The 54,816-nt window shown below is 66.0% G+C and carries 60 protein-coding genes and 1 tRNA gene (1 of these 61 only partly in view); 32 read left to right on the plus strand and 29 right to left on the minus strand.

Annotated elements, in window-relative coordinates; all coding sequences use genetic code 11:
* The 3 genes in view from IEW02_RS18395 to IEW02_RS18405 are tightly spaced (at most 38 nt apart) and all read right to left on the minus strand, a layout consistent with a single transcriptional unit that may run on beyond the window.
* Positions 1-168: the start of a hydantoinase/oxoprolinase family protein gene (locus IEW02_RS18395; protein ID WP_188546340.1), read on the minus strand. 1,911 nt of this gene lie to the left of the window's left edge; only the first 168 of its 2,079 coding nucleotides appear in the window; its start codon is at positions 166-168; its stop codon lies beyond the left edge, outside the window.
* A gap of 38 nt (positions 169-206) precedes the next feature.
* Positions 207-1,412: a CaiB/BaiF CoA transferase family protein gene (locus IEW02_RS18400; protein WP_188546341.1), complete on the minus strand. Its 1,206-nt coding sequence runs from the start codon at positions 1,410-1,412 to the stop codon at positions 207-209.
* Positions 1,409-2,074: a GntR family transcriptional regulator gene (locus IEW02_RS18405; protein ID WP_188546342.1), complete on the minus strand. Its 666-nt coding sequence runs from the start codon at positions 2,072-2,074 to the stop codon at positions 1,409-1,411. The genes IEW02_RS18400 and IEW02_RS18405 overlap by 4 nt, the downstream gene beginning before the upstream one ends.
* Before the next feature lie 127 nt (positions 2,075-2,201).
* Between IEW02_RS18405 and IEW02_RS18410 the strand changes: the two genes are divergently transcribed.
* Positions 2,202-3,098 (plus strand): hydroxymethylglutaryl-CoA lyase, encoded by an 897-nt coding sequence (locus IEW02_RS18410; RefSeq protein ID WP_188546343.1) that lies wholly within the window; start codon positions 2,202-2,204, stop codon positions 3,096-3,098.
* Between the two features lie 61 nt (positions 3,099-3,159).
* Complete coding sequence (locus tag IEW02_RS18415) at positions 3,160-3,711, plus strand: mycothiol transferase (protein ID WP_188546344.1); 552 nt, start codon at positions 3,160-3,162, stop codon at positions 3,709-3,711.
* A gap of 10 nt (positions 3,712-3,721) precedes the next feature.
* On the opposite strand, the gene IEW02_RS18420 is transcribed toward IEW02_RS18415, so the two are convergent.
* Together IEW02_RS18420 and IEW02_RS18425 are read right to left on the minus strand one after the other, a co-directional pair.
* Positions 3,722-4,258, minus strand: coding sequence for a hypothetical protein (locus IEW02_RS18420; RefSeq protein ID WP_188546345.1), 537 nt, complete (start codon positions 4,256-4,258; stop codon positions 3,722-3,724).
* Between the two features lie 108 nt (positions 4,259-4,366).
* The gene (locus tag IEW02_RS18425) at positions 4,367-5,266 is read right to left on the minus strand and encodes a type IV toxin-antitoxin system AbiEi family antitoxin domain-containing protein (protein ID WP_188546346.1); all 900 of its coding nucleotides are present in this window, start codon (positions 5,264-5,266) and stop codon (positions 4,367-4,369) included.
* A 168-nt stretch (positions 5,267-5,434) separates the two neighbouring features.
* Here IEW02_RS18425 and IEW02_RS18430 point away from each other — a divergent pair, with 168 nt between their 5' ends.
* The 3 genes from IEW02_RS18430 (at position 5,435) to IEW02_RS18440 (ending at position 7,711) form a co-directional block, all read left to right on the plus strand.
* Positions 5,435-6,379 carry a DUF808 domain-containing protein gene (locus tag IEW02_RS18430; protein WP_188546347.1) on the plus strand — a complete coding sequence of 315 codons (945 nt, stop codon included), beginning with the start codon at positions 5,435-5,437 and terminating at the stop codon, positions 6,377-6,379.
* A gap of 10 nt (positions 6,380-6,389) precedes the next feature.
* Positions 6,390-7,574, plus strand: a complete 1,185-nt coding sequence (locus tag IEW02_RS18435; RefSeq protein ID WP_188546348.1) for a DNA polymerase III subunit delta' — start codon at positions 6,390-6,392, stop codon at positions 7,572-7,574.
* Between the two features lie 61 nt (positions 7,575-7,635).
* Positions 7,636-7,711 (plus strand) — tRNA-Thr (locus IEW02_RS18440).
* A 63-nt stretch (positions 7,712-7,774) separates the two neighbouring features.
* Here the strand turns inward: IEW02_RS18440 and IEW02_RS18445 are convergent.
* A complete protein-coding gene (locus IEW02_RS18445; protein WP_188546349.1) occupies positions 7,775-8,572 on the minus strand; it encodes an SDR family NAD(P)-dependent oxidoreductase in 798 nt (265 codons plus the stop codon).
* A 76-nt stretch (positions 8,573-8,648) separates the two neighbouring features.
* Here IEW02_RS18445 and IEW02_RS18450 point away from each other — a divergent pair, with 76 nt between their 5' ends.
* Both IEW02_RS18450 and IEW02_RS18455 read left to right on the plus strand, forming a co-directional pair.
* Complete coding sequence (locus IEW02_RS18450; RefSeq protein WP_188546350.1) at positions 8,649-9,188, plus strand: TetR/AcrR family transcriptional regulator; 540 nt, start codon at positions 8,649-8,651, stop codon at positions 9,186-9,188.
* Positions 9,189-9,211: 23 nt separating this feature from the next.
* Positions 9,212-10,021: a lipase family alpha/beta hydrolase gene (locus tag IEW02_RS18455; RefSeq protein WP_188546351.1), complete on the plus strand. Its 810-nt coding sequence runs from the start codon at positions 9,212-9,214 to the stop codon at positions 10,019-10,021.
* Here the strand turns inward: IEW02_RS18455 and IEW02_RS18460 are convergent.
* From IEW02_RS18460 to IEW02_RS18470, 3 genes are read right to left on the minus strand one after another with little or no spacing between them, the layout of a single operon-like run.
* Positions 10,011-10,823, minus strand: a complete 813-nt coding sequence (locus IEW02_RS18460) for an ABC transporter permease (protein WP_188546352.1) — start codon at positions 10,821-10,823, stop codon at positions 10,011-10,013. The genes IEW02_RS18455 and IEW02_RS18460 overlap by 11 nt on opposite strands.
* A complete protein-coding gene (locus IEW02_RS18465; RefSeq protein ID WP_188546353.1) occupies positions 10,820-11,755 on the minus strand; it encodes an ABC transporter ATP-binding protein in 936 nt (311 codons plus the stop codon). Before IEW02_RS18465 ends, IEW02_RS18460 begins: the two co-directional genes overlap by 4 nt.
* Entirely contained in the window at positions 11,752-12,843 is a 1,092-nt protein-coding gene (locus IEW02_RS18470; RefSeq protein WP_188546354.1) for a LolA family protein, read from the minus strand. Before IEW02_RS18470 ends, IEW02_RS18465 begins: the two co-directional genes overlap by 4 nt.
* 220 nt (positions 12,844-13,063) lie before the next feature.
* On the opposite strand from IEW02_RS18470, the gene IEW02_RS18475 reads away from it, so the two are divergent.
* Positions 13,064-13,375 carry an alpha/beta fold hydrolase gene (locus IEW02_RS18475; protein WP_188546355.1) on the plus strand — a complete coding sequence of 104 codons (312 nt, stop codon included), beginning with the start codon at positions 13,064-13,066 and terminating at the stop codon, positions 13,373-13,375.
* A gap of 48 nt (positions 13,376-13,423) precedes the next feature.
* Positions 13,424-14,404 carry a hypothetical protein gene (locus IEW02_RS18480; RefSeq protein ID WP_188546356.1) on the plus strand — a complete coding sequence of 327 codons (981 nt, stop codon included), beginning with the start codon at positions 13,424-13,426 and terminating at the stop codon, positions 14,402-14,404.
* 19 nt (positions 14,405-14,423) lie between these two features.
* On the opposite strand, the gene IEW02_RS18485 is transcribed toward IEW02_RS18480, so the two are convergent.
* Together IEW02_RS18485 and IEW02_RS18490 are read right to left on the minus strand one after the other, a co-directional pair.
* Entirely contained in the window at positions 14,424-14,798 is a 375-nt protein-coding gene (locus IEW02_RS18485; RefSeq protein ID WP_188546357.1) for a GAF domain-containing protein, read from the minus strand.
* A 26-nt stretch (positions 14,799-14,824) separates the two neighbouring features.
* Positions 14,825-15,412 carry a dihydrofolate reductase family protein gene (locus tag IEW02_RS18490; protein ID WP_188546358.1) on the minus strand — a complete coding sequence of 196 codons (588 nt, stop codon included), beginning with the start codon at positions 15,410-15,412 and terminating at the stop codon, positions 14,825-14,827.
* Positions 15,413-16,033: 621 nt separating this feature from the next.
* Between IEW02_RS18490 and IEW02_RS18495 the strand changes: the two genes are divergently transcribed.
* Positions 16,034-17,221, plus strand: coding sequence for a lipase family protein (locus tag IEW02_RS18495; RefSeq protein ID WP_188546359.1), 1,188 nt, complete (start codon positions 16,034-16,036; stop codon positions 17,219-17,221).
* Positions 17,222-17,227: 6 nt separating this feature from the next.
* On the opposite strand, the gene IEW02_RS18500 is transcribed toward IEW02_RS18495, so the two are convergent.
* The gene (locus IEW02_RS18500; RefSeq protein WP_229746147.1) at positions 17,228-17,887 is read right to left on the minus strand and encodes a TetR/AcrR family transcriptional regulator; all 660 of its coding nucleotides are present in this window, start codon (positions 17,885-17,887) and stop codon (positions 17,228-17,230) included.
* Positions 17,888-17,991: 104 nt separating this feature from the next.
* Here IEW02_RS18500 and IEW02_RS18505 point away from each other — a divergent pair, with 104 nt between their 5' ends.
* Genes IEW02_RS18505 through IEW02_RS18525 form a run of 5 tightly spaced genes read left to right on the plus strand, consistent with a single transcriptional unit; the run spans position 17,992 to position 22,560 of the window.
* Entirely contained in the window at positions 17,992-19,188 is a 1,197-nt protein-coding gene (locus tag IEW02_RS18505; RefSeq protein ID WP_188546361.1) for a cytochrome P450, read from the plus strand.
* Positions 19,185-19,382: a ferredoxin gene (locus IEW02_RS18510; RefSeq protein WP_188546362.1), complete on the plus strand. Its 198-nt coding sequence runs from the start codon at positions 19,185-19,187 to the stop codon at positions 19,380-19,382. Before IEW02_RS18505 ends, IEW02_RS18510 begins: the two co-directional genes overlap by 4 nt.
* The gene (locus IEW02_RS18515; RefSeq protein ID WP_188546363.1) at positions 19,379-20,512 is read left to right on the plus strand and encodes an NAD(P)/FAD-dependent oxidoreductase; all 1,134 of its coding nucleotides are present in this window, start codon (positions 19,379-19,381) and stop codon (positions 20,510-20,512) included. Before IEW02_RS18510 ends, IEW02_RS18515 begins: the two co-directional genes overlap by 4 nt.
* Positions 20,509-21,267 carry a 1-acyl-sn-glycerol-3-phosphate acyltransferase gene (locus IEW02_RS18520; RefSeq protein WP_229746148.1) on the plus strand — a complete coding sequence of 253 codons (759 nt, stop codon included), beginning with the start codon at positions 20,509-20,511 and terminating at the stop codon, positions 21,265-21,267. The genes IEW02_RS18515 and IEW02_RS18520 overlap by 4 nt, the downstream gene beginning before the upstream one ends.
* An 18-nt stretch (positions 21,268-21,285) precedes the next feature.
* On the plus strand, positions 21,286-22,560 hold the full coding sequence (locus tag IEW02_RS18525) for a carboxylesterase family protein (protein WP_188546364.1): 1,275 nt from the start codon (positions 21,286-21,288) through the stop codon (positions 22,558-22,560).
* Between the two features lie 18 nt (positions 22,561-22,578).
* On the opposite strand, the gene IEW02_RS18530 is transcribed toward IEW02_RS18525, so the two are convergent.
* The 3 genes from IEW02_RS18530 to IEW02_RS18540 form a co-directional block, all read right to left on the minus strand.
* Complete coding sequence (locus tag IEW02_RS18530) at positions 22,579-23,595, minus strand: hemolysin family protein (RefSeq protein WP_188546365.1); 1,017 nt, start codon at positions 23,593-23,595, stop codon at positions 22,579-22,581.
* Positions 23,592-24,995, minus strand: coding sequence for a hemolysin family protein (locus IEW02_RS18535; protein ID WP_188546622.1), 1,404 nt, complete (start codon positions 24,993-24,995; stop codon positions 23,592-23,594). Before IEW02_RS18535 ends, IEW02_RS18530 begins: the two co-directional genes overlap by 4 nt.
* Positions 24,996-25,133: 138 nt before the next feature.
* Positions 25,134-26,663, minus strand: coding sequence for an acyl-CoA synthetase (locus IEW02_RS18540; protein ID WP_188546366.1), 1,530 nt, complete (start codon positions 26,661-26,663; stop codon positions 25,134-25,136).
* Between the two features lie 103 nt (positions 26,664-26,766).
* Between IEW02_RS18540 and IEW02_RS18545 the strand changes: the two genes are divergently transcribed.
* From IEW02_RS18545 to IEW02_RS18555, 3 genes are read left to right on the plus strand one after another with little or no spacing between them, the layout of a single operon-like run.
* On the plus strand, positions 26,767-27,909 hold the full coding sequence (locus tag IEW02_RS18545; RefSeq protein WP_442978704.1) for an alpha/beta hydrolase family protein: 1,143 nt from the start codon (positions 26,767-26,769) through the stop codon (positions 27,907-27,909).
* A 53-nt stretch (positions 27,910-27,962) separates the two neighbouring features.
* Positions 27,963-29,054, plus strand: a complete 1,092-nt coding sequence (locus IEW02_RS18550; protein WP_188546368.1) for a spore photoproduct lyase family protein — start codon at positions 27,963-27,965, stop codon at positions 29,052-29,054.
* Between the two features lie 18 nt (positions 29,055-29,072).
* A complete protein-coding gene (locus IEW02_RS18555; RefSeq protein WP_188546369.1) occupies positions 29,073-30,320 on the plus strand; it encodes an AGE family epimerase/isomerase in 1,248 nt (415 codons plus the stop codon).
* Here the strand turns inward: IEW02_RS18555 and IEW02_RS18560 are convergent.
* A complete protein-coding gene (locus IEW02_RS18560; protein ID WP_188546370.1) occupies positions 30,289-30,984 on the minus strand; it encodes an SDR family NAD(P)-dependent oxidoreductase in 696 nt (231 codons plus the stop codon). The genes IEW02_RS18555 and IEW02_RS18560 overlap by 32 nt on opposite strands.
* Before the next feature lie 101 nt (positions 30,985-31,085).
* Here IEW02_RS18560 and IEW02_RS18565 point away from each other — a divergent pair, with 101 nt between their 5' ends.
* The gene (locus tag IEW02_RS18565; RefSeq protein WP_229746150.1) at positions 31,086-31,976 is read left to right on the plus strand and encodes a helix-turn-helix transcriptional regulator; all 891 of its coding nucleotides are present in this window, start codon (positions 31,086-31,088) and stop codon (positions 31,974-31,976) included.
* On the opposite strand, the gene IEW02_RS18570 is transcribed toward IEW02_RS18565, so the two are convergent.
* Together IEW02_RS18570 and IEW02_RS18575 are read right to left on the minus strand one after the other, a co-directional pair.
* Positions 31,964-33,241 carry a PP2C family protein-serine/threonine phosphatase gene (locus tag IEW02_RS18570; protein WP_371829974.1) on the minus strand — a complete coding sequence of 426 codons (1,278 nt, stop codon included), beginning with the start codon at positions 33,239-33,241 and terminating at the stop codon, positions 31,964-31,966. The genes IEW02_RS18565 and IEW02_RS18570 overlap by 13 nt on opposite strands.
* Before the next feature lie 88 nt (positions 33,242-33,329).
* Positions 33,330-33,761: an ATP-binding protein gene (locus tag IEW02_RS18575; protein WP_188546371.1), complete on the minus strand. Its 432-nt coding sequence runs from the start codon at positions 33,759-33,761 to the stop codon at positions 33,330-33,332.
* 100 nt (positions 33,762-33,861) lie between these two features.
* Between IEW02_RS18575 and IEW02_RS18580 the strand changes: the two genes are divergently transcribed.
* Complete coding sequence (locus IEW02_RS18580) at positions 33,862-34,239, plus strand: STAS domain-containing protein (RefSeq protein WP_188546372.1); 378 nt, start codon at positions 33,862-33,864, stop codon at positions 34,237-34,239.
* A 4-nt stretch (positions 34,240-34,243) separates the two neighbouring features.
* Here the strand turns inward: IEW02_RS18580 and IEW02_RS18585 are convergent, their stop codons facing one another.
* The 3 genes from IEW02_RS18585 to IEW02_RS18595 all read right to left on the minus strand — a co-directional run bounded on the left by IEW02_RS18585 (position 34,244) and on the right by IEW02_RS18595 (position 35,704).
* Complete coding sequence (locus tag IEW02_RS18585) at positions 34,244-34,603, minus strand: STAS domain-containing protein (protein WP_188546373.1); 360 nt, start codon at positions 34,601-34,603, stop codon at positions 34,244-34,246.
* Between the two features lie 108 nt (positions 34,604-34,711).
* Positions 34,712-35,206, minus strand: coding sequence for a PaaI family thioesterase (locus IEW02_RS18590; protein WP_188546374.1), 495 nt, complete (start codon positions 35,204-35,206; stop codon positions 34,712-34,714).
* Between the two features lie 6 nt (positions 35,207-35,212).
* A complete protein-coding gene (locus IEW02_RS18595) occupies positions 35,213-35,704 on the minus strand; it encodes a winged helix-turn-helix transcriptional regulator (protein ID WP_188546375.1) in 492 nt (163 codons plus the stop codon).
* Between the two features lie 88 nt (positions 35,705-35,792).
* On the opposite strand from IEW02_RS18595, the gene IEW02_RS18600 reads away from it, so the two are divergent.
* Entirely contained in the window at positions 35,793-37,304 is a 1,512-nt protein-coding gene (locus IEW02_RS18600) for an MFS transporter (RefSeq protein WP_188546376.1), read from the plus strand.
* Here IEW02_RS18600 and IEW02_RS18605 read toward each other — a convergent pair.
* The gene (locus tag IEW02_RS18605) at positions 37,297-38,193 is read right to left on the minus strand and encodes an SDR family oxidoreductase (protein ID WP_188546377.1); all 897 of its coding nucleotides are present in this window, start codon (positions 38,191-38,193) and stop codon (positions 37,297-37,299) included. The two genes, IEW02_RS18600 and IEW02_RS18605, sit on opposite strands and share 8 nt — an antisense overlap.
* A 120-nt stretch (positions 38,194-38,313) precedes the next feature.
* On the opposite strand from IEW02_RS18605, the gene IEW02_RS18610 reads away from it, so the two are divergent.
* Positions 38,314-38,772 carry a nuclear transport factor 2 family protein gene (locus IEW02_RS18610; protein ID WP_188546378.1) on the plus strand — a complete coding sequence of 153 codons (459 nt, stop codon included), beginning with the start codon at positions 38,314-38,316 and terminating at the stop codon, positions 38,770-38,772.
* A 127-nt stretch (positions 38,773-38,899) separates the two neighbouring features.
* Positions 38,900-40,480, plus strand: coding sequence for an HNH endonuclease signature motif containing protein (locus IEW02_RS18615; protein WP_188546379.1), 1,581 nt, complete (start codon positions 38,900-38,902; stop codon positions 40,478-40,480).
* A gap of 36 nt (positions 40,481-40,516) precedes the next feature.
* Here IEW02_RS18615 and IEW02_RS18620 read toward each other — a convergent pair whose 3' ends face one another.
* Positions 40,517-40,819, minus strand: a complete 303-nt coding sequence (locus IEW02_RS18620) for a putative quinol monooxygenase (RefSeq protein ID WP_188546380.1) — start codon at positions 40,817-40,819, stop codon at positions 40,517-40,519.
* A 68-nt stretch (positions 40,820-40,887) separates the two neighbouring features.
* Here IEW02_RS18620 and IEW02_RS18625 point away from each other — a divergent pair, with 68 nt between their 5' ends.
* Together IEW02_RS18625 and IEW02_RS18630 are read left to right on the plus strand one after the other, a co-directional pair.
* Positions 40,888-42,084 (plus strand): MFS transporter, encoded by a 1,197-nt coding sequence (locus tag IEW02_RS18625; protein ID WP_229746151.1) that lies wholly within the window; start codon positions 40,888-40,890, stop codon positions 42,082-42,084.
* Positions 42,084-42,842, plus strand: a complete 759-nt coding sequence (locus IEW02_RS18630) for a 3-keto-5-aminohexanoate cleavage protein (protein ID WP_229746152.1) — start codon at positions 42,084-42,086, stop codon at positions 42,840-42,842. The genes IEW02_RS18625 and IEW02_RS18630 overlap by 1 nt, the downstream gene beginning before the upstream one ends.
* Here IEW02_RS18630 and IEW02_RS18635 read toward each other — a convergent pair.
* Positions 42,801-43,508, minus strand: coding sequence for a TetR/AcrR family transcriptional regulator (locus tag IEW02_RS18635; RefSeq protein ID WP_188546383.1), 708 nt, complete (start codon positions 43,506-43,508; stop codon positions 42,801-42,803). The two genes, IEW02_RS18630 and IEW02_RS18635, sit on opposite strands and share 42 nt — an antisense overlap.
* An 85-nt stretch (positions 43,509-43,593) precedes the next feature.
* On the opposite strand from IEW02_RS18635, the gene IEW02_RS18640 reads away from it, so the two are divergent.
* The gene (locus IEW02_RS18640) at positions 43,594-44,451 is read left to right on the plus strand and encodes an NAD(P)H-binding protein (protein WP_188546384.1); all 858 of its coding nucleotides are present in this window, start codon (positions 43,594-43,596) and stop codon (positions 44,449-44,451) included.
* On the opposite strand, the gene IEW02_RS18645 is transcribed toward IEW02_RS18640, so the two are convergent.
* A complete protein-coding gene (locus IEW02_RS18645; protein ID WP_188546385.1) occupies positions 44,433-45,137 on the minus strand; it encodes an SDR family NAD(P)-dependent oxidoreductase in 705 nt (234 codons plus the stop codon). The genes IEW02_RS18640 and IEW02_RS18645 overlap by 19 nt on opposite strands.
* 126 nt (positions 45,138-45,263) lie before the next feature.
* Between IEW02_RS18645 and IEW02_RS18650 the strand changes: the two genes are divergently transcribed.
* Positions 45,264-46,475: a kynureninase gene (locus IEW02_RS18650; protein ID WP_188546625.1), complete on the plus strand. Its 1,212-nt coding sequence runs from the start codon at positions 45,264-45,266 to the stop codon at positions 46,473-46,475.
* Between the two features lie 4 nt (positions 46,476-46,479).
* Here the strand turns inward: IEW02_RS18650 and IEW02_RS18655 are convergent, their stop codons facing one another.
* Entirely contained in the window at positions 46,480-47,031 is a 552-nt protein-coding gene (locus tag IEW02_RS18655; RefSeq protein ID WP_188546386.1) for a TetR/AcrR family transcriptional regulator, read from the minus strand.
* A gap of 82 nt (positions 47,032-47,113) precedes the next feature.
* Here IEW02_RS18655 and IEW02_RS18660 point away from each other — a divergent pair, with 82 nt between their 5' ends.
* Both IEW02_RS18660 and IEW02_RS18665 read left to right on the plus strand, forming a co-directional pair.
* A complete protein-coding gene (locus IEW02_RS18660; RefSeq protein ID WP_188546387.1) occupies positions 47,114-48,256 on the plus strand; it encodes an acyl-CoA dehydrogenase family protein in 1,143 nt (380 codons plus the stop codon).
* 28 nt (positions 48,257-48,284) lie between these two features.
* Complete coding sequence (locus tag IEW02_RS18665; RefSeq protein WP_229746153.1) at positions 48,285-50,018, plus strand: hypothetical protein; 1,734 nt, start codon at positions 48,285-48,287, stop codon at positions 50,016-50,018.
* An 8-nt stretch (positions 50,019-50,026) separates the two neighbouring features.
* Here the strand turns inward: IEW02_RS18665 and IEW02_RS18670 are convergent, their stop codons facing one another.
* On the minus strand, positions 50,027-50,389 hold the full coding sequence (locus IEW02_RS18670) for an ANTAR domain-containing protein (protein ID WP_188546388.1): 363 nt from the start codon (positions 50,387-50,389) through the stop codon (positions 50,027-50,029).
* 233 nt (positions 50,390-50,622) lie between these two features.
* Here IEW02_RS18670 and IEW02_RS18675 point away from each other — a divergent pair, with 233 nt between their 5' ends.
* Both IEW02_RS18675 and IEW02_RS18680 read left to right on the plus strand, forming a co-directional pair.
* Complete coding sequence (locus tag IEW02_RS18675; protein ID WP_188546389.1) at positions 50,623-51,393, plus strand: GAF and ANTAR domain-containing protein; 771 nt, start codon at positions 50,623-50,625, stop codon at positions 51,391-51,393.
* A gap of 83 nt (positions 51,394-51,476) precedes the next feature.
* Positions 51,477-52,205: a GAF and ANTAR domain-containing protein gene (locus IEW02_RS18680; protein WP_188546390.1), complete on the plus strand. Its 729-nt coding sequence runs from the start codon at positions 51,477-51,479 to the stop codon at positions 52,203-52,205.
* Between the two features lie 10 nt (positions 52,206-52,215).
* Here the strand turns inward: IEW02_RS18680 and IEW02_RS18685 are convergent, their stop codons facing one another.
* Positions 52,216-52,677, minus strand: a complete 462-nt coding sequence (locus IEW02_RS18685; RefSeq protein WP_188546391.1) for a hypothetical protein — start codon at positions 52,675-52,677, stop codon at positions 52,216-52,218.
* A 145-nt stretch (positions 52,678-52,822) separates the two neighbouring features.
* Between IEW02_RS18685 and IEW02_RS18690 the strand changes: the two genes are divergently transcribed.
* Complete coding sequence (locus tag IEW02_RS18690; protein WP_188546627.1) at positions 52,823-54,070, plus strand: lipase family protein; 1,248 nt, start codon at positions 52,823-52,825, stop codon at positions 54,068-54,070.
* 70 nt (positions 54,071-54,140) lie between these two features.
* On the opposite strand, the gene IEW02_RS18695 is transcribed toward IEW02_RS18690, so the two are convergent.
* Positions 54,141-54,587, minus strand: a complete 447-nt coding sequence (locus IEW02_RS18695; protein ID WP_188546392.1) for a hypothetical protein — start codon at positions 54,585-54,587, stop codon at positions 54,141-54,143.
* Between the last annotated feature and the right edge of the window lie 229 nt (positions 54,588-54,816).

A 54,816-nucleotide genomic window follows, 5' to 3' on the forward strand; every position in this document is an offset into this window, starting at 1 on the left:
TTCGATGCCGGCTTGATCGCAGACCTTCGCGATCCCGTTCAGAACACCGACCGACTGATCCGCCGGGGTGGACGCAGTCTTGGCTCGGAACGTGCTTCCGGTCGTTTCCTCGAGGAGCAGCACGTCGGTGAAGGTTCCGCCGACGTCGACTCCGAGTCGATAACGCATGGTGTTCTCCCGTGATGTGTGGGGTGGGCGAGCGAAGGTCAGATGATGCCGCGTGCTGCGAGCACGTCCCGATCGGATTCCGAGACCCCGAGAAGTCCGCCGTAGATGTCGGAGTTGTGTTCTCCCAGTTCGGGTCCGGGATGACGCACCGATCCCGGACTCTCGCTGAGCTTCGGCGCGACGTTGGCCATGGGAATTTCGCCGAAGTCGGGGTGCGCCAGTCGTACGATCGCCTCCCGCGCCTTGAAGTGTGGATCGTCGAACATGTCGCGCGCGGTGTAGATGCGGCCGGCGGGAACTCCGGCTTCGTGCAGGACGTCGAGCACCGCGTCGGTCTCCCGTGTGGCGGTCCAGGCGCTGACGATGTCGTCGAGTTCGGTCATGTTCACCCCGCGCGCGGCATGGTCTCGGTAGCGCGGGTCCTCGATGAGATCGGTTCGGTCCATCGCGGTGACGAGACGGCCGAAGACGGAATCCTGATTGGCCGCAACGAGAATCATTTCCCCACCGAGCGTGGGATACACGTTGCTCGGGGCGATGTTCGGCAGCACGGACCCGGTACGTTCGCGCTGGTATCCGCCGAGTTCCCATTCCGGCAGGAGAGATTCCATCATGGCCAGCACGGCCTCGTAGATGGCCGAGTCCACCAATTGCCCACGCCCGGTGCGCTCGCGGTGGTGCAGCGCGGTGAGCACTCCGATGGTGGCGAAGACGGCCGCAAGCGAATCGCCGAGCGAGATACCGGTGCGCGACGGTGGCATCTCGGGATTACCTGTGACGTAACGTATCCCGCCCATGGCCTCGCCGATGGAACCGAAGCCCGCGCGGGGGGAGTAGGGCCCGCTCTGGCCGTACCCCGTAACTCTGGCCATGATCAGTTTCGGGTTGAGCTCGCGGAGTTCGTCGAAACCGAGTCCCCACCGCTCCATGGTTCCGGGCCGGAAGTTCTCGACCACGATGTCTGCGTCCGCGATGATCTTGCGGGCCAACGCTTGTCCTTCGTCGCTGCGCAGGTTGCAGGTGACGGACTTCTTGTTTCGCGCGACGACCGGCCACCACAGGGACTTGCCGTGTGGCTTCTCCCGGCCCCACTGCCGCATCGGGTCGCCGGTGCCCGGTGGTTCGAGTTTGATCACCTCGGCGCCGAAGTCGGCGAGCAACTGTCCGCAGAACGGTCCGGCGAGTAGCTGACCCATCTCTACGACTCGTAGGTCGGACAGTGGTCCGGTGGGGGTCTCGCTCATGAAGACTCCTGTGTCTCGTCGGCGGTGAGTGATTGCAGTAGAACGTGTTTGGCGGCACGGACGTGTGCCCGCATGACCGAGTCGGCCCAGGTCGCGTCGGCGGCCCTCAGGGCGGCGACCAGGTCCCGGTGGTGAGCGTGACTGCGTGCGAGATCGACGGGCGCGTAGCGATGAAAGGTGCGCATGACCAGCGGGAGTTGAATGACCGCGCCGAGCATCGACATCAAGCGAGGGCTGGCCGCCGCCGTCCGGACGATGGCGTGGAACTCGTCGTTCAGTTGCGCCATGAGATCGAGGCGCTGCTCGGCGCCGTCCGAGGCGGCTTCCTCCATCAGGTCGCAGAGCTCGGCCATCCTGTCGATGTCCTTCTCGTCGATGCGTGCCGCGGCCCGCGTCGCAGCCATGGCCTCCAACGACATTCGCAAGTCGTAGATCTCGTCGAGGTCGTCGGCCGTCCACCGGTAGACGTGCGCTCCCTTGTGCGGGAGGACCTCCACGAGCCCTTCCATCTCGAGTTGACGGAGTGCTTCGCGAACTGGAGTGCGGCTGGTCGCGGTCAGGTCCGCTATCTCGGCCTCACCCAGGTGAGCCCCCGGCGCGTACGTGCCCGCGACGATGCTGTCCCGGATGTGTGAGTACACGCGGTCGACGGCTCTCGGCATCGGTGAGTTTTCCTTGCCTGCTCGGTGGATTGTTCACAATGTAGGGCCGCACGGGCAGTTTGTCTCGGCTTCTTCGTTTAATTCGTGCCCTATTGCATGCAACGCGAGTGAAGTGGAGGATGAGGGCATGGCTGCGGTGCAACTTGTCGAAGTAGGTCCACGGGACGGATTGCAGAACGAGGATGCCGTTCTGTCCATCGACGACAAGATCGAACTGATCGAACGCAGCGTGGCGTCGGGCGCGAAGCGAATCGAAGCCGTCAGCTTCGTGAATCCCAAGCGAGTCCCACAGATGGCCGGCGCCGAGGAGGTCATGGCCGGCGTTCCCCGGTCCGACTCCGTCTCCTACATCGGCTTGGTGCTGAACCGTCGGGGGTTGGAGCGGGCGCTGGAGGCGCGCGTCGACGAGGTGAACGTCGTCGTCGTGGCGACGGAGGAATTCAGCAGGCGAAACCAAGGCTGCTCCGTCGACGAGGCAGTGGCCGCCGCCCACGACATCGTCAGGGACGCGCGGGCCGCCGGCGTCGCCGGAACTGTCACGATCGCAGCGGCGTTCGGATGCCCGTTCAGTGGTGAGGTGGACCCCGCGACGGTCGGCGAACTCGTCGCACGGATCGCGGAGTGCGAGCCCGCCGAGATCGCCCTGGCCGACACGATCGGCGTCGGCGTTCCGGCTCAGGTACGTCGGTTGTCGGAAGTCGCGTCACGCAATGCCCCGAACATCCCGCAGCGCTGGCACTTTCACAACACTCGCAACACGGGGTATGCGAATGCGCTGACGGCCTTGGAAGTGGGTGCGCATGCCCTCGACGCCAGCATCGGTGGATTCGGCGGGTGCCCGTTCGCGCCGGCCGCCACCGGGAACATTGCGTCGGAAGACCTGATCTACGCGTTCGACCGGTCCGGGGTCGATACCGGCGTGAACATGAATGTTCTGGTCGAGGCTGCCACGTGGCTCGGGGGCGCGTTGGCAAAAAGTATTCCGGCGCAATTGGGACGAGCGGGAGGCTTCCCCGTCGGTTGAGGACTGTGGATGTCCTAGTTCGCTTCTAGTGTTGTCCTCACACCCGATGAGAGGACACATCATGGCCGGCACCTACACACCCGTCTCGCTGAACGTCGAGGTCACGGGCGAGAAGCTCGACCTCGTGACGATCCTCGCGGACCAGCGCCAGATGCTCGCGATCACCGCGCGTGGCATCACCGACGACCAGGCGCGTGAGCGGACGACGGCGAGCGACTTCACCCTCGGCGCTCTCATCAAGCACGTCGCAACTGTCATCCGCGACAACGTGTCCATGTTGCAAGCGCGGGACGAGAACTCGGCACTGGACATGTCGGAGCTCGAGGAGGCGTTCACGTTCGGGCCCGACCAGTCGATCGAGTACTGGCTGGGCGAACTCGGCGCCGCAGGTGATGCGCTGGAGGAGTACATCGCGTCCGTCGACCTGGACGACATGATCCCGCAGCCCACCGCACCCTGGGAGCCGGAGCGAGTGTGGATGACGGCTCGTCAAGTGCTGCTGCACCTTTTGCGCGAGATCGCCCACCACAGCGGCCACGCCGACATCATCCGCGAGACGTTGGACGGGCAGACGACGATGGCGGCGATCTGGACTCCGCCGGCGGGGGAGTAGAGGGCAGTCGTCAGGCGGGCGGAGGGAGGAAGGGGTCGATTGCGACGAGCGCGTTGTCGGTGAGCGCGCAGACGTCGTCTCCGACGCCCGCCCAGAAAAGGCTTACCCAGCCACCCGAGGTCTCCGTCGCTCTGATGCAGTTGTTGATTCGACCTATTGGCGGCGTGTCGATCCCCAGGACTGTCCTTGGTCCGAGCCCGTATTCGACGTAGTTCTGCGCGTCCGGGGCAGTCGCGAGATCGCGCCCGTTACCCCCGAACGACGCAATGATTCCCAGAGTCCCATTGACGCCTTGGAAAGAGCACGACGCTGCCGGCGGATTGCTGGACCTACCTTCGTCTGTCGGTTTCGAAAACATCCCGACGCCATTGAGCGCGGTGACGGGAATCGAACATGGCTCGAAAAGTGCTTCCGTCGAACCACTTTCGGTCGGCACTGCGGATGTAGCAATCGGTTCAGCGGTCTCCGGTGCGCCGCTGATCTCACGCGAGCAGGACGTCGCGGTGAGCACGAGCAGAATCAGGAAAGCGCAGCGAATTGTCGTCATACCCCCTGGACGCTGCAAGATTCGTTTCGGTTCCACCGCGACTGGTCAGGTTTCAGCAATGCTCACACCTTGCAGAGTGTCAGTACTGCTGGAACGTGCGCAGTCGTCTCACACACGCCTGATCGTCCGCGGTGGCGGCAGCGTTCTTGCCACCTCGATGGCCTGGCGCAACCGCTCGGCCGGCGCACCCGTCGTCAGTTCGTTCCATGTCCACCGCACCACTTGCCAACCGAGCGAACGCAATCGGTCTTCACGTAGCTTCTCCGAAATGAGGACGTGGGACCCGTCCGGGCCTCGGTACTTCATCAATCCGTCGAACTCACCGATGACGCCGTCCACTTCGAAGTCCACGCGGGCGACGAAGTGACCGTCATCGTCGAACAGGGCGCTCTGCAACCGGGGCGCAGAAAAACCCCAACGCTGCAACCGAACTCGGCTACGCGATTCGCCCACTGTTTCCGATCGGCCGTCCATGAATGCGACCGCGCGCCGAGCCTTCGCGATGCCACGTCGGCCGTACCCTCTCTCGAGGGCGTTGCCGAGGTCGAGGTGGGGCATCGCACGCAACGCCGAATCCCCGGTGCACACTGCCGACTCGAAGGACCACGCGCAAGCCAGATCGACAGCAGTTCGTGCCGGTGAGGTCACGAGCAAGCCGTCGACCTCGACGACGTCGTCCGGGTCGAGGGCCGACGCATGCACCACACGATGCTTCTTCGTTCGCCCGCCGGTGGTGCGATTCGCGGTGAGGTGAACCCGTCGGTCGAGATCGGGCCACACCGCGAAACCGTGGATGGCCGCAGCGGACCGGTGGCTGATCACCAGCCCGGACGTGGAAGCGAGCGACGTGGCCCGAACGGTGCACAGGTAGCGGTCCATGTCATCGCCGGACCCGTCGACGTAGAAGCCGCGTCGGATGGGCTCGATCGAACCGGCCTTGGCGGCCGCCCTTATTTCGCCGTCGGTCACACCACGACTGTTGAGTTCGCGTCGAGAGATGAGTTCCATGAACCGGAGCCTTCTCGACGCATCCGTCGCCCCGCTGATGCTTATCCACAGCCCCACCACTGGTCAGGGTCCAGCAGTTCTCACACGTCGCAACCGGTGTGGATTGCGGGAACGTGTCCAGTCGTCACCGCGCGGTATCGTTCCCTTTACCAACACGAGGGAGAACACATGGCCGGCGGACTCGTCGCTCTGCTCGACGACGTCGCGGCGCTCTCGCGTCTCGCGGCAGCATCACTGGACGACATCGGCGCCGCCACGGGCAAGGCCACGGCCAAGGCTGCGGGCGTGGTGATCGACGACGCCGCCGTCACGCCGCAGTACGTCCGCGGCCTCGCTGCCGAGCGGGAGCTGCCGATCGTCAAGAAGATCGCGATCGGCTCGCTGCGCAACAAGATCCTGATCATCCTTCCGATTGCGTTGCTGCTGAGCCAGTTCCTGCCTGGTCTGCTGACGCCGATCCTGATGCTCGGCGGCGCGTACCTGTCTTACGAAGCGGCGCACAAGATTTGGGCTGTGCTGACCGGTCACGGCGCGCATGCGGCCGACGAGGACGGGCCTCGCGATGAGAAGACGGTGGTCGCCGGAGCCGTTCGCACCGACCTCATTCTCTCCGCGGAGATCATGGTCATTGCCCTCGATACCATTGCGAGCGAGGGCTTTTGGAACCGGCTGATCATTCTGGTGATCGTCGCAATCGTGATCACGTTCGTCGTCTACGGGGCCGTCGGCTTGATCGTGAAGATGGACGACATCGGTTTGAAGCTTGCGGAGAACTCGTCTGGATTCACCGAGAAGTTCGGCCGAGGCCTCGTCTCGGCGATGCCGAAGGTGATGTCCGTGCTGTCGGTCGTCGGTACGGCCGCCATGCTCTGGGTGGGTGGCCACATCCTGCTGAACGGCATCGATGAATTGGGCTTTCACCCGCTTTACGAACTCGTGCACCACGGCGAGGAAGCGGTCCGCGGTGTCGCCGGTGTCGGTGGAGTCCTCGCGTGGATAGTCAACACGATCGCCTCCGCGATTCTCGGCTTCGTCGTCGGGTCGCTGATCGTTGCGATCATGGCCGGGGTCGGCAAGGTGCGCGGCACGAAGGATGTCGCAGCCGCGCACTAGGGTTTCAAGCATGAGCGTGTTCGATCGGCTGGTGGGGCAGCACGACGTTGTCGCCGAGCTCACCGACGCTGCCACCGCAGCTCGGGACGGCATCATCGGATCACGGATGACGCATTCGTGGTTGTTCACCGGTCCGCCCGGGTCGGGACGATCGATCGCCGCGCTGTGCTTCGCCGCCGCCTTGCAATGCGTCACACCGGGAGAGGTCGGGTGCGGGCACTGTCACGCATGCACAACCACGATGGCGGGCACGCACGGTGACGTTCGACGGATCATCCCGCAGGGCCTGAGCATCTCGGTCAAGGAGATGCGCGGAATCGTGCAGACTGCTGCTCGGAAGCCGACGACGGGCAAATGGCAGATCGTCGTCATCGAGGACGCCGACCGGTTGGGTGAGCGCGCCTACAACGCGCTACTCAAGGCCGTGGAGGAACCGCCCGAACGCACGCTGTTCCTGTTGTGTGCGCCGTCCGTGGACCCCGAGGACATCGCCGTCACCATTCGATCGCGCTGCCGGCACGTCGCCCTCGTGACGCCGACTCCCGACGCCATCGCAAAGGTGCTGCAGGACAACGACAAGCTCGACGAGCGCACCGCACACTGGGCTGCGTCGGTGAGCGGTGGGCACGTCGGCCGCGCACGACGACTTGCGACGGACAGCGACGCTCGTGACCGCCGTCAGCGTGCGCTGGGCATCGCCCGCGCAGCGTCCAGGCCTTCGACGCAGTACGCCGTGGTCGAGGAATTGGTGAAGGCGGCGGAGACCGACGCCGTGGAGATGAACGTCGACCGTGAGGAGCAGGAGACCGACGAGCTCCGCACCTCGCTCGGTGCGGGCGGCACCGGTAAGGGTGCGGCGGGGGCGTTGCGGGGGTCGGCCGGCGTACTCAAGGAACTCGAAGCACGGCAGAAGTCGCGGCGGACCCGCACCGGACGTGATTCGCTGGACCGTGCGTTGATCGACTTGGCGGGCCTGTACCGGGATGCGTTGTCACGGTCCTACGGGTCGACGGCCACCCTCACTCACCCGGACATGGCCGACGAGGCCGACGGCCTCTCCAAGGCCGCTACGCCAGAGAAGTTGTTGCGCTGTATCGAGGCGATTCTGGAATGCCGGGAGGCGCTGTCGCTGAACGTGAAGCCGAAGTTCGCGGTCGATGCGATGGTGGCGACGTTGGGTGCGGCGACGCGATGACCACCCGTTTTCGTGCATCGGTGAGGCTCCGTTAGACTTGTCGAGGCTCCTGCGGGAGCACGCCGCCTTAGCTCAGTCGGTAGAGCATTTCACTCGTAATGAAAAGGTCAAGAGTTCGATTCTCTTAGGCGGCTCCACCCACAACGGCGCTCAACCACAGAATTTGTCGGTTGGGCGCCGCTTTCGTGTTCGCGTCGGCTCTACTGCTTGAACGGATTGAACGTCTTGCCCAGGACGTATCCGACACGGGTGGGTATGGGTTTGGACGACGCCGCGATCACCTTGTTGACAACCCCGGGCACGCACACGGGGTTGCCGTTCTCGACGGCGCGCCACCCTTCGCGTACCACCGCGTCGGCGCTCTGCCACAGCACGGAGGGCAGCTTCGACTGGGCTGCATCGCGGGTACCCATGACGTCGTGGAACTCGCTGTGCGTGAAGCCCGGGCACAGCGCGGTGACGTTGATGCCGTGGGGCTTCAACTCCATGTCCAGGGCCTGCGACATGTCGAGAACGTAGGACTTGATGGCGGTGTAGAGCAGGCTCGCCGCGGGCGGAAGCAACGCGGCCAGCGACGACAGGTTCACGATGCGTCCGTACCCGCGCTCCTTCATCCCGGGAACCGCGAGGTGCGCCAGCTCGGTCACGGCGGTGATCATGACTTGGATCTCGGCGGCCAGCGTCTCGAAGGGTGCATCGGCGAACGCGGTGTTCCCCGACATGCCGGCGTTGTTGATCAGGATGTCGACGTGCAGACCCAGGGACGTCGTTCTCTCCATGATGGATCGGGGAGCCTCGCGATCAGCGAGGTCGGCCGCCAGAACCTCGCACCGCACTCCGTGTTTCGACGACAGTTCGGCGGCCAGCGCGGTGAGGCGGTCTTCGCGTCGCGCTACCAGAATCAGGTCGTGGCCTTCGGCGGCCAGGTGGCGGGCGAACGCCGCACCGATGCCTGCTGATGCGCCGGTGACCAGCGCAGTGCGGCCCGAGCTCGACATGGTGCCTCCACTCTCTTGAACGATCGTCAAGGATGGTAACAGCGTCTTGAAGGTCGATCAAGATAGAATGTGATCCATGCCCAGAAACCGCGGTTTGCACGATCGGGAAAGCAAACGTGCAGACATCGTGACGGCCGCACGTGAGCTGTTCGTATCCGACGGCTTCGATCGGACCTCGATCAGCCGACTCGCGCGGGCGGCCGGCATCACCCCGAACACGCTGTACTGGTACTTCACCGACAAGGACGACATCCTGGTGGCCGTCCTGACCGAGATCGTCGCCGAAGATGCCGCGGCGTACGTCGACATCGCCGACCGTCCGCTCGTCGACCGCCTGTCCTGGCTGGTGGAGCGGCTACAGCAGGTTGGCCCGTTGGTGACGACCGTGCACGATCGTGCAGACAAATCCACTGCAGTAAACAACTGGCACAACGGCTTTCACCAGTTTGCCGAGTCCTTGTTCCTCGCTGACGTGGAGGCGGCCGGTCTGTCGGGTCCTCGAGCGGATGCGATGGTGCGCATCGGCACGTTCGTCGTCGAGGGGCTGTTGACGCACGCACCGGCGCCCGAGGTCACCCGTGCGGTGATCGACACACTGGTCGACGCCATGTCCTGAGCTCGGCGGGCACACTGGACGGAGTGTTCGCCTCCCTGTCCCCAGCCCGCCGACGCCTCGTCATCGGTGTGATCGCCCTCGTCCTGGTGGGGGTCGTCGCACTCGTGGTGTCCGTCGTACTGGCGCGCAACACGAACACCCCCATCGCCCAGGTCGACCAGTCGTTGCCCGGTCCGGTGCTGCTGGTCCCCGGGTACGGCGGCTCCACCGACGCGCTCGAGGTTCTTGCAGACAGACTGCGGGCAGAGGGCCGCGACGCCACCGTGGTGGCCCTTCCCGACGGCGGTACCGGCGACCTCATGGACCAGGCAAGCACCCTCGAGGATGCCGTCGACGCCGCACTGACGAGGACCGGAGCGACCTCGGTCGACGTCGTCGGGTACTCGGCCGGGGGCGTGGTGGCCCGGATCTGGGCCGCCGATCTGGGCGGCGCCGAGCAGGCTCGGCGCATCGTCACCCTCGGCTCCCCACACCACGGCACGCAGGTGGCGGGGCTGGCGGCTCAGTTTCTGCCCGGCCAGTGCCCGACCGCATGTCAGCAGCTCGCTCCGGACAGCCCCGTCCTCACCGCCCTGAACGCCGACGACGAGACACCGGCGGGACCGGAGTGGGTGTCGATCTGGACCGAGGTGGACCAGGTGGTCACCCCGCCGACCTCGGCCAGCCTCGACGGGGCGATCGATATTCCGGTCCAGAGTGTGTGTGCGGACTCCACCGTCGATCACGGCAACTTGCCCCGCGATCCCCTCGTCGGCGCGATGGTGTCGGCGGAGCTGAACGGCGACTCCACAACCCAGCTGGGCGCGGGTGACTGCACCGGCCTCAGCTCGTGATGTCCTTCGTCGTGAAGTTCGCCCACGCGGCTCCGAGCAGAACGACGACGTAGACGGCCTGCAGTCCGACACCGCGCAGCAGGTCCCGCATCGGCACCGGGTCGCGGAACAGGTCGACGAAAGCCAGCCAGTACCTCGTCGGCAGATACGGCGCGAGGGCGTCGGCCGCGTCCAGAGTCAGCAGCAGTGAGCTGGCGATGAGGAACGCCAAGGCGCCCAGTGTCGCGGCAAGCGGAGAGTCGGTCAAGGTCGAGAGGAACAGCCCCATGGCGGCGACGCCGAGCATGGACAGGGTCACGTAGAGCACCGCGACGATGGTGCGTACAGCGATCTGTTTTTCGGTCAGCGGCGTGCCGGAGACACTGGCGACGCCCGCGAGGGTCGAACTTTCGAACAGCGCGGTGCCGACGAAGTACGCGGTCACGGCGACGACGACTACGGCGAGCAGGACGAACGCGGCCACCGAGATCAGTTTCGCAACCAGCAGCCGGGTTCGCCCTACCGGTCTCGCGAGTAGGTACCGCAGGGTCCCGGCCTGGGCTTCCCCGGCAACCGAATCACCGGCGATCACCGCCACGGCGACCGGCAGAAACAGCGGCAGCACGATGGCGAGCGCCGCAAGCGGGAAGAGCTGACCGTTGTTCAGGACCGCCGAGAGAAAGGCGGGACCTTCACCGGGCCGCGGACCGACGTCGGTCAGGGCCAGGAGGGCGGCCACGATGGTGGGCAGTAGATCGAGCAGAAGAATGACGACCCAGGTGCGGGGGCGGCGCAGCATCGCGCCCAGCTCGACGCCGATCACGCGGTCACCGCCGTCCGTGACGGGACGCGGTCGGCACTCTCGCCCGTGGCGGCCAGCACCGACTGCTCCAGACTCATCCGCTGCGGGCTCAGCTCACCCACCCGGACACCGCCCTCGACGAGAAGGCGGTTCAGCTGGGCCGGGTCCGGGTGCTCGACGACGAGTTGTTGATCCTCCCGCTTCAGCACGGTGGCGCCGTCGACACCGGAGAGCAATGCGACGGCGTCGGCCGGGTCCGGGGTACGCACCAGCACCCGTCCGGTCGGTTGTTGCATCGCGGAGAGTTGATCCTGCAGGACGAGGCGACCCCGGTCGAGAACTCCGACCCGGTCGCACAGCTGTTCCACCTCGGCCAACAGGTGACTCGAAAGAAAGACGGTGGTGCCGCGGGCGTGCAGGCCCAGCAGCAGTTCCCGAATCTCCAGGATCCCCTGAGGGTCGAGGCCGTTCGTCGGCTCGTCGAGAATGAGGAGCTCGGGGGTGCGCATCAAGGCTGCGGCCAGCCCCAGGCGTTGCCGCATGCCGAGGGAGTACTGCTTCACCGGTCGGCGTCCCACTCCGGCAAGACCCACCTGCTCCAGGGCCTCGTCGACGCGGGTGCGCCGGGTGCGCCGCGACCCACCAGGGCCGGCTGCGTCGAGCAGCGTGAGGTTCCGCCGGCCGGAGACGTTGGGGTACGCGGCCGGGTTCTCGATCAGCGCTCCCACCCGCGGCAGGACATTCGTGCGCCGCCGCGGCATCTCTTCTCCGAGCACCTGCATCTCACCGGAGGTGGCCAGCACCAGTCCGAGAAGCATCCGTACCGTCGTCGTCTTTCCGGAGCCGTTCGCGCCGACGAATCCGTAGATGTCGCCGGCGCGTACGTCGAGGTCGATGCCGTCCACCGCCCGTACCGATCCGTAGCGCTTGGTCAGGCCGGTCGTGCGGATCATGTGGCTGCTCCTCCGAGCTGCAGTGCGGCGGTGGCCAAGGTTTGCGCGGTGACGGTGCCGGAGAGCAGGTACCGTCGCCCGTCTTCATTGGGCCCTGTGACCAGGGCATTGAGCGGACCTATCGACAGGGCGACGGTGTTGCCCGTGACGACCGCGCCGGGGGCGGCCCGCAGCTGGTCGACGAGGCTGCGCCCTGCTCGTCGCGGCAGGGGAGCGGCCACCAACTCGGTCACGCCGCGACCGTAGATGCCCACGGACCCCTGTCCGTCGCGGCTGTTCAGGTCGAGGCCGGACAGGGTGGCGGGGAGGCTGCGGGTGTCGATCCGGTCGGCGAAGGAGGCGATGTCGGTGCCGCCCTCCTGCTGCACGTCCGCCCCGGGCGGAGGGATGAAGCGCACGGTGTCGGCGTCGGGAGTCGCCCCCGAGAAATCGAGAAAGGTGGTGCTCACGATCGGGCGGCCCGCGCCGGCGGCAAGCACGTCGACCTTCAGCGGGATACCACTGTCGGGGTCGACCCACACGTCGACCTCGGTGACGGTGCTCTGCGGTTGGTTGGGGACGAGCCGCAGGCCGGGCGCGTCGCGACCGGCGAGCCGACGGGTCGGCAGCCGGGTCACTTCGTCTGCGGTCGCCTCGCTGAGCAGCCGTCGGCCGAGCTCCGGTGGCAGCAGGTCGGCCTCGCGGGGCAGTCGCAGGCTCGGCTCGGGCACCGGGCTGACCACGGCGGTGTTTTGCTCGTAGTCCCATCTCCACAGTCGCCTCGGGGTCCGGTAGAGATCGCGTTCGCCGCCGAGGCGGATGGTGTCGACTCGCCAGCTGACCGGACTGCGGAACCAGGCGCGCAGGTTCGTGGTGTCACCGAGCAGATCCGGCAGCCCGCCCAGCCCATCGGTGACCGGCAGGACGATGCCGCCGACCGCTTCGGCGTAGCCCGAGTACGGGGTCGATGTGGACGACTGGACGCGGGCGAGTAGCTCGGCGGCTCCCACCTCCGACTCGTCGACGGGCAGTCGCGCGACTATCGACGGGGTTGCCACGAGCATGGCGAGACCGAGCGCCACCGCCAGCCACCGCCACTTCTTACGCACACCTTCAACCGTACGGACGTCTCCGGTGGGCGGCCGGTGAGCAGACGTTCGACCGCAAGGGCGCCTCTCGCGCCGATGACATTCGACGTCGCGGGAGGTCTGTTCATTCAACCGAAGGAGACGTGGGCTGAGTGCCGACGCCTTTGCGGGCACGCCCCTTCGACAGACCTTCGAAGTACACAACCCGGAAGGTGGGGCATTCGACGCCTACGTCGAGAAGATGAAGCGCCTGAACGTCGACGACCAGAACATCGGCGACGACGAGATGCGGTCCATTCAGGCGCCGACCATGGTGATCATCGGAGACGCCGACGGCGTGACGCCCGGTCACGCGCTCGAGATGTTCCGTTTACGCGGTGGCGGCGACGAGAAAGCCGCGGCAACTGGGGTATTGGACGCCGTGCCTGCCGCGCGCCTGCTGGTACTACCGGGGATGTCGCACGTCGGCATATCGGGGGAGTCGGAACTGGTGGGCCCCCTCGTCGAGGATTTCTTGGACGACGTCCCGCCGACTACGCCGCGCTTGTTCTAGAACCAGACGGAGAGCATTCGCTCACGGCGCGGCGTAGGGTCTGCGTCCATGAACGAGCAGCGGGGGTTGGCTCGAAGTGTTGTCGGTGACGGGGTTCCGCTGCTGATGGCAACGGCCGGGATACTGGCCCTGGCAGGCGGATTCGCGATGTTTCTCTCGTTGACGGGAGAATTTCTACCGCACGATCTGGCGTACCTCGGTATGAGCGCAGACGAACTCTGCGGTATCGCCGACTGCCACGTCGTGCACTTCATGTTGCACGACCGGATGGCGTTCGGCGGATCGGTCTTCGGGATCGGGGTGTTGTACGGGTATCTGGCACTGTTTCCACTGCGACGCCGGGAGTCGTGGGCATGGTGGCTGCTCGCGTTGTCGGGAGTGCTCGGATTCTCGAGCTTTCTCGGCTATCTCAGCTTCGGCTACCTGGACACCTGGCACGCTGCGATCACTCTGTTCTTGTTGCCGCTGTTCGTCATCGGGCTGATCATGACGTGGCGAACCCTGGAACATCCTCGCTCTCTCGCGGTCGTTGTGGTACCTGTTGCACGCCCGAACTTTCGCACGCGCGCCGGGATCGGGCGGGTATGTCTTCTCTTGGGCGCGGCAGGGACGTTCGCGGCGGGAACCGAGATCTTTCGCATCGGTCTGATGGAGACTTTCGTCCCGGCCGACCTGACGTTTCTCGGGGTATCCGCGGACCACCTCGAGCACCTCAACGATCGACTGGTGCCCCTCGTCGCGCACGATCGAGCCGGGTTCGGTGCTGCTGTGGTCATCCAAGGCCTGCTGTCGTTCGGTTGTCTGTGGTCGAACTCAACCAGTGTCGAAGTGTCGAAGGCGCTGTGGCAAACCATCTTCCTGGCCGGCGTCGTGTCGTTGAGCGCGGCTATCGGGACTCATTTCATCGTCGGATACATCGACCTGTGGCACCTGGCGCCGCCCGTCGCTGCAGCTGTTGCGCTGGTCGTCGGCTTGACCCTGTCGTATCCGGTTTCGACTCGACCGGTCGTGACGCGAGAACCAGTCTGAGCCAGACTCGTAGCTGTCTTCACCGACCCCGCCTGCGCCACACGTCGGCCGACTGCGCTCCCACCGAGTCGTCGTGAGTCTGCTGAAAGTTCCTCCCGCCACGCGCGAACGTCCGCAACGTCGCCGGTGGCACTTCCGCCTCGGGCACGGGCTCAGCGGTCCATCGGCACGTGCGGGCGTACGTCAGCTCCGACGCAAGCGCCTCGAGGCCGTGATCCTCGAACAGCGGACCGGAGATGCGACCGAGAAAGAACTCGCCGCTGCTCGTTCGGGTCCAGACGAACGAACCGTCGGCAACCTGCTCGAAGCGGTCGACTCTGCGCACGGAGCGTTCGTCCGTTGCCGACATACCGCACACGCCGAGCACCACAGCTCGGTCGGCACCGTCGATCATCGGCGCGCGATACACCAGTTCGTCGATCAGGGCTCACCCACCTGGTAGCGCAGAACCACTGCGGGAGAGTCGGTATGGCGCGTCACGTCGATCAAGGTGAGGCCCGTCGCAGGCACACCGCTGAACGCCGGGGTATCACCGGCCACCAATTTCGGTCCGATCATCAGCACGAGCTGGTCGACGAGACCCTCGGCGAGCAAGCGGCTCCAAAGCGTTCGACTTCCGAAGACAACCGTGTCGCCGTCCTCGGCACGCAGCGCCGCAATGGCGGCTAGGTCGTCGGTACGGCGCACGATCGTCGTCTGCTCGCGCCAGGGGCCCGTGTCCTCTTCGGTCAGTGAGTCGGAGACCACGGTGACCGGCATACCGTCGGCCATCCGCCGGGCGATCTCCTGCTCCGCGTCGGAGGCATCGGGGTTGTCGGGCACGGTCGGCCAGTATCCGACCATCTGCCGGTAGGTGTTGCCGCCGTACAGCAGTCGACCGGCGCCGCGGATGAGCGCGGCGTTGTGCACGTTGAAGCTTTCGTCCAGCGGCATGGCGCTCATGTCCGCGCCAGGCCCTTCGGTGTAGCCGTCGACGCTGAGCGCCACCGACACGATCACTCGTCCCATCTCGATCTCCTTCGGGTCTCCCGATCACGGTAATGGCTCGGCCGCTGAGACATGGTCCGAATATGTGGGATCGTCGGCCGTGAGTGCAGTGTGGAGCGGCTCGGCGAGCTGTGCGCGGCGGAGCATGTGCGTTCCAAGTAGAGCACGCAGCGACATCGGTCGCGCGCCGAAGCGGTATCACCGAATGTTTTGCACCGGCGAAATTATTCGGTAGGTCTGAACTCTCGCGCTGCCAGGGGCGATGAAAAGTATTGTTCGGCAGCATCTTCGAACGGCGTCCTGCTTGAGAGCGATTTCGGTTTTTCTCCGACTGTGTCTCAAATTGAGTATCGAAGATAATGCCCAACTGTCGCGAGACGAATGCGTAGCGTAAATCCTCTTCCGTCCCGCGAGAGGATCTGCATCATGTCTCGAACAACGACGCTCGTGAATACCGCTTTCGTACTGTCCGCGGCCTTTGTGCTTGTTTCGACGGGCCCGGTAAATGCAGTGGCGCAGCCGCTTCCGCAATTACCGTCGATCGGCGACATCCTCAACCCGATAGTGCCGGCTCCGAATCCGCCGCCGATGCAGGGACCTGTCCCGCCGATCGTGCAAGCACCCTCGAACGGCAATGGTGGTGTGTCGATTTCGGACCAGCTCTACGCGCAACTGCTCCCGTCTCCGGTCGGTGATGCATTCTTCGACGAATGGCCCACCGATCTGGCGTCGCTCGGCAACGGTGACATCATCGGAACGCCCGACGACGTCACCGCGGTGAGTCAGGGATTCTTTCCTGCGCCGGGCGGGGTTCGCGTGCGACAGGTGAAGTTCAAGACCACCGATTCGGCGGGCGACAATTCCTTCGGCACCGCAACCTTGGTACTTCCGAACAATTCCTGGACCGGTGCCGGAACACGGCCGCTGTTGGTGGACGAGAAACCGATCGACGCACTCGGTCGGGCGTGCACACCGGGATACACCCTCCGGAAGGGCGTGAACTTCGCAACCAATCAGACCGACTTCCTTCCGCCGGCGTCGCAAGCCGCAGTGCTGCGCAACTACGCCGTTCTCATCCCGGACCACGAAGGACCACGGATGAGCTACGCCGAACCTGTTGTGGCAGGGCGCATCACGCTCGACGCGGTTCGTGCTGTGCAACGGTTGGAACCGACGTTCCGCAACAGCCCGATGGTGATCAACGGATACAGCGGTGGCGCGATCGCGACGCGGGGCACTGCGTTGGAAGTCGGCACCTACGCGCCCGAGTTGGCGGGCAACATCAAGCTCGCAGTGATGGGCGGGAACCCGATCGACTACGAAGTGCTCGGCTCGAGCATGGATGGTCCCGCCAACCTGGCCTCCGGCGTGTTCCACGGTGCGACGGTGGGTTTCATGAGGTCGCACCGCGAGGGCTTCCTGGAAGCGAACAATCTTGCTCTGCAGATCGCAACGTCGCCGTACAAGGACTTCTGCATCGTCGGCGAGGGTCTGGTGGGCACGTTGATTCCGACGTCGGCACTGTCGAATGACGGAAAACCGATGGACTCGGACTTTGCCCGCACGGTGTTCGCGAGTCTGACTGCACTGTCGCAGCGCCCGTCGGCGGTACCGCTCTACGTCTTCAACGGTGCGCAGGAGTTCTGGATACCGTCCGAGCCGGTCCGTCGTTTCGCGCGCCTGCAGTGTGACCAGGGCGTGTCCGTCGCCTACAGCGAACCGTTCGGGGAGCATCTCGTCGGCGCCATCACCGCGATGCCCGACCAGTTCCTCGCAATCGACGAGGCGCTGCAGGGATCGGTTCCGTACGACAACTGCGGCCGGTTCTGACGGCGTTCATCGCGCTGCGCGCCCGACCACGTCGTCGAGATCGGTGCGGTAGGAGTCCGGTAGCGGCCGACGGACCAGCTCCCGAGCCTCGTCGGTCGGGATTCCGAGGCCGCGCAGGAGATCCGCTGTCATCCGGTCCACCGCCACCGCGTCGTCCCGTTCGGGGTGCTCCATCAGCAGTCTCCCCATGGCAAGCAGGGCGCCGGCTACCAGCGACAGGGCCAGTTCGGGGTCGTCGACGTCGAACCTGCCGAGTGCGGCGCCGGCCCGGATGTCGCGCAGGCAGCGCGGCGCCAACCCGCGTCCGGACGTGTCGTACCGCGTCCCGGCGTTGAGCAGAACGCGTGTGAGCTCCGGTTTCACTCGGAACAGACGCCCGGTCAGGCGGAAGGATTGGGTGAACATCTCGACGGGGTCGCGGAGGTCGCCCGTCAGGCTGTCGAGGTAGTCGCCCACGTCGTCGAGCGCGGTGTTCACCGCCGCCTGGAACAGCTCTTCCTTGCTGGCGAAGTGGTTGTAGAACGAGCCCATGCCGACGTCGGCCGCATGGGTGATTTCGAGGACCGGGGCGGTGACGCGGCCGTCTGCGATGAATGTCTGCGCCGCGGTGACCAGCGCGGCGCGAGTGCGCGCCTTCCGTCGTTCCAACCGGTTGACCTCCGTCACGGCCCCAGGGTACCGCTCGCCGGCATGTCTGACGATTTCATCAGAAACCTTGACTGCGTGGTCGATCATGGGTGACGATATCGTCAACTGAGAGGTGCGTCGCCATGAAGAGCACAGTGCCGCGGTACCGCGAGAACATCTACTCGCGTGACGCGATCCTGAACCCATACCCGCATTACGCCGAACTGCGGGAGCTGGGACCGGTGGTGTGGCTGCCCCGTCACCGCGCGTACGCGGTGTCGCGTTATGCGGACTGCAAGACCGTGCTGCTCGACGACGACACGTTCGTCTCGGGCCACGGAGTCGCGCTCAACCCCGTGGCGAACCGACTGGGTCGCGGCACCACCTTGAACAGCGACGGCGACGACCACGCACTCAAGCGATCGGTGCTCGCCCACCGGTTGACACCGAGGGCGCTACGAACGATGACCTCGGCGGTCGAGGACAAGGCCGAACAGGTCGTCGAACGCGCGCTCGCACGGACGGTGGTGGACGGTGTGGACGACGTGGCCACCGCCTTGCCGATGTCCATCGTGCCCGACCTGGTGGGGTGGCCGGTCGACGGACGTGACGATCTGTTGCGTTGGGCCGGTGCGACATTCGATTCCCTCGGCCCGATCAACCGGCAGTCCGTCACCGCAGCGAAAGCGGCCGCGGAAATGCTTGCCTATTCGAAACGCGTGGTTCGCGAGCGATCCGTCCTGCCGGGCAGTATGGGGGACGACGTACTGAAAGCGGCCGACGACAACACGATTGCCCCGTCGCAGTGCCCTGCCCTGATGATCGATTACCTGGGGCCGTCTCTGGACACCACCATCGGTGCCATCTCGGGTGCGCTGCATCTGTTCGCGACGCACCCCGACCAGTGGCACGCGGTCCGCGAGAACCCTGCTCTGATTCCCAACGCGATCAACGAGGTGGTGCGCTTCGAGTCACCCATCCGCGCGTTCTCGCGGCGGGCGGTGACAGACGTGGAGATCGACGGCACGTTCGTTCCGGCCGGCACCCGTGTGCTCGTCATCTACGCGTCGGCCAACCGGGACCCGAGAGAATGGGACCGCCCGGACTCCTTCGACATCACTCGCGACGCCGCGAAGCAACTCGGATTCGGTTCCGGCGCACACGGTTGCGCCGGCCAAGGCCTGGCACGTCTGGAAGCGAAGTCGATCCTGACCGTGCTGGCGCGCCGTGTGGAACGCATCGAACTCGCGGGCACTCCGACGCGAGCGATCAACAACATCATCCATCGTTTCGAACAGCTGCCACTGAGATTGGTTGCAGCAGAGGGGAAAGAACAATGAAGGTTGCAGTCGACTGGGAACGTTGCGAGGGTCACGGACTGTGTGCCGAACAGGCACCGGACGTGTTCAGCCTCGACGACGAAGGTGAACTGATCTACCCACTGGAGAACGCGGAGATCCCGGACGATCAGGTGGCCTCCGCACGTTCCGCGGTCGGCTCCTGTCCGGTGGCCGCGCTCCGTGAAACATTGTGAGCACCAACGGTATCGTCGTCGTCGGTGATTCCATCGCGGGATGCACAGCGGTGCGGGAGCTACGCGCACTGGGCCATCACGGGACCATCACCATGGTCGGTGCCGACGCGGACGGGTGTTACGCCCGCCCACCCCTGTCGAAGCATGTGCTGAAAACCGGTACGGACACGAGCGACGCCTGGGATCTGACCGACCTGAAGGTCGACACGGTTCGCGGACCCGCCACCGCACTCGACACCGATGCGCGCGAGGTGATTCTTCACGACGGTGGACGAGTGCGCTACGACGCCCTGATCATCGCCACCGGGGCCGGCGCACGACGCATCGCATCACCGGGGCGGACCGGCGAACTGGTGTTGCGCACACTCGCCGACGCCCGCACCCTGAACTCGCGCCTGGAGTCCGCTCGGTCCGCGATCGTCGTCGGCGCAGGCTTCCTGGGTATGGAGATCGCCAGTGTGTGTGCAGCTCGGGGTATCCCGGTCACGGTGGTCGACGTCGACGCCCCGCTGGAACGTCTGCTCGGGCCGTTCCTCTCGACGGCCATCACAGGTCGGGCGCGATCGTCTGCCGTCGACATTCGGCGCGTCGACACTCCAGTCGAGTTGATCGGCGACCCGGTCGACGGCATCAGGACCTCCGACGGTGACCTCCACGCGGACGTCGTCGTGACCTGCGCGGGCGAGGTACCCACGACCGAGTGGCTCGACGGGACCGCGGTCGGTGACCACCGTGGTATCGGTATCGACGAGCGTTGCACCACAGCGGTTCCGGATGTCTACGCGGCGGGTGACGTTGCGTATCTGCAGGGCTCGGCCGGCCGCACGCCCTTCTGGTCCAGTGCCGTAGCGCAGGGAAAGGTGGCCGCGGCGTCGGCCCTCGGTGTCGAGACGACGGTTGCGCCGTCGGACGACTACTTCTGGACCGAAGTGTTGGGCCTGTCTGTCAAGGTGGTCGGACCGCTCCCGCTGATCGGTGAGCCCACCGTGCTCGAGGGATCGGTCGACGACGGTTCGGCACTGCTCGAGTGGACCCACACCGACGGACCAAGAACTCTGGTGACGTACGGCATCAAGAAGTCGGTGGGATTGCTTCGACGGATGGCAGCCGAGGAGGGGACGCGGCCGTGAGACCGTTGCCGAAGATGCTCGTCGATGCCGGGGTTGCGTTCGCACGCATCTACAACCGGTTGGAGATCCGCAACTGCGGTGCGCTCCCGGGCGGCCCGGTGTTGTTCGTGGCCAACCACGGGTTCGGCGGCATCGTCGACCTGAACCTGCTGGCGGTCGCTGCCGCGTACGACGAACTCGGCGACGACCGTGACGTCGTGACCCTCACGCACGCCATGGCGTGGAAGCTGGGAATCGGCCGGGTCATCGAGGAATTCGACGCGCGACCCGCCGGGCACGACACCGCGATGAAGGCCATCGGCGACGGTAAACACGTGTTGGTCTTTCCGGGCGGCGACATCGACGCGATGAAGCCGTGGTCCGACCGCAACAAGGTGTTGTTTTCGGGGAGAAGCGGTTTCGCGCAACTTGCGTTGGAGGCGGGTGTCCCCATCGTGCCGATCGTCACGGCCGGCGCAGGCGAGTCGCTGTACGTGCTGAGCAACGGCAAACGGCTCGCCGAACTGATCGGTGCGAAGAAACTGCTGCGCCTGCATTCGCTTCCGGTGTCGGTCTCGGTGCCGTGGGGACTCAGCGTCGGTCTGGCCGGGCTCCTGCCGTATCTCCCGTTGCCGACGAAGCTCGTCACCACGATCCTGCCTACGATGGTCCCGCACGAGGGCGAGACCGCCGAGGAATTCGCGGAGCGAGTGCACGCCGTGATGCAGGACGAGATGACGGCGTTGACCAGTGGACGACGGCCCGTCGTCGGGTGACATCAGCAAGGGGGAGCGGTGCCGCAGACAATATCGGGTACGACCAGTGGGGATCTTGTCGTCACCGAAGCCGACGGATTGATTCACGCACGCGGTGTCCCTTACGCAACGGCAGCTCGGTTCCGAGATCCCGTACCGATCGACTCCGCCGGGCGAACGCGAGACGCCACCCGCCGCGGCGCCGCGTGCATCCAGCTACCCTCCCGCCTCGACAACGTGACGGGACCGATCGTCGACGGACTCGAGCAGAGTGAGGACTGTCTCGTGCTGTCCGTGACCGCTCCCGTTCGTGCGCAGGCTCTTCCGGTGATGGTGTGGCTGCACGGCGGCGGCTACGTGTCCGGCAGCGGTGAATCTCCGATGTACGACGCCGATCTGCTCGCCGGAGAAGGCGTGGTGGTGGTGCGTGTCGGCTTCAGGCTCGGTGGTTTCGGCTACCTGACCCCGGATGGACTGGGAGACAGCAACGTCGGAGTCCAGGACCAGATCGAGGCACTTCGGTGGGTGGCAGCGAACATCGGACTGTTCGGCGGTGACCCCGACACCGTGACCGTGTTCGGTCAGTCCGCAGGCGGCGACGCCGTCCTGTCGCTCCTCGCGTGCCCGGACGCCGTCGGCCTGTTCCGTCGGGCGATCGTGCAGAGCGCTCCCCTGGGCCTGCGGTCCGGTCGAGCTGCACTGTTCGACACGGCGCGAACAGCGTTCGCGGCACACTTTCGAACCGATCCGGTCGCGGCCCCGGCGTCGGACGTTCTCGACGCGGAATCGGCGGTGACCCGAGCGGTCCGACGCTTCGGCGCGGCGGGCGGAATGCCCTTCGGTCCGGTCGCCGGCCGTGTGCCGCTCTCGTCCGACCCCGACGAGGCGTTGCTTGCGAGCGCACGACGGGTCGAGCTGCTGATCGGGCACACCAAGGACGACGCCGCGCCGTTCGTGGACATCGTCCTGAGTACGTTGCGGCTGAACAGGTTCGGTTCGGTCAGCCGATTGTTCGCGACTCCCGCCGTGGCGGTGGTCACGAAGCTCCTGTTCGGGGTGGACGACGTCGTGAGCATGTGGCGCCGAGCGGGTGGCCGTGTCGCGACGTACCGCGTCGACTGGTCACCGAAGGCAGGCCCCCTCGGCGCCTGCCATTGCATCGAGCTCCCGATGCTCTTCGGCGATCAGTGGGCCGACGCGCCGATGCTTGCCGGTCAGATGCCGCCGGCCGCGCTTGCCGCACGTATGCGCAGGACCTGGGCGGCGTTCGCGCGCAATGGCGTAGCGGAGGTGCCGGAGCGGTCGACGTTCTGACCGACTCCGGACACCGGGTCACGCAGGCAGCGGATCCGCGCTGGGCAACAGCCGGACGAGCACGTCGGACATGGTGACCACGCCCACCACCTCGCGGTCGTCACGCACCACCGCGAGGTGGTTGCGCGTCTCCCGCATCTCGGTCAGTGCGACGTACACCGGCGTGGCCGACTGCAATTCGAATGCGGGACGGACGAATTCATCGACCGGACGACCGCTGTCCGCTTCCAGAGTGTCTCGAACGTGGACGACGCCGACGACATCGGACCGGCCGCGCACCAGTATCCGAAGATGCCCGGTGCGGAGCGAGGCGTCACGGACGTCGGCCACGGTGGCCGATTCGGACACGGATGTCGGCGCGGAGTCGGCCCGCACCAGATCCGCCACCGTGAGCTTCTGCAGTTCCAAGGCGCTGCTGATCTGGTCGGAGTAGCCGCGGTCCAGCGAGCCCACGCTGACGGAGTGCGCAACCAATTGCTCGAGGTCGTCCGGATTCTGCCCGGAGACAACCTGATCGGCCGGCTCGATTCCCGCTCTGCGGAGCAGCGAGTTCGCCATCGAGTTGAGCGACACCAAGATCGGGCGTGTGAAGAACATGAACGCGCGCATGGGCAGAGCCAGCATGGTGGCCGACTTCTCGGGATGCGCGATGGCCCAGGACTTCGGGGCCATTTCCCCCACCACGAGATGCAGGAAGGTCACGATGATCAGTGCCAACACGAAACCGAGAACGTCGGATGCCCAGTACGGAAGTCCGATCGTCTCGAACAGCGGGCGTAGCCAGTAGTGCACGGTCGGCTTGGTGAACGCACCGAGCGCCAACGTGCACAACGTGATTCCGAGCTGGGAGCCGGCGAGCAGGACGGTCAGTTCGGTCGAACTGCGCAGTGCGGCGCGGGCAGACCGGCTGCTGGCCGCGGCATCTTCGAGGCGGTGCCGCTTGGCGGCGAGCAGCGCGAACTCCACGGCAACGAAGAACGCGCTGAGCGCGATCAGGCCGATCGTGACGACCAGGAAGACCCAGATGTTGCTCATCGGCTCGGCTCGCTTTCGGATTCCGCGAGAACGGGATTCGCGTCGTCCGGCTGACGCTCGCCGATCTCGAGGGTCACGACGGACGGAACATGGTTGTCGATCTCGCGAACGACGATGGTGAGGTATCGCTGGACCGGCTCGTCGTGAACCGCGAGGTGACCGTGGTCGATCGGTAGGTCGACCTCGAGGACGTCGCCCGGATCGGGAAGGGCACCGTGCACGCTGATGGCCAATCCGGCAATGGTTTCATAGTCGCCTTCGGGGAGATCGTGGCCGATCGCTCGTTCGACCTCGTCGAGGTGCACGTCTCCGGCCACCGTCCATACTCCGTGCTCGTCCTGTGCGGGCTCGGTGACACCGGTCTCGTCGTGCTCGTCGGTGATCTCACCGACGAGCTCCTCGGCCAGGTCTTCGATGGTGACGACGCCGGTGAAGGAACCGTATTCGTCGATGACACACGCCAATTGGTTCTTCGACGACCGCAGCTCGCCCATGGTGTCCGGAAGCATCTGCGATTCGGGGACCACCAGGGCGTCGCGCGAGAGCGTCGAGACGGGGGCGTCGTCGGGCAGGTCGGTCGCCAACACGTCGCGCAGGTGCACCACACCTTCGATGGAGTCGTCGGCCTCGAGAACGGGGTAGCGAGAGTGCTCGACGCTCATCGAGGCCCGCACTTCGGCGACGGTCGAATCTGCGCGGACCGTCGCTACCTTGGATCGCGGAATCATCGCGTGACCCGCTGTGCGCGTGGGGAAATCGAGGATGCGGTCCAGCAGGGTCGAGAGCTCCTCCGGAAGGTCGCCGGTGTCGCGGCTCTCGGCGACGATGTGCTCGAGGTCGCGGGCAGTGGCCGAGTGCTCGACGTCGTGCACGGGCTCGATCTTCAGGGCCTTCAACAGAGCGTTCGACGACGCGTCGAAGATGCGGATGAGCCAGCCGAAGAGCTTGAGGTAGATCGTCGTGGACAGCGACAGCCACCGCGCGACCGGCTCGGGACGGGCGATTGCGAAGTTCTTCGGAAACAGTTCGCCGAAGAGCATCTGCACGAACGTCGACACGACCAACGCGGTGATCGCGCCGACGGCCAGGCCGAGTCCGCTGGGAATGCCGATGCCGCCGAGCAGGGTGCCGAGCGATTCGCCGATGAGTGGCTCGGCGAAGTTGCCGACGAGCAGACCCGTCACCGTGATGCCGAGCTGAGCACCGGACAACATGAACGACGTCCGCCGCGTCACCGACAGTGTGCGGGTGGCAACGGCGTCACCGGCCTTCGACCGGGCTTCGAGCCGTGACCGGTCGACACTCATGTACGCGAATTCCTGCGCCACGAAGTATCCGGTGCCGACGGTGATGCCGATGACGACGACGAGGCCGAGCAGGAGGGTGAGGAATGCGCTCACCATGAGCCGGTCACCGCCCTGGTTGCAATGGTCGTTGCAAGGGGAGCCGTGACCGGCCCGGGTTTGTCGCTGTCCATTCGTCCTCAGTTTGTGGTGGGTGTTTCGCCCGATTCTACCGAACGAATCGGCATGGTCCGGTCACTGACCGGCGAGGGCCTTGCGGATATCTCGTTTGAGGATCTTGCCCGCCCCGGACATGGGCAGGCTGTCCACGAGATGGATGCTGCGGGGGACCTTGTAGTTGGCGATGAGGTCCCGGCAGAACTCGCGGAGTTCGTCGAGTTCGAGGTCTGCTCCCGACGTGGGGACGATGGTGGCGTGGACTCGCTCGCCCCACCGGTCGTCGGGAACGCCGACCACGGCCACCTGCGCTACCGACGGGTGCTTGGCGACGGCGTTCTCCACCTCGATCGAGTACACGTTCTCGCCACCGGTGATGATCATGTCCTTGATGCGGTCGACGAGGAAGACGTAGCCGCGATGGTCGAGGTACCCGGCGTCGCCTGTGTGCATCCAGCCACCGCGCAACGCGGCCTCGGTCTCGGCCGTCCGGTTCCAGTACCCCGTCATGACGTGGTCGCCGCGCACGACGATTTCGCCGACGTCGCCGGCGGGCAGCTCCACGTCGTCGAGATCGACGATTCGCAGTTCCGAGTGCACAGCCGGTCGGCCGCACGACCGGGCCAGCGACGGATCGGAGTGGTCGTCGGCCGTGAGAAGCGTTGCGACCGGCGCTAATTCGGTCATACCGTAAGCCTGGGTGAATCGCGCCCCGGTGAACGTCGCACGCGCCTTGGCGAGGACCGTCTCGGAGATGGGCGATGCGCCGTACATGATGTGCTGCATGCTCGACAGATCCGCTCCGCCCGCCTGCGGGGAATCCACCAGCATCTGAATCATCGTCGGAACCAGCAGAGCGTCGGTGACACGATGAGCCGCGATGGCGTCGATCACGCCTGCCGGCGTGAACGACGGAACCATCACATGCGTTGCGCCGGTCAGGTTTCCGACGTTCCACGCGGCGATGTCCGCGAGATGGAACATGGGAGCTGCGTGCAACAGGACCCCACCTCGGCCCAGCATGTCCGTGGTGACCATGCTGCCCATGGCCGAGGTCAGGCACGCTCGGTGGGAAAGCATCACACCTTTGGGCTGTCCCGTGGTTCCACCGGTGTAGAACACGCCGTAGAGGTCGTCGTCCCGGCGACCGGCGTCGGGTGCCGGGTCGGATTCGGTGACGAGTTGTTCGTAGTCCAGCATTCCGTCGGGGACCGGTCCGTCCCCACAGAAAATCACCGTATCGAGCTCTGGGGCTTGCCTTTTCAGCTCCGAAACCACCGGCGCGAACGCGTCGTCGACCAGCATGATCGTCGTGCCGCAGTCACGAAGCGAGTATGCGACCTCCCCTGCGCTCCACCGGACGTTCACAGGATTGACGGCCGCACCCGCCCAGGGGACGGCCATCAACGCTTCGTGATAGCGATCGCTGTTCAACGCGAAGATGCCGACGCGATCCCCGCCAGCGACCCCGAGAGCGCGCAATGCCCCCGCCATACGCGCCACGCGATCGATGGTGTCGCCGACCGTGCGCATCCGATTACCGAAGATCGTCGACGGCCGGTTCGGGTCGCGCTGCGCCGCGTTGTGCAGTGATTGCGTGATGTGCATGGCGCTCAGTGTCCTCGCGGTCGGCGCCGGTGGGTCCGAAATCACGATCGTTGTACGGTCGTACCGCGCCACGACCGAGTGGCGGGTTCGCGAGTACGAGGAGATCCCCGTGGCCCTACGCCGACGGTTGTGTGCACTGGTTCTGGCGGCGGTGCTGACCCCCGCACTGTTCGCGTCGCCCGCCTCGGCGGTGACCGGCGACGTCGGGGACGTCGTCTCGGTGAGCGACCTTCCCCGAGACCTGTGGATCCCCGGCGCCGCCACGGCCGAACTGCTGACCTACGTCACCACGGACACCTTCGGGAAGAAGGCGCTCAGCACCGGCACCGTGTTCGTCCCACCCGGTACGGCCCCGGCCGGCGGTTGGCCGGTCATCTCCTGGGCGCACGGCACCTCCGGACTCGACGACTCGTGTGCACCGTCGAAGGTCGGACCGGCCGACCCGGCCCGTGACTTCCCGTACCTCGCGAACTGGCTGAAGCAGGGATATGCCATCGTCGCCAGCGACTACGCCGGTCTCGGGACCCCCGGCCTGCAGGCCTACCTCGACGGCCGCTCGACCGCTCACAACGTGGTCGACATGGTCAAGGCCGGTCGCAACCACGACGCGTCGCTCTCGCGTTCCTGGGTCACCGTCGGGCAGTCCCAGGGCGCCGGCGCGGCGATCTACACCGCCCGTTACGCCACCGAATTCGGTGGTCCGGACCTCGACTACCGCGGCGCCGTCGGCACCGGAACCCCCGCCTACATCGAGAAACTCGTCTCGATAGGCGGTCCCAACACGCCTCCGATCGCGCTCCCCGCCGGGTTGACCGCGTACGTCAGCTACATTCTCGCCGCGCTGCGATACGCGCATCCGGAGCTCGGCGTCGACAGCATTCTGACCCCGACGGGCAAGAAGTTCGCCGCATTGGCCGAGACGACGTGCGTGTTCGATTTCGAGGAGCAGATCGAGGGAACCAAGGTCGGCGACTTCTTCTCCGCGCCGGTCACCAGCCTCCCCGACTTCACGAGCGTGCTCGACGACTACATGGCCATGCCCGAGTCGGGTTTCGACAAGCCGTTCTTCATGGGGCACGGATTGCTCGACACGGACGTTCCGTTCCCCACCACCGGCGCCTACGTCGCGCGCCTGACTGCCAATGGTCAACCGGTGACGTTCGAGGCGTACGACGCCGACCACAGCGGAACGTTCGTGCGGTCGCAGGCGGACACCGTTCCGTTCGTGAAGAGCCTGTTCGGGTAGGCGCTTCTCGGGGGTTCGGAAGGATCGACCGTCCGCGGTTGTTGACATGAGGGATGAATGATCTCCTCGCCGCCCCCACCAAGATCTGGACCCCCGCACGCGTCCTGATCACCCGCTCCGCGTCCGAGCTCCCGCACACCGCGGAGATCGTCCGGCGGTGCGAAGCGGCGGGCGTGTCCGAGATCGACGTCATGCCGGGGGACCGCCTGACCGGACTGCGCGGGGAATCCGAGCGTCAGACGTACGCGCGGGCGAAGACGACCCTGGCCGTGGTCGTCGCACCCGCGAGCGTGCTGAAGCCGCAGCCGATCCCGCCGAGTGCCGATTGGCGCATCGACCTCGCGAAGGGATGCCCGGCGCACTGCCAGTACTGCTATCTCGCCGGATCGCTGTCCGGGCCGCCGATCACTCGGGTGTTCGCCAACATCGACGACGTGCTCGCCGGCATCGGAACGCACGCGGGTCGCGGCAACATCACCTCCGGTACCGCGGAGCGCGGTCACGAAGGCACCACCTTCGAATTGTCTTGTTACACAGATCCGCTCGGGATCGAGCACGTCACCGGTTCGCTGGCCGAGGCCATCGCCCGCGTCGGAGCCGGTACCTACGGCGACGACGTGTCCCTGCGCTTCACCACCAAGTTCGACGACGTGACCGAGCTGCTGACCCTCGACCACGGCCGGCGCACCCGAGTTCGCCTGTCCGTCAACGCAGATGACATCGCCCAGCGGTTCGAGGGCGGAACCGCCCGAATGCCGGCGCGTATCGAGGCGCTCCGCAGACTGGCGCTCGCCGGATACCGGGTGGGGCTGACGATCGCCCCGATCATGCCCATTCCGCAGTGGCGCGACCAGTACGGACGTCTGCTCGCCAACGTCGCCGCTGCGCTGCGGGACGTTCCCGATCTCGATCTCACCACCGAGATCATCACCCACCGATTCACGCCGTCGAGCAAGGACGTCCTGCTGAGTTGGTACCCCGGCACCAAACTGGAGATGGACGAGGATGCGCGAACGGCGAAGCGCAACAAGTTCGGTGGAGTCAAGTACGTGTACCCGAAGGACACGATGTCGGAGATGCGGACCTGGTTCGTGAACGAACTCGAATCGGTACTGCCGGAGTCGCAGCTGTTGTACTGGACCTGAGACTCGTACGCTGACTGCGTGTCCTCGAACGAGAGCGTGTCCTGGCTGACGCTGCCGTCCCACCATCTGTGGCTCGACAACGAATCGAGTCGACTGCTGAACTTCGGGTCGTCTCTCGACCACCCCGCCGGTGGTGCTGCCTGGCTGGACGACCGCGGATATCCTGATCCGTCTCACTCCGCCCTGACCTACGTCACGGCGCGAATGTCGCACGTACAGTTTCTCGGTTCCCTCCTCGGGCATCCTGGTGCCCGCCGTCGGGCCGACCGAGTGTTCGACGGATTGCTCACCACCCTGCGGGACGCCCGGCACGGTGGGTGGTTCGAGTCCAGTGACGACGCGACTGCGTCCGACCCGACGGGGCCCGACGCGGTGAAATCGGCCTACGCGCACGCGTTCGTGGTGCTGGCGGCATCGGCCGCGACCGCGGCGGGCCACCCTCGCGGACGCGAGATTCTCACCGAGGCGCTCACGACGGTAGAGGAGCGGTTCTGGGACGACGAGCACGGAATGTGTTCGGACACATGGAACGTCGACTGGTCGGAACTGGATCCCTACCGCGGCATCAACGGCAACATGCACATGGTCGAGGCGTTGTTCGCGGCCGTCGACGCCGGCGCGGCCACGATCTGGCGGGAGCGCGCGCTGCGCATCTGTGCCAACGTGTGCGGCTGGGCGGAGAACAACCAGTGGCGCATCCCGGAGCACTTCACGCCGGATTGGATTCCGCTGCTGGAGTACAACTCCGACGACACGACCAATCAGTTCAAGCCGTACGGCGCCACGGTCGGTCACGGATTCGAGTGGGCGAGGCTTCTCGTCCAGACCGGTGTCGACGATTTCGTCCCTGCGGCACAGTCGATCTACGACCGTGCCGCGCTCGACGGCTGGCAACCCGGCCCGACACCCGGATTCGTCTACACGACGGATTGGTCCGGCCGACCGGTGGTGACCAGCCGCCTGCACTGGGTTCTCTGCGAAGCGATCGCAGCTGCCGCCACCTTCGCCCGCCTGACGGGAGACACCCGGTACGAGAACGACTATCGGATCTGGTGGGACGTCGCCGCCGAGTATTTCGTCGATCACGAGAACGGGTCCTGGCACCACGAGCTCGACGAGCACAACGCATCGGCGAGCACGGTGTGGAGCGGCAAACCCGATATCTATCACGCAATTCAGGCGACGTGGATCAGTCGGTACGCTCAGCGGTCGAGCCTCGTGGCCACTCTGACGACTACCACTCCACCGGACCGTGGCGGTCGATGAACCGACCGGTTCCGTGTCCGGGTCCCTCCGTGGCCAACTGCACGACCGCGTCCGTTCCCTCCGTGACGGTTTGCGGTCCACTGTTGCCGTTGAATTCTGTTGCGGTGTAACCCGGATCGGCTGCGTTGATTCGAATGTCGGTGAGCGCCTTGGCGTATTGAGTGGTCAGCATGGTCAGAGCCGCCTTGGACGAGGTGTACACCGGCTCGGCGAAGCTCGATTCGACTCGGGACGGATCGTGGGTGACGGAGAACGATCCCATGCCGCTGCTCACGTTCACGATCGTCGGGTCCGGCGATCGGCGGAGCAGGGGAAGAAACGCGCCGGTGGTGCGCACGACGCCCGCGACGTTGACGTCCAGAACGGCGAGAAGCTCGTCGGCCCGCATCTCCTCGGCGCCGCGATGCGGACCGGCGATACCGGCGTTGTTCACGAGCACGTCGACCACTCCTTCGTGGTCGAGGACGTCGGCCGCCGCCGCGTCCACGGACTGCTGATCGGTGACGTCGATCCGAACGAAGCGCGCTCCGAGTTCGTCGGCAGCGGCGCGGCCGAGCTCGGGATCGCGTGCTCCGAGAACGACGGTATGGCCCTGGTCGATCAGTCGTCGTGCGGTCTCGTAACCGAGACCCTTGTTTGCTCCGGTGATGAAGGTGATTGTCATGACTTCATCGAACGCTCGGTTCGGCTACTGCACCAGAGACGGGTCGACGGTAGGAAAAGCGGTACCACCCTGCGGGCGCGGACGTGACGCACACTGGATCGGTGATTGCTTCGACGAACGGCCTCGGCGCGACGATCCGTTCGTGGCGCGACCGCTTGTCGCCCGCGGCGGTGGGTCTACCGCCGCGCAGCTCGCGCCGTGCGGCCGGCTTGCGTCGCGAGGATCTCGCGGACCTCGCGGGTATTTCCGTCGACTACGTGGTGCGGCTCGAGCAGGGACGGGCGACGTCGCCGTCGGCTCAGGTGGTCTCCTCCCTGGCCCGTGCACTGGCGCTCACCCGGGACGAGCGTGACCACCTGTTCCGTCTGGCCGGGCACATCCCACCCGCCGACGGCGCGATCTCCGACCACATACCGCCGGGGGTGCGCCGGGTGGTCGGTCGACTCGGTGACGCCGCGGCGGCGGTGTTCTCGGCGGACTGGCAGATGCAGTGGTGGAATCCGGGGTGGGCCGCCCTGTTCGGTGACCCGTCCGCGATTCCGCCGGCCGAGCGCAACTTCGCGCGAGACAACTTTCCCGTCGACGGTCGCACCCCGAGCTTGTCTCGACGGCTGGTCGAGTCCACCGGCGGCGAAGCTGCGGTCCGCACAGCCGTCGTATCGGACCTGCGACGGGCGACGGGGCGGTTCCCCGGGGACACCCGGCTGAACGCTCTGATTCAGGAGTTGAGCACCGGCAACGACGACTTCGCACAGCTGTGGGCTGCGGGCATCGTCGGTGCACACCGCGAGGACCACAAGACGGTGCATCATCCGTCGGTGGGTCCGATCGCCGTCGACTGCGACGTGCTGACGGACGGGGATTCGGAACTCAAGATCGTGATCCTGACCGCGGAACCGGGCAGCGAAGACGAGACGAAGTTGCAGTTGGCGATGGTTGCGGGATCGGTGGTCGGCGCCGCTACCGGTGGATCACTGCGTCACGAGGAATGACGAGCGTCCGCGGGCGGCACGCCGAGAGCGAGCAACGCCACGTCGTCCTGCAACCCGTCGCCGAACGAGGTCAGCACGCCGATCAGATCGTCGACGACTCGCGCCGCGGTGGTCGGGGCCGCAGCGTCGGCGAACTCGAGTAGCGCGCCGGTGTCGTCGTACCGGATGCGGCCGGGTCCGACGTGCGCTTCGGTGAGACCGTCGGTGTAGAGCAGGAACGAGTCGCCAGGGGCGAGCGTCAACTCCGCCGAGCGAAAGTGCGGATCACTCAGGGCGCCGACGAGTTGACCGCCGACGGTGTCGACGTACGCCGCGGTGCCGTCCGCTCGCAGGTGCAGCGCAGGTGGGTGTCCACCGCTGGCGAGACTGATGACCGCGCCGTCGTCGGTCGGCGTGATCGTGCCGTAGACGACGGTGCAGAATCGGGGGTCGTCGCCCCGAAACTCGTGGTGCAGAACAGTATTCAGATTGTGCAGAACACTGACCGGATCGCGGTCGAACACCGCTGCCGCGCGCAGCGTGTAGCGGGTCAGCGATGTCACCGCAGCGGCTCCCGCACCCTTGCCGCTGACGTCCCCGAGGAAGAACCCCCACGTTTGCGGGTCGAGAGGAAACACGTCGTAGAAGTCGCCGCCCACTTCGTCGTCGGATGCGTGGTGGTAGTACGCGGAGATGTCCATCCCGGTGGGGGCGGACAGAACCGGCGGCAGCAGGGTGCGTTGGAGCGTGGTGGCGAGGATCTGCACCTGCGTCCGTTCGGCCTCCGCGCTCTTGCGGGCACCTTCGGACTCCTCGAGCGCATCGCGGGATCGATAGAGAGCGTTCTCGGCAATCGACTGCGCGTTCTCGGCGTCGTCGCGGGCGTCGATGAGGTCCTGTTCGCGAATGCGGTGGGCGGTCGCCGCATGAAAGGTCACCCGGACTACGGGTCCTTCCGGCTCGACGCTTCGGTTCGCCATCAGGAGAACACTGAGGGTGGCGCCTGCCCCGACGTGCATCTCGGCCGTCGCCCCGGTGGGGATGTCGGTGTCGGCGTCCGAGCCGGCGGCGAGCAGAGCGGTGACCATGGCGCGGCTGGACGCGGTGAACAGGTCCTGCGCTTCACGTCCGACGATGTCGAGGGCCGCGGCGCCGACCACGCGGCACAACGTGGCATTGACGTAGGTGATCGTGTTGGTCCCCGCATCGACGACCAGGAACCCGGCGGGGGCGGTGTCGAGGTAGCGCGTTGCCTCTACGCCGTCGAGGCGGACGCGCGGTGGCACGTTGTCGCTTGGGCTCACATCACTGTTTCGCACGAAGTCACAGTCGTTTCTACCAAATTCGAGTACCGCGTGGGCAATCGGCGACGGATCACGTACCCGATGCGTAGTGGTCGGCGGGCAAGTTCCAGGTCAAGGTCACCAAGGTTCCGGTGCCGCCGTCGTGATGGACGTCCACACTGTCGCTGATCGCCTCCGCCAGGCGCAAGCCGCGTCCCCGATTCGGCGTCGGCCCGTGCTCGAGCCACGTGCCTGTATCGGCGATCGTCACGACGAGGACCGGTCCGTCGTGCACGGCGGTCAACGACATTCGGCCGGGGCCGGAACGACCGACGAACGCGTGCTCGACGCTGTTGGCCATTGCCTCGTAGGCGGCCAGGACGACGTCGACCGAGATGGCCTTCAGTGCTCTGGACTCGAGCCAACTGGACAGCCGACGACGTAGGGCACCGGCGGCGTCGGCGGTGGCGTCGTCCTCGTAGGACCATCGCGACGCAGTTGCGTGAGTCGGGTTCGTGTTCACGCGGGAACTAGCGACAGCGCGTGACCGATCATGCAAGCGGTGTACCCACTGCGGGGCGGTCGAACCTTCCCCCGGCAGAGTTGCGGGTAACGTCGCCGAGATGAGAGATCAGCCCGCCAGCAAGGGCTTCGAGGTCGACGTGTCCGATCTGGACGGTGTCGCCGTGGTCTCGGTACGCGGCTCCCTCGATCTGGCCAGCGCCCCCCGACTGTCGGAAACGGCCTACCCCGCTGCAGAAGTGGCGTCGAACGGTCTCGTGTTCGACCTGACGGGCGTGCAGTTCATGTCGTCGAGCGGCGTCACGGTTCTGGTCCGCACCATCGACCTGCTGCCTGACGGGGCGTCCGCCGCCATCGTCGCTTCCCAGCCTGCTGTGCAACGACCGATCACGCTCAGTGGGCTCGATCGGGTGATCACCACGGTCCCGGACGTCGCGTCGGCGATCGAATTCGTCAGTCCGGCCACGCCGAACCGTTAGAGCGTTACGCGGGCGAGAGGGATTCGAGCGCCTCGGCACGGGTGCGGTGCACAGTCAGGACGTCGTCGAGACCGACCAATTCGATGGGGCGCCGCGTCACGTGACTGTCCGCAACCACGACAATGCTCACATCGGCATCGTTGTTGGCTGTCAACAGGACGGTGATAGCGCTCGAACTCAGGAACTCGACCCCCGAGAAGTCGATGACCACACCCTTGGTGTCGGAGGACAAGGCGCGGCCGATCTCGTCGGAGAATGCCGGTGTGGTGCTCATGTCGAGTTCGCCGGACACCACAACCACCGTGAACGAGCCCACGACTTCGACACTGATGTCGACGCGGGCGGAACGGTAGCTGTCGGACATGTATCACTCCCCAGGGCGGCCGAATACCAAGGTCTTTTCGATCGCGGCACTGGGTTCGACCACGCGCTGAGAAGTGTACAAGAGCCGACTACTACGCAGGGTCGTCGCTCACAGAACCACGCAGCTGCTCGTCGCGGATGCGAGGAGGCGCCCGGTGGCGTCTCGGAGCTCGGCCTGCGCGAGAGCGGTGCGCCGACCGATGTGGACGACCGTGCCGGTGCACGTGACCACGCCCGTGTCCGCCCGAATGCCGCGTAGGTATTTCACTGACAGGTCGAGGCTGGTGTAGCCGACGCCTGCGGCCAGCTTCGTCTGCACGGCGCACCCGGCGGCGGAGTCGAGCAACGTGGCGATGATGCCGCCGTGCACCGAACCGATCGGGTTGTAGTGATACTCGCCGGGCAGCAGGGTGAACACCGCTCGGCCCTCGCTCGCCTCGGTCAGTTCCGCGCCCGTGAGAGCCATGATCGGCGGGGCGGGGATCTCCCCGGACGCCAGGCCCTGCACGAACTCCAGACCGGTGCGGCCGGCCGCCGCCTGCGCTGTCGTCATCGGATCGGTCCAGGTGACGGTCCGAGACCGCGTATCCGGGGTGGTGGTCATCGGTGGTTACTCCTGTGTGGGACGGACGGTGTCGGGGGCAGCGCCGAGGGCAAGCGCGGCCTCGGCGCGAGGCACGAGATGACCCTCGCTGCAGCGCAACTCGGCATGAACCGGTGCGTCGCACCCGCGATGGACGGTGTGAACCGGCGGCCCCCCGGTGCCGGATTCCCACCGGTCGCCCCAGTCGCGTAGGGCGGTCAGCACCACACGCAATTCGACGCCTTTGGGTGTGAGGTGGTACTCGTGGCGTTCGCGTTGGCCTGCATCGCGGTACGGCCGACGCTCGAGAATGCGGGCTCGCGTCAGTTCACCGAGGCGCTTGGACGCCGCTGACTCGGACACGCCGACGCGACTCGCGAAGTCGTCGAATCGTGTTGTGCCCATGAAGGCTTCGCGCAACATCAACAGGCTGATGCGATTTCCGACGACGTCGAGAGTGTTCGCGACGGAGCAATTGGTGAGAGTCAACTGCGAGCGGTCGACCAGTAGTTCGGTCATGACACCACCGTAACACGCCTGACTTGTTGTTTCACTAGTCAGCGGGCTACGGTGTGCTGACTAGTTCATCGACGAGTCAGGAGCGGGTATGGACGGCAGAAAGCAGTTCATCACGGTGATCGCGATGTGTGTCGGATCGATGGTGACGTTCCTGCAGATCACGGCGTCGGTGTCGTCGTTGGGCGCGGTAGGACGTGCCCTCGAGGTCGCGCCCGCCACACTGGTCTGGGTACCGAGTGCGTACACGCTGGCGGTTGCCGCGCTGGTCCTCTCGGCCGGGACGTTGGGCAGCCGATTCGGTCGCCGCCGCATGTTCCGCTCCGGCGCGGTGGTCCTGGCTCTCGGTGCGGCCATCGTCGTGGTTGCGGACTCGCTTCCGACCGTCATCGTCGGCCAACTCGTCGCAGGTGTCGGCGGCGCGCTGATACTGCCGAACAGTCTGGCGATCGTCGCGGCAACATTCCCCGATCCGCACCGCCGTACGGAGGTCATCACGCTCTGGGCCGCGTCGTCCGGAATCGGACTGGCCGTCGGACCCATCGTCTCCGGTGTCCTTCTCGATCACGCCGATTGGCACTTCGCCTTCACCCCCGCCGTCGTGCTGGGAGCCGTCGCTTTCGCCCTGACCTTCACCGGTGTGGCCGAAACACGTCAGCCCGGAACAAGATTGGACCCGACCGGACTGGTGCTGGGAACCGTCGCCGTCGCCGCGCTCGTGTACGGAATGATCGAGGGCGGCGGATCGGGCTACACCGACGGCCGCGTGGTCGCGTCGTGGATCCTGGCACTCGTTGCCGTGTGCGCTTTCGTGGCAGTCGAGTTGCGTGTCCCCACCCCCATGCTCGACGTCCGTCTCTTCCGGTCCGCGTCGTTCGCCACCATCAGCGCGGTCGCAGCGATCGCGCTGTTCGGTTTCACCGGTCTGGCGGTGTTGCAGGTGCTGTTCTACGAACGCGTGCAGTCGCTCGACGCACTCGCCACGGGCTATCGGGTGGTGGTGATCTTCGCCGTGTACGTGGCGGTCGCCGCTGTCGCGGGTCGACTGGTGCGGCGGGTGGGGTTCGTGCCACCGCTCGCCGGCGGTCTCGCACTGGGCGCAGTGGCCGCCCTGGGACTGCTGACGCAAACCGCCACAACGGGTTTCGAACTCGTCTGGTTCTGGTTCGCCTTGTTCGGCGCCGGGGTCGGTCTGGTGGCCGCCCCCAGCACGGCCGCCGCGATGGTCAGTGTCGACGCCGATCGAGCGGGCATGGCATCCGGCGCCGTGAACGCAGCACGCCAGATCGGGTCCGTCCTGGGTTCTTCCACCCTCGGTGCCGTGCTGACCAGCACGTTGATCGGTGCCTTACCGTCCGAGTTGTCCGCACGGGGTGTTCCCGAACCGGTTCAGGCCGACGTCGTGGCCGCTGTCTCCTCGGGACAGATGGGCACCGTCGACGAGAACGTCACGGCCGCCATCGGTTCCGCGTTCACATCGGGTGTGCACACCGGTCTGTGGATCATCGCCGCCGTGTTCGGTGCGGGAGCTGTCGCGACAGTGGCGTTCGTACGGAACCGGCCCCATGTCGTCGAAGGTTCGGCGCCGACTCTCGTCAGTTGAACGGCGTTCCGCCGGTCACCGCGATCGTCTCACCCGTGATGTAACTGGACTCGTTCGATGCCAGGAACACGTAGGCGGGCGCCAGCTCGGCCGGTTGCCCGGGGCGGGCCAGCGGTACTTCGTCACCGAAGCTCTCGTACTTGTCCGCGGGCATGGTTGCCGGTATGAGCGGAGTCCAGATCGGACCGGGCGCGACAGCATTCACTCGAATACCGCGTGCCGCCTGGTCGGCGGCCAGGCCCTTGGTGAAGGCCACGATGCCGGCTTTGGTGATCGCGTAGTCCAGGAGTTCAGGAGAGGGATTCGATGCCTGAATCGACGTGGTGTTGATGATCGCGGACCCCGGCTGCAGCACCTCGACCGCCTTCTTCGACAACCAGAACATTGCGTAGAGGTTGGTCTTGAGAACTCGGTCGAACTGCTCGGACGTGATTGCGGCGATCCCGCCCATCTGTGCCATCTGGAAGGCGGCGTTGTTGACGAGGATGTCAAGACCGCCAAGGTCTTCGACCGCCTTGTCGACGAGACTCCTGCATTGTTCTTCGTCGCGAATATCGCCGGGAACCGAGAAACCCTTTCGCCCGGCGCTTTCGATGAGTTGGACCGTGGCGTCGGCGTCTTCTTGCTCGGCCTCGAGGTGGCTGATCACGACATCGGCTCCCTCCCGCGCGAAAGCCAGCGCGACCGCGCGACCGATTCCCGAATCGCCGCCTGTGATCAGTGCCAGACGGCCTTCGAGGCGGCCGGATCCGCGATACGAGTCCTCCCCGTGGTCCGGAGCGGTGACGAGGTCGCTCGTCAGCCCGGGGTGGTCGATCCGGTCCTGCGCCGATCTGTCCGGCATGGGGAACACGGTGGTCGGATCGGCCTTGGTGTGTTGGTCGGTCATGTCGTTCCTCTCGCTCGCTCTACCCGGGTAGGTGGCGTGTACCCGACGACGTGTCGGCTCAACCGGTGTATCGCGCGGCACAGCAGGTGATTTCGGATTGAAGCAGTTACGATCCGCAGCATGTCCGAACCACGCCCGCCGCTCCCGCCGTTCGACCGCAAGACCGCGACGGTCAAGGTCCAAGCGGCCGAAGACGCGTGGAACTCACGTGACCCGCAGCGAGTGAGTCTGGCCTACACGCAAGATTCCGTCTGGCGTAACCGCAACGAATTCATCACCGGCCGGGACGAAATCGTCTCGTTCCTGACGGCGAAGTGGGAGCGCGAACTCGACTACGTCCTGCGCAAGAGCTTGTGGAGCTTCGACGGGAACCGCATTGCCGTGCGCTTCCAGTACGAGTGGCACGACGCCGGCGGCCAGTGGTTCCGTAGTTATGGCAACGAGCTCTGGGAATTCGACGAGAACGGGCTGATGAGTCGACGCGAAGCGAGCATCGACGACCGCCCGATCGACGAGTCGCAGCGGCGGCTGTTCGGACCGCGAGCCGAGGGTGATAGCGGGGACATCCCGCTCGATTGACGTAGCCGCGCGTCGAATACGTATCGGCGCTGAGGATTTTCGGTCGCGGTTGCATAATTGCAGCTCCGTTTCAGCGATTCGCACGGACGTTCGAAAAGTTGTCGGTGGTGGTCGCTATGGTTCTGACATGCTTTCGGGGGGAAGTTCGCACGGCGAGACCGGTGCGACAGCACATCGGATCGGCGACCGGGTTTTCGCCGATCTGATTACCGCTGTGGGAGAAGCAGTTTCGGCTCTGGCTGCGGCGGATGCATCATTGTTGTCGGATCAGGACATACGGACGGTGTGGGCGCAGTCGGTTCGTTGTGCGCGCATGCTCGACGGTGCTTCGAATGTCTGGTTGGCACAATTGCTCGACGCGCGTGGCCTCGACGACCTCATGGGCAGCAACTCCGAGATCGTCGGAGCCCTCGTGAACTGCGGGGACGGCGAGGCGGTGTCGCGAATCAAGGCGGCGCGGACGCTCGCTCCACGTACCTTGCCGTCCGGTGAGCGTGCAGGCGCGAAATACCCGACGACTGCGTCGGCGGTGCGCGACGGAGACATCACCCACGCACACGTCAAAGTGGTCGAGGACTTCCACAAGGAACTCTCCGACGACGTTGCCCCCGACATTCGGGAGGCGGCGGAGCGGCAACTGGGAAACCTTGCGCGCACCACCCGGCCGAGGGAGTTCCGTCAGGCTGCAGAAGCGTTGGCGCAGTTGATCGACGAGGACGGGAAGCCGCCGAAGGACCGCAGGGACAAGAAGCGGTCCGCGTTCATCAGATTCGACCGTCAGGGTAAGGACGAGATGTCCGGCGGCCGGATGTGCGTCGACCCCGAGGTGCGGGCCTTGATGGAGACAATCTTCGCGAAGGGCGGCAAGCCAGGTCGCACTACCGGTGACGACGACAAGCCGGCCGACGCCGGTGTCGTGGGGCTGTACGACCGCGATGAGGAGGGTGACGACGAGGGTGATGATCCGGGCCCCGACCCGTCGCCCGGCCCGGACCCCGCGCCCAACCCGGACCCACCACCCGACCCCGACCCCTCGCCCAGCCTCGAACCGCCTGACGACCCCGCACCGGTCATGCGTTGGGATTCGCGGTCAGCGGGGGAGCGCAACCACGACGCTCTCGAGGCCGCTCTCACCGGCTACCTGGCGTCGGGCGCGCTGGGCAAGCATCGCGGGGTCACCTGCGTCCCGATCGTCACGATGACTCTGGACCAGCTCGAGTCTGCATCCGGGGTGGCGCTCACCGCGACGGGGACGAGAATCGATGTGCGAGATGCGCTTCGGATGGCGTCCGGTCAGCACGCGTTCCTGATGCTGCTCGACGAACACGAACGCCCCCTCTTCCTGGGCCGAACGAAACGTCCAGCAACAGCGGATCAGCGGTTGGCCCTGTACGCAACCGAGCGTGGATGTAGCTTCCCGGGCTGTTCGGCGCCGGGGGTGTGGTGCCAGGTGCACCACACCGACGAATGGGTGATCGATGACGGGTGCACCGACATCGATCTGCTCACGCTGGCGTGCGAGCGGCACCATCGTCTGGTGGGCCCCGGCGACAACCGTTGGGCCACCACGATTGCAGCCGATGATCATCCGTACGCGGGTCGCGCGTTGTGGCATCCGCCGCTAGCGCTCGACCCGAGCCGGACGGGTCGGGTGAATCACTTCTTCCACCCGCGGGAGTTGCTGTACCCGCCGGAAGATCAACCCTGACTGAACGTTTCGGGGGAGAGGTCTGCGCTGGGTCGATCAGTACGGCAGATCGATCCGGCCGGAGAACACCGTCTTGACCGGCTTCGCGGTCACGACCTCACCGAGTTTGTTCGCGCCCTCGGGCGTGAGCCGCCACGCTGCGTACGCGTCGTGCGCGGCGGTGTTCTCCCACTGCTCGACGACGATCACGTGGGCGGGATCCGCGTCGTCCACGATCACCTCGAGGCCCTGGTTACCCGGCCACTCGCGCGTCGCCTTCAGGGTCTCGACGATCACCTTTTCCGCCTCGTCGAGACGGGTGGGATCGAGGTGCATCTCGAGTTGGACTACTGCGGACATGGGTGTCTCCGTTCACGAAGGGGCCTGCGTCTCGACTGTACTGCGCACCGCACGGCAGGATGAACACCGTGCCCGCCCCCTCGTGGAACCGAACCCTGGCAGTTCTCGCCGTCGCATCGTCGGTGGCGGTGAGCGTGATCTATCTTCCGCAGTCGATGCTCACCGCGCTGGCAGTCGACCTCGGTGTCGCGCCCGGTGCGGCGAGCGTGATTGCCACCGCGGTGCAAATCGGTTACGCGGTAGGCATTTTCCTGTTCGTCCCTCTTGCCGACAAGATCCACCCGAAGCGGCAGGTCACCATCCAGTCCGTCGCCTTGACCGCAGCGCTGCTGGTCTCGGCCGTGATGCCGACGGTGGTCGCCGTCGCGCTCGGATTCCTCGTCGTCGGTCTCGTGGCCAACATCGCGCAGGTGCTCATTCCGGTGGCCAGCAGCTTGGCGCCGGAGGGACGCCGAGGGTCGACGACGGGAACCATGGTCGGTGCCCTGCTCGTCGGCATCTTCGGTGGGCGCATCGTGGCGAGCGTTCTCGTCGACGCCCTCGGATGGCGTTGGGTCGTCGCGCTTTTCGCCGCGCTGATGCTCGCCACCGTTCCGTTCGTCCGGAACGTATTGAGCATCGACATCCAACCGTCGTCGCCCGACGCCGGTTACGGAAGCCTGCTCGCGGGGACGGTCCGCTTGGCTCGACGCAGCCCGGAGCTCGTCGAATCTGCCGTGATCCAGTTCTTCGTGTTCGCGACCTTCAACTCCTTCTGGACGGTGATGGTTCTGCACCTTACGGCCGAGCCGTTCGGATGGACGGTGCTGCAGGCGGGACTGTTCGGCTTCGTCGGCTTGGCGGCGGGGGTGGTGACACCGTTGGCCGGCCGGCTGATCGACGCGTACGGCCCGCTGCGGGTCGTCGGCGTCGGTCTCGCGTTGCTGATGCTCGCCAGCGCAGCAGTGCTGGCCGACTCGAATGTCATCGTGCTGTTCGGGATCACGCTCTTCGCCGTGACGTTGGCGAACCAATCCATTCAGTCCGCCAACCAATCTCGCGTCCTCGCAGCGAATCCCGGCGCATCGGCTCAGGCGAACACCCTCTTCATGGTCGGCGTCTTCCTCGGAGGGTCCACCGGCGCGATCTTCGGGCCGTTGGCCTACCAGGGCGGAGGCATGGTGGCGGTCGCGTGGTTGGCCGTGGCGTTCGTTGCGGCAAGCGCTCTCGCGTGGGGTGTGGCAACAGCGCGGCAGAGGCGCCGCGCGAGCGAGACGGTTGTGTGATGGACCTGCAGATCGCCCTGAACGGTGACGTCACGCATGCCGCCATGCCGCGCACTGCCGACGAGATCGCATCGGACGCTGCAGCGTGCGTTGCCGCGGGTGCGACGTTGCTGCACCTGCACGCCTTCGACGACGACGGTGTCGAATCGCTCGCACCGGGTCCGGTGGGCCGCATGCTCCGTGCGGTTCGTTCCCGTTGTCCCACAACTCCGTTGAACGTAACCACGTTCGCTGCCATCGTCGAGGATCCGCGCGAACGCCTCGAACTGATCCGTGGATGGACGGAGTTGCCGGACCTCGTTGCCGCCAACCAAGGCGAGGAGGGCATCGACGACATCTCGGAACTGCTCTCGGGGAGGGGGGTCGGCGTGGAGGCGTGCGTGCTGAGCATCGAGGACACCGAACTGTTCGTCCGCTCGGGCAACGCGTCTCGCTTCGTGCGACTCGTCGTCGAGCCGTTGGAGGCCGACGCCGCCGATGCGCTCGCGTTGGACGCCGAGATGGAGAACATGATCGCGGCGGCGGGTATCACCCTGCCTCAACTGCACCACGGTGTGGGCATCGCGTCCTGGGACGTCGGTCGACGCGCTGTTGCACGCGGGCACAGCATCCGGACCGGACTCGAGGACACCTCGGTTCTGCCCGACGGCACGCCGGCGCGGTCCAACGTCGAATTGACCACGGCAGCGGTGGAATTGATTCGCGCGGTGCGCTCGTCAGGACGCGTCGACGACCCGAGAAAGCCACTCGGCGAGTAATTGCTGTTCCGCGCGGCTGAGTGCGGGCAACTCGGATGCGACCGCCGTGAGTGCGATCGCGGCCGACACATGGCGCGTGTCTGTCGACACAGTGCCGTCGGTCAGCACGGTCGCAAGTACGGCATCGAGCATCTGCGTAGCCAATTCGGGGTCTCGCGCATCGGGTGGGCTCGACAGAATGCTCAGGATGGTTCCGGTGCCGGCGGCGTGGATCATGTCGACAGCGCGTTGCTCGCTCACACGGAGGCGTCCCGCAGCGGCGACGCGGCGTACCCGCGCGGCCAGCACGTCAAGACCGGATTGCGTTGCGACCGAACGGCTCCGACGATCGGGATTGCTGAGTAGCGTGAACAGGGTCGGATTGGCGACGCCGAAATCGATCTGGGCGTCCCACCCTCGTCGCAAGTCCTCGACCGGGTCTACCTGGTCGTGCGATGCTGCCTCGACGATCTCGGCCTTGGCGGAGACGTATGTGGCCATGACGTGCTCGGCGACGGCGTCGAGCAGACCGTCCTTGTCTCCGAAGAGTCGGTAGATGGTGGGTGCCTGCACACCCGCCTCGTCCGCCACCCGTCGAGTGGTCACGGCGCCGGAACCACCTTCGCTCAGGAGTCGGGCCGCCACCTCCACGATCGTCGCTCGTGTGTCGGCCCTGCGCGTCTCCATGGTTATCAATGCTAACGCACTAGCGCTATCGCTGTGTTACCTTCGATAACAGCAGACTGATTTCACTGATAACGGAAGGCACGTCATGATCGTCGTCACCGGAGCAACCGGCGCGTTGAACGGGGCCACCGCCCAGCACCTGTCGTCCCTCGTCGCCACCACGGACATCGCGGTTGCCGTCCGAGACGTCGACAAAGCGAGCGGTTTCGCCGACCGCGGTATCGACGTACTCCACGGCGATTACGCCGAACCCGCCTCGTTGGCAGCAGCATTCGACGGTGCGCACCGGTTGCTGCTGGTGTCGTCGAACGATCCGTCCCGAGACACGGTCGGTCTGCACCGCACAGCCATCGAGGCGGCGGCAGCGGCCGGTGTCGAACGGGTGTACTACACGAGTCATCAAGGAGCGTCGCATGATTCGCCGTTCGTTCCGTGCCGTGTGCACGCTGCGACCGAGGATCTGCTGGCCGACTCGGGGCTCGCGTGGACATCGCTGCGCAACGGGTTCTACGCACACACCCTCGAGTGGCTGCTGGGCCCGTGGCGCGAGACCGGCACGATGGTGATCCCCGCCGACGGACCCGTGTCGTGGACTGCGCGTGCCGATTCCGCCGAGGTAGCCGCAGTCGTGCTGGCCTCCGACGCGACGTACGACGGTCCGATCACCATCACTGCGGGCACCGCGCCGACCGTCGAGGACCTTGCTGCGATGGCGACGGACCTTGTCGGCCGACGTGTCGAGTCCGTCGTCGTCGACCCCGATCGATGGGTCGCCGACCGGATGGCAGACGGCATGCCGGCAGGGGCCGCCCGGTTCACGCTCGGGATCTTCGAGGCAGCGAACGGGGGATTCTTCGCCGGGACGGATCCCCTGCTGACGCAGCTGCTGGGCCGCGACCCGCGGCCCGTGCGGGAGGTGCTAGCTCACCACGGCACGATGTGACCCTGGTAGTCGATGAACTGCAGCCCGCCGTCGCCGCCGTGATCTTCGAGAACGTCCGCGACCCCGCGGGCGCTTTCCTCGACGGTCAGGCGTGCGTCGGTTCCGCCGAGTTCGGTCTGGACCCAGCCCGGATGCACCAGCAGAAGGGTCCGCGAGTCCGCGGACGTCCGTGCTGCGTACGACCGCACGAGCTGGTTGAGGGCCGACTTGCTCGCTCGGTACACCTCGTGTCCGCCAACGGTATTGAACGAGACGCTGCCCTGTCGAGACGACATGACTCCGATGGTCCCCGCCGGTGTCACGAGCGATCCGAGGGTCTCGATGACGCGCATCGGGCTCAGCGCATTAGTGACCATGACCTTCACGAAATCGTCGGTGGACACGGCGCCGACGGGTTCGTCGGCATTGGTGATGCCGGCGTTCACGAAGAGCAGGTCCAGCGATGTTCCGTCGAGCCGTTCCTTCAGAGCGTCGATCTGGGACGGCTCGGTCATGTCGAGGGTTTCGACTGTCAACCCACCACTGGGGTAGGTCTCGCGCAGCAGCTCGAGGCCTTCGGACCCGGCGCTGCGGACGGTGGCGATGACGTCCCACCCGCGTCCGAGGAGCTCCTCGGTGATTCGGAGGCCCAGGCTTCGGGAGCCTCCGACGACAAGGGCGGTCTTTGCTCCGGTTTCGTTGGCCATCACCCGATATTACGTGCGGCCACGGAGGCACCGTGGAGTGCGGCCGGTCCGAGGACGGATGCGTAATACGCTGAGTCCATGAGCATCGACGGCAACACCGGTAGGGGTTCGGACGGAGGTCGGCCGATGATTCGAGACTGGGCCGAGCTCGATTCGTCGGACCCGTTGCGACGCTATCGAGACTGCTTCCTCGGCGCCGACGACTCGTCGGTGCCCGCGTACCTGGACGGCAACTCCCTCGGTCGTCCCACCAAGGCCGGTGTCGAGCGCGTCACCACGTTCATGACGCAGTCGTGGGCCGGTCGATTGATTCGCGGATGGGACGAGCAGTGGTTCGATCTACCGCTCACCGTCGGAGACGCCCTGGCCGCCGCCGCTCTCGGAGCCGGACCCGGTCAGACGACCATCGGCGATTCGACGACGGTGTTGTTGTACAAACTGGCGCGCGGCGGCGTGGCTCTGCGCCCGGGCCGGACCGAGATCGTGCTCGATCGCGACAACTTCCCGACCGACCGTTACCTCCTCGAATCCATTGCGGCAGAACTGAACATGTCGTTGCGGTGGATCGAGACGGACAGGCGTGAGGGTGTCACACCGGACCAGTTGTCGGCGGTGGTCGGTGACCGCACGGCACTGGTGGTCCTGAGTCACGTCGCCTATCGATCCGGCTTCCTTCTCGACGCAGCGGAGGCAGCTCGGATCACCCATGCGGCCGGGGGTGTGTTGTTGCTCGACCTCTCGCACTCGGTGGGATCCGTTCCCCTGGAACTGGATTCGTGGGGCGTCGATCTCGCCGTCGGCTGCACGTACAAGTACCTGAACGGAGGCCCCGGGTCGCCGGCGTTCGCCTACGTCCGCGCCGAGCATCTTGCCGACTTCGCGCAGCCGATCTGGGGATGGATGGGCCGCGCCGATCCGTTCGAGATGGAGCAGGGATACGTTGCGGCTCAGGGTATTCGACGGGTCATCAGTGGAACGCCGCCGGTCCTGGGCATGATCGCCATGCAGGACACCATCGAGATGCTGGCCGACGTGGGCATGGCGGCGGTGCGTGCGAAGTCCGTCGCGCTCGGCGAGTACGCCCTGGATCTGATCCGAGAACTACTGGTGCCGCTCGGAGTGGAGATCGCCTCGCCCGAGGACTCGTCGCGTCGCGGTGGCCACGTGACCATCGACCACCCCGATTTCGAGCGGATCACGGCGCGGTTGTGGGAACGGGGTGTCATCCCGGACTTCCGCGGTCCGAACGGGATTCGTCTCGGGCTGAGCCCGCTGAGCACCTCCTTCCAGGAGGTTCACGCGGGTGTCTCGGCCATCCGTGACGAACTCCTTGCCTGACGTGTCACGATCGGAGTCCCGTCAGCAACCTCGCCAACTCCAGGTACGCGTCCGCGTCGCCCAACCCCGTTCGGTGGACGACGTCGCGACTCTGGATGCGCACCATGGTCGACGCCGCAACGTCGCCGGCGAACACCGCGGCGCGCTCGGGTAGGTCGGAGTCTTCGGAGATCAGCTGCTGAACCCGACGCGCCGCGATTGCCGTGTTCTTCTCGTACACCGCTCGGGCGGGTGCCAGCGAGTCGAGGTCGGTCATGAACTGTTCGGAGGCCGGTCGTAGCGCGGCTCCGACGGCGGTCAGATAGGCGGTGATGCGGTTGTCGGTCACTCCGATCAGCGCAGTCTCGACCTGGTCGGTCGCGTCGCGGAAGAAGTGGACGGTGGCCGCTTCGACCAGCGCGTCCTTGCTGTCGGCCAATGTGTAGAGCGTGGACTTGGAGCAGCGGAGACGGGCCGCGATGGCGTCGAGTGTCAGGTGGGCGAATCCGTCGGTAAGGAAGAGGGCCACGAGTTGGTCGAAGAGCTCGGCGCGGCGCGCGGTGGCGTGAGCTGACATGGATCGATAGTACTGGAGCGAGTTGTGCAGTACTGTCGGTAGTACTGAACGCTGCGTCGCAGTACTGCCCGAGGAGAATTCAATGCCGGTCGACCGCCTGTTGCCCACCGCCGAAGCTCGAGATCTGATCCAGCTCACCCGCGACGTCGCCGACAAGGTGCTCGAGCCGGTGGTCGACGAGCACGAGCGTCACGAAACGTATCCGGACGGTGTGTTCGCGACGCTCGGTGAAGCCGGGTTGCTCAGCCTTCCGTACGCCGAGGAATGGGGCGGCGGAGGTCAGCCGTACGAGGTGTACCTGCAAGTGCTCGAAGAGCTGGCGGCCAGGTGGGCAGCCGTCGCGGTGGCGGTGAGCGTGCACGGGTTGTCGTGTCACCCGCTGATGTCCTTCGGGACCGAAGAACAGAAGGCCGAGCACCTCCCGGGCATGCTCGACGGAACGCAGATCGGTGCCTATTCGCTGTCGGAGGCAGAAGCCGGTTCCGACGCCGCCGCGCTGCGCTGCAAGGCAACACCGGCGGACGGCGGCTACACGATCACCGGGTCGAAGGCGTGGATCACCCACGGCGGCAAAGCCGACTTCTACAACCTGTTCGCGCGCACCGGCGAGGGCTCGAAGGGCGTGTCCTGCTTCCTGATTCCCGACGGAATCGACGGGCTCGCGTTCGGTAAGCCCGAGGAGAAGATGGGTCTGCACGCCATCCCCACGACGTCGGCGCAGTACGAGAACGTGCGCGTGTCCGAGGACCGCCGGATCGGTACCGAGGGGCAGGGACTGCAGATCGCGTTCAGTGCGCTGGACGCCGGTCGGCTCGGCATCGCTGCCGTCGCCGTCGGGATTGCGCAGGCGGCGCTGGACGACGCGGTGGCTTACGCCCACGAGCGCAGCGCGTTCGGGAAGAAGATCATCGACCATCAGGGGTTGGGCTTCGTGCTGGCGGACATGGCGGCGGCCGTCGACTCCGCACGAGCGACGTACCTCGATGCCGCCCGACGCCGCGACGCGGGACTTCCCTACTCCCGCAACGCGTCCGTTGCGAAGCTGATTGCGACGGACGCCGCCATGAAGGTGACGACCGACGCCGTGCAGGTCTTCGGCGGCTACGGCTACACACGCGACTTCCGTGTGGAGCGGTACATGCGCGACGCCAAGATCACGCAGATTTTCGAGGGCACCAACCAGATTCAGCGGCTCGTCATCGCGCGTTCGCTCACGGACAGGTGAGCTGTTCCCCGATAACAGGTTTCCTGCTATGTTTCGCCAGAAGAAACTAGCGGTGGGGGCCACGATGGTGTTGGGGGATTCTGTTCGGCGCGGGTTGGTGTGCGCGGTGGTGGTGTCGGCAACGGTGCTCGTCCCGGTCGGTGCGTCCGCCGATCCGGCGCCCGGCCGCACGGAGCGGGAGATCACCTCGTCGTCACCCGTGACGGGCGTGGTGGCGTCCGTCGTGAGTCTGGACGCTCCGCTGCCCACCGGGTCGAAGCCACACCCGGCAGAGTGTGATCGCCTGTCCTACTTGCGTTATCGCGCTGCAGACGGACCGCAGCGATCCGAGGATGCGGACAGGGTTCTCGTCGCGCAGCCCGGTGTGTTCGAAGGTGCGGGCGCCTTCGAGTCCGTTGCACGCAACACGGTGGCGGCTGCGGATGCGCAGGGCCGGCACATCGAGTTCTGGGCGTTGGACCGACGCTCGAACTGCCTCGAGGACCACACCGGAACGCAGGCGGCCCTCGCTGCGAACGATCTCGACGTCGCCACGAACTACTACTTTCGCGGCGGCACCGCGAACGGGCGCACCTTCGCCGGCTACGCGGACGGAGCCGCCACGGCGTGGCTGTCGGACCAGGGTCTCGTGCAGACGATGCGCGACGAGTACGACGTGCTTCGACTCGAGTTTCCCGATCAGCCCACACGCAAGCAGAAGGTGTTGTGCGGCGGGCATTCGCTCGGCGGCTTCCTGACCGGATACTTCGCCGACTGGGATTTCGACGGCAACCCCGCCACCACCGAGGACGCCGGATACAACCAGTGCTCCGGATATTTCGCGCTGGACACGGTCATCAAGGCCGGTCCGCCGAATCCCATCAGGGGCTTCGACATTCCGCAGATCCCGTCGGCGCTCGCAGGTCCGATCGAGGCCGCATCCGGCGCGCTCACCGACGTCTATCCAGTCACCCGGTTGCCGGCGGTGATCAACCCGGAGACGACGAACTTGCTCGCGATGGCGGGACTCGCGGCGCGACTGAACCCGACCGGGGTCAACGACATCGTCGATCGACTTCCGCGCAGCCTGAACTTCGACGCGACACTGCGCACTCTGCTGTCCAAGGACCCGGTGATGGCTGCGACGGGTCAGCCCGACATCCGCACGTTGTACGCGACCAACGACGCCGTGGTCGGTGCGCTGCTGGACGACAATTCCCAGCCGCTCGGATTTCTGCAGGCGAGCGTCGGGTTCATCGGGAACGGTCCTGTTCAGGACAAGTACTTTCCCGTCCCGAACGAGGTGGTAGCGGCAATTCCGTTGCTGGGCACTGCACTCGGCAACGATCGCAAGGCGGCGCCGTCGAGCTACGGCGACCCGAACGTCGTCTATACCTGGCAGGACTACGACGAGATGACACCCAACGCCTTCACCGATCCGTCGAAGGAAGTCACGTCCATCTCGCAGCTCACCCGCAGCCTGAGCGAACCGCCGCTGGACTTCACCGAGTGGTATTTCCCGACGGCCATCAACACGGATCTGGGTCAGCCGACGGCGCCGTCCATCGCGCGTCACTACCTCTACCGCGATGGCGTCACCCGGAATCCGGTGCTGACGCTCCAAGGCGACGGCGGTCTCGACCTCGGCGGATCGAACAACCCGAGCGACGTTCCGATCAAGCTGGCCGGCTACAACCACCTCGATGTGCTCACGGCAGATCGGAAGCAGAACAACGGTCTGCCCGAACAGGTTTCGACGAGACTGGCCGACTTCAGTCGCTGAGGTGAGCGTCAGCCGAGCAGTCGGTCCAGCGACCGGTGGGCCGACTGGACGAACTCGGGCTTTCCGACGTTGGTGCGCAGTGTGTCCAGAATGATCCTGGCGAGTGCGTGAACCTTGATGTTGCGGCTCTGCGATTGCGCGGACAGCACCGCGAACGCATCGTCGGGATCGATGCCGAACAGGGCGGTCAACGTTCCCTTCGCTTGCTCGATCTCCACGTGACGCAGCCATCGTTCGTCGGCATCGACGTCGGACGAAAGCGCTTCGGAAGGAGCGCTTTTCGAGCCGGCTGAACTGTCTGCCGCCTGAGTGAACATCTCGAGAAAGGACGGCGACTGCGACGAATTGCCCGACATTACCAATTCCTGCATTCGGGAACACCCACGACGAAGGTCCGAGCGAATCGCGAACGCGACCTGAGCGGCGTCCAGGTCCCCGGCAGACTGTGGATTCAGTGTTGCCCAGATTACATCCTCGACCGGCCCTCTGCACGATTCGACCGGTGCCGTCGAGGCACGACGAACCGATAGCCGTGGTGGGTAACATGAACCGGCCGGTCTCATTCGAGGGGACGGGTGCAAGCCTGGACGGGGCAGGGATTCACATGACCGAAGACGGACCGAAGGACCACAGGCCGGAGGTCGACGACGTCGCACGGGACGACGACCTCCAGACCGCCCTCGCCGGCCTCGCTCAGTTGTCGATGGGGTCGCAGGCTCTTCCCGACATGCTCACCCACGTAGCCGACTTCGCGGTGAAGGCGATTCCGCATGCGGACGGCGCCGGTCTGACATTGATGCACGACGCGAGGCCGGACACGGTCGTCTCCAGCGCCAGTTTCGTGCGCGAGGTGGACGAGATCCAATACCGCATCGAGGAAGGCCCCTGCATCAGCGCTGCGGCGACCGCCGAAACCGTGCGGTCGGGGTCGCTCGGCGGGGACAAGCGGTTCCCGCATTTCGGTCCACGCGTCGGCCGTCTCGGAGTGCACAGCGCGTTGTCTCTACCGCTCATCACGCGGGACACCGTCATCGGCGCACTCAACGTGTACTCGAAGTCGAAGGACGCGTTCGACGACGGGGCGGTCACACTCGGCGAAATGTTCGCGTTTCCGGCGGCGGTGTCGGTCATGAACGCACAGGCGCTCGCCGACGCGGTGCACCTTGCTCAGCAGCTGGAGAAGGCCCTCCACAGCCGGTCGGACATCGATCAGGCGATCGGAATCCTGATCGGTCGCACCGGATGCAGCCAGACGGAAGCGTTCGACAAGCTCCGCGCGATGAGCCAGCGGGAGAACCGCAAGTTGAAGGACGTCGCGATCGGCCTCGTCGAGGAAGCCGCTCGGCGCGCTCGGGCTCGTTCGACGGATTCGTGAGACGCACGGCTCGGGGCTTTCGGTCCGGGCGATAGGCGACGGCTGTACGGTTGGGAACAATCCGTGCGAAAGGGCTGGTTCTCTTGTCTCAACTTTCCGAGTCGAGTCCACAATTCGAGTCGCCGGATCTCGTGGCGTCCCTGGGCGAACTCGCGCGGACGCTGCGTACCGCCCGACGCTCCACTCCTGACACGCTCGAAACGATCCTGAGGTCGTCGCTCACCTTGATCGACGGGGCCGACAGCGGCGCCATCGCCACGTTGGGCAAGGACGGCTCGCGCACTGTGGTGGCGTCCACCGATGCGTTGTCCGGCGATCTGTGTCGTGAGCAGTTCGAGATGGGCCAGGGACCCATCGTCTCCGAGGTCCGGCACTTCACCGTCGTGGTGTCGGCCGATCTCGACAAGGAGAGTCGGTGGCCCAAGTTCGCGGTCACCGCAGTCGACGCCGGTATCCGGTCCCTTGCCGCGTTCCAGCTGTACAGCAGCCACGAACAAGTCGGCGCCCTCGTCCTCTACAGCACGCGGGTCGACGCGTTCGACGACGACGTGGTGTCGATCGGCGAAGCCCTCGCCGCACACGCGGCCGTCGCCCTGCTCTACGCGCAGGACACGGAAAACTTTCAGAACGGTCTGGCGACCCGCGACATCATCGGTCAGGCCAAGGGCATGTTGATGGAGCGCTACGACATCGACGCGGTGCAGGCATTCGAGCTGCTGGCGAAGCTGTCCCAGCAGGAGAACAGGCGGCTCCACCTCGTGTGCCGCCAGCTGGTGGACGCCGATCACCCCACACGGTCCGTGGAGTCGTAACTCCCGATAGTCAGACGTAGCCGGCGAGCTGGCGCTGCACGACGGCTTCGTTCAGAGCAGCGGCCGCGGAGACGATGGCGGCAGCGTCGTCGGAGTCGCAGTCCCCGTCGGCGACCCTCGCCACCGCATCCTGCATCCGAACGCAGAGCTCGGCGATTCCGAACCCGTCCGGGTCGACGGAGTTCGCCTCGTCATCGGCGATCGCCTGGACCTCGCCTTCGTCCCCAGAGTCGATCTCGACCTCGGATTCGACCTCGTCCCCGACTCTTTCGGCTCGTTCGTCGGGGGTCTCCGGGCGGTAGTTGCGTGCGTTGCCGTTCATGACGGTCTGCGTGCCGGACGACATGGCCACGAAGGTCGAGCGGCCGCGGTCGGGGATCCCGCTCACCCGGTACACCTTCGACGGTCGCGCAATGCTCCGCACCACCATCCCGTCCGTGATGTCGTTGGGGTTCGAGTGCGTCGGGGCCACCGACAGCAGTGTACGAGCACACCACGGGCGGCATTGTTCGATCGGCCTAGGTATATGTGTTACCGGTCACGTACGGTCATCTCACCAAACTGTCGACTCGACGAACGGATGTGAAGTGCGGCTGTCCAAGTCTCTCGCTGCGATCATGGGAATTGCTACGGCGATGGTGCTCACCGTCGCGCCGTCGGCCTCTGCCGCACCCGATTTCTACACCCCGCCGTCGCCGCTTCCCAGCGGGTCCAACGGCGACCTCATCCGCACCGGACCGTCCGTCCTGGTGCCCTCGGTTCCCGGCGTGAACGGTCAGTTCCCCGGCACCGCAACGCGTCTGATGTACCGATCCGAGGACGCGAACGACAAGCCCATCGCCGTCACCGGCACCTACATCGATCCCGCGTTGGACTGGACGGGTAAGGGACCGCGGCCGGTCGTGGCGGTGGCGCCGGGCACCCAGGGTCAGGGCGATCAGTGCGCACCGTCGAAGATGCTCAACCAACTCATCACCTACGCGCCGCCTCTCGACGTCATGGTCGAGTACGAACTGCTGACCATCAATGCGCTGCTCCTGCAGGGCATAGCCGTCGTGATGACCGATTACCAGGGTCTCGGTACTCCGGGGAACCACACCTACGTCAACCGTGCGGCCGAGGCGCATGCCGTCCTCGATTCGGTTCGGGCTGCGCAGAGTCTGCCCGGCACCAAGATCACGCCCGACGCCCCGGTGGGGATGTGGGGGTATTCGCAGGGTGGCGGTGCCACCGCTGCCGCAGCCGAGCTGGCCGGTGAATACGCGCCGGAGCTCGACATCAAGGGCACCTACGCAGGAGCGCCACCGGCCGACCTGGCGGCCACGCTGGCGCAGGTCGACGGCACCAGTCTGACCGGCGTCATCGGATACACGCTGAACGGTCTGCGGGAGTCGAACCCCGAGTTGAATCCGACCATCGACGACAACATCAACCCGGCCGGTCAGCAGATGCTCGCCACCGTCGCCAATCAGTGCGTGGGAGCGACCGTGCTGAGCGTCGGGTTCCATCGCACCAACGAGTTCACCAAGACCGGTCAGTCCCTGTCCGATCTGCTGAAGTCGATTCCGATCGCGGGTGAGGTGTTCGCGGCCAACAAGATCGGCAACCGGACGCCGACCGCACCGGTGTACATCGGCACCGGGTCGACGGATGACATCGTGCCTCACGGTCAGGCCGTCGAGCTGGCCGGCGACTGGTGCGCCAAGGGCGCGAACGTGCAGCTCGACACCGTTCCGCTCCCGCCGATCTTCCCGGGACTCGGTGCGGGACACGCACTTCCGTTGCTCATCAACGAGATTCCGGCCATGAAGTGGCTGGGGGATCGACTGAACGACGTTCCGACCGCCGGGAACTGCGCGGGGTAACAGCCGCGAACGACGAAAAGACCGCACCGACCCGTCAGGGCCGGTGCGGTCTTTTTCGTGGGGCGAAAGACTACTTCTTGGCGGCGGGGGGCTGGTTCAGCAGCTGCGTGAACGGGCCGACGTTCGCGGCGGTGGATCCGAGGCCGCCGATGGCGGTACCGGCGAGTGCTCCGGTGGAGCCGAGGAGGATTGCCCCACCGATGCAACCGGCCACCGGGCCGGCGCCGAAGAGAAGTGCGGCGGGGGCCGAGACGACGCCTGCTGCCACGCCACCGAGAACGCAACCGGTGACGAGACCCGTTGCGCCGCCGATGTAACCACCCAGGGCTGCGGTGGTGGTGATGTTGTCCTTGACGCCCGACACGGCGGCGGGAAGGTCCACGTTGGTCTCGAACGCCGCGGTGGGCGACGGTGCGGGGGCGGGAGCAGCAGCGGGATCGGCGTACGCGGTGCCGGCGGCGGTGCCGAGCGAGGCGATCGTCAGGGCAGCGACCATTGCGAACTTCTTCATCTTCATGTGTCTCGGTTTTCCTTCACTGGTGACTGTGGTGGCGAAGCCTGTTCGACGGCGAGACAGGCGGAGCTTCGGTGTGGGGCGTCCCCCGTCCACCGGTAGCTGCAGGGGAATCGAACTACGAGGGCAGCGGACGTGTCAACTCGGACACGACCAAAACTGTTGTTGCTGAACGAATTTCAAGATAGCGATGACGGGAGGGTGAACAACGGGTGTGGACCGGCGCGGTCGG

Origin of the sequence: Rhodococcoides trifolii, assembly GCF_014635345.1 — a bacterium.
Lineage (GTDB): Bacteria > Actinomycetota > Actinomycetes > Mycobacteriales > Mycobacteriaceae > Rhodococcoides > Rhodococcoides trifolii.

Excerpts from the sequence above, each read along its gene's own strand:
- IEW02_RS18400 (WP_188546341.1), bottom strand. The coding sequence starts at position 1,412 with ATGAGCGAGACCCCCACCGGACCACTGTCCGACCTACGAGTCGTAGAG.
- IEW02_RS18405 (WP_188546342.1), bottom strand. The coding sequence starts at position 2,074 with ATGCCGAGAGCCGTCGACCGCGTGTACTCACACATCCGGGACAGCATC.
- IEW02_RS18410 (WP_188546343.1), top strand. The coding sequence starts at position 2,202 with ATGGCTGCGGTGCAACTTGTCGAAGTAGGTCCACGGGACGGATTGCAG.
- IEW02_RS18415 (WP_188546344.1), top strand. The coding sequence starts at position 3,160 with ATGGCCGGCACCTACACACCCGTCTCGCTGAACGTCGAGGTCACGGGC.
- IEW02_RS18420 (WP_188546345.1), bottom strand. The coding sequence starts at position 4,258 with ATGACGACAATTCGCTGCGCTTTCCTGATTCTGCTCGTGCTCACCGCG.
- IEW02_RS18425 (WP_188546346.1), bottom strand. The coding sequence starts at position 5,266 with ATGGAACTCATCTCTCGACGCGAACTCAACAGTCGTGGTGTGACCGAC.
- IEW02_RS18430 (WP_188546347.1), top strand. The coding sequence starts at position 5,435 with ATGGCCGGCGGACTCGTCGCTCTGCTCGACGACGTCGCGGCGCTCTCG.
- IEW02_RS18435 (WP_188546348.1), top strand. The coding sequence starts at position 6,390 with ATGAGCGTGTTCGATCGGCTGGTGGGGCAGCACGACGTTGTCGCCGAG.
- IEW02_RS18445 (WP_188546349.1), bottom strand. The coding sequence starts at position 8,572 with ATGTCGAGCTCGGGCCGCACTGCGCTGGTCACCGGCGCATCAGCAGGC.
- IEW02_RS18450 (WP_188546350.1), top strand. The coding sequence starts at position 8,649 with ATGCCCAGAAACCGCGGTTTGCACGATCGGGAAAGCAAACGTGCAGAC.
- IEW02_RS18465 (WP_188546353.1), bottom strand. The coding sequence starts at position 11,755 with ATGATCCGCACGACCGGCCTGACCAAGCGCTACGGATCGGTACGGGCG.
- IEW02_RS18475 (WP_188546355.1), top strand. The coding sequence starts at position 13,064 with ATGAAGCGCCTGAACGTCGACGACCAGAACATCGGCGACGACGAGATG.
- IEW02_RS18480 (WP_188546356.1), top strand. The coding sequence starts at position 13,424 with ATGAACGAGCAGCGGGGGTTGGCTCGAAGTGTTGTCGGTGACGGGGTT.
- IEW02_RS18485 (WP_188546357.1), bottom strand. The coding sequence starts at position 14,798 with ATGATCGACGGTGCCGACCGAGCTGTGGTGCTCGGCGTGTGCGGTATG.
- IEW02_RS18490 (WP_188546358.1), bottom strand. The coding sequence starts at position 15,412 with ATGGGACGAGTGATCGTGTCGGTGGCGCTCAGCGTCGACGGCTACACC.
- IEW02_RS18505 (WP_188546361.1), top strand. The coding sequence starts at position 17,992 with ATGAAGAGCACAGTGCCGCGGTACCGCGAGAACATCTACTCGCGTGAC.
- IEW02_RS18510 (WP_188546362.1), top strand. The coding sequence starts at position 19,185 with ATGAAGGTTGCAGTCGACTGGGAACGTTGCGAGGGTCACGGACTGTGT.
- IEW02_RS18530 (WP_188546365.1), bottom strand. The coding sequence starts at position 23,595 with ATGAGCAACATCTGGGTCTTCCTGGTCGTCACGATCGGCCTGATCGCG.
- IEW02_RS18540 (WP_188546366.1), bottom strand. The coding sequence starts at position 26,663 with ATGCACATCACGCAATCACTGCACAACGCGGCGCAGCGCGACCCGAAC.
- IEW02_RS18550 (WP_188546368.1), top strand. The coding sequence starts at position 27,963 with ATGAATGATCTCCTCGCCGCCCCCACCAAGATCTGGACCCCCGCACGC.
- IEW02_RS18560 (WP_188546370.1), bottom strand. The coding sequence starts at position 30,984 with ATGACAATCACCTTCATCACCGGAGCAAACAAGGGTCTCGGTTACGAG.
- IEW02_RS18580 (WP_188546372.1), top strand. The coding sequence starts at position 33,862 with ATGAGAGATCAGCCCGCCAGCAAGGGCTTCGAGGTCGACGTGTCCGAT.
- IEW02_RS18585 (WP_188546373.1), bottom strand. The coding sequence starts at position 34,603 with ATGTCCGACAGCTACCGTTCCGCCCGCGTCGACATCAGTGTCGAAGTC.
- IEW02_RS18590 (WP_188546374.1), bottom strand. The coding sequence starts at position 35,206 with ATGACCACCACCCCGGATACGCGGTCTCGGACCGTCACCTGGACCGAT.
- IEW02_RS18595 (WP_188546375.1), bottom strand. The coding sequence starts at position 35,704 with ATGACCGAACTACTGGTCGACCGCTCGCAGTTGACTCTCACCAATTGC.
- IEW02_RS18600 (WP_188546376.1), top strand. The coding sequence starts at position 35,793 with ATGGACGGCAGAAAGCAGTTCATCACGGTGATCGCGATGTGTGTCGGA.
- IEW02_RS18605 (WP_188546377.1), bottom strand. The coding sequence starts at position 38,193 with ATGACCGACCAACACACCAAGGCCGATCCGACCACCGTGTTCCCCATG.
- IEW02_RS18610 (WP_188546378.1), top strand. The coding sequence starts at position 38,314 with ATGTCCGAACCACGCCCGCCGCTCCCGCCGTTCGACCGCAAGACCGCG.
- IEW02_RS18615 (WP_188546379.1), top strand. The coding sequence starts at position 38,900 with ATGCTTTCGGGGGGAAGTTCGCACGGCGAGACCGGTGCGACAGCACAT.
- IEW02_RS18620 (WP_188546380.1), bottom strand. The coding sequence starts at position 40,819 with ATGTCCGCAGTAGTCCAACTCGAGATGCACCTCGATCCCACCCGTCTC.
- IEW02_RS18630 (WP_229746152.1), top strand. The coding sequence starts at position 42,084 with ATGGACCTGCAGATCGCCCTGAACGGTGACGTCACGCATGCCGCCATG.
- IEW02_RS18635 (WP_188546383.1), bottom strand. The coding sequence starts at position 43,508 with ATGGAGACGCGCAGGGCCGACACACGAGCGACGATCGTGGAGGTGGCG.
- IEW02_RS18640 (WP_188546384.1), top strand. The coding sequence starts at position 43,594 with ATGATCGTCGTCACCGGAGCAACCGGCGCGTTGAACGGGGCCACCGCC.
- IEW02_RS18645 (WP_188546385.1), bottom strand. The coding sequence starts at position 45,137 with ATGGCCAACGAAACCGGAGCAAAGACCGCCCTTGTCGTCGGAGGCTCC.
- IEW02_RS18650 (WP_188546625.1), top strand. The coding sequence starts at position 45,264 with ATGATTCGAGACTGGGCCGAGCTCGATTCGTCGGACCCGTTGCGACGC.
- IEW02_RS18655 (WP_188546386.1), bottom strand. The coding sequence starts at position 47,031 with ATGTCAGCTCACGCCACCGCGCGCCGCGCCGAGCTCTTCGACCAACTC.
- IEW02_RS18660 (WP_188546387.1), top strand. The coding sequence starts at position 47,114 with ATGCCGGTCGACCGCCTGTTGCCCACCGCCGAAGCTCGAGATCTGATC.
- IEW02_RS18665 (WP_229746153.1), top strand. The coding sequence starts at position 48,285 with ATGTTTCGCCAGAAGAAACTAGCGGTGGGGGCCACGATGGTGTTGGGG.
- IEW02_RS18670 (WP_188546388.1), bottom strand. The coding sequence starts at position 50,389 with ATGCAGGAATTGGTAATGTCGGGCAATTCGTCGCAGTCGCCGTCCTTT.
- IEW02_RS18675 (WP_188546389.1), top strand. The coding sequence starts at position 50,623 with ATGACCGAAGACGGACCGAAGGACCACAGGCCGGAGGTCGACGACGTC.
- IEW02_RS18690 (WP_188546627.1), top strand. The coding sequence starts at position 52,823 with ATGGGAATTGCTACGGCGATGGTGCTCACCGTCGCGCCGTCGGCCTCT.
- IEW02_RS18695 (WP_188546392.1), bottom strand. The coding sequence starts at position 54,587 with ATGAAGATGAAGAAGTTCGCAATGGTCGCTGCCCTGACGATCGCCTCG.